This window comes from Streptomyces sp. NPDC060184, from assembly GCF_042728795.1.
GTDB lineage: Bacteria > Actinomycetota > Actinomycetes > Streptomycetales > Streptomycetaceae > Streptomyces.
Genome location: NZ_JBHWYX010000005.1, coordinates 57410 through 115080 on the forward strand (window position 1 = coordinate 57410; position 57671 = coordinate 115080).

Consider the following 57671-nt stretch of genomic DNA (forward strand, 5'->3'; position numbering starts at 1 on the left):
CACCGTGCTCGCCCAGGTGCTCCGGCACGACCACTGGTACTGGCTGCCGGCGACCGCGGTGTTCCTGGTCAAGCCCGACCTCGGGCCGCTCGCCTCGCGGGTGCTGTGCCGAGCGGTCGGGACGGTGGCGGGAGCCGCGTTCTTCGCCGTGCTGCTGGCGCCCTTCGACGGGCCGGCGGTCGCGGTGGGCGCGGTCGCGGTGTGCGGGGCGCTCGTCCCGGTGGCCAGCCGGCACTTCGCGGCCCAGACCGCGGTCGTCACCGTGCTCGTGCTCGCGCTGGTGGCGCTGACCGGTGAGCCCTCCGCCGGTGCCGGGCGCGTCGTGGAGTCGTTGCTGGCGTGTGCGCTGGTGCTGGTGATCGGCCATGTGCGGATGCCGGGACAGCGGGTGGCCTCGGTGCGCTCGGCGCTCGACACGGCGACCTCGGCGGCGTACCGCTATCTCCGTCACGTACTGGACGACCCGCGGGACGGAGAGCGCCGGGGGGACCTGCGCAGGGATGCCTACCGGTCGCTCGCGGCGGCCCGGAACGCGATCGACCTGTCGGCCGCCGAACTGCCGCCGGTGGCCCGGCGTACGGCCGGGTCCGCCGAGGTCGCCCACGCGCTGGAGCTGCTGATCGACACGACGACCGCTTGTGCCGTGCACCTCGACGGCCGCCCGTCCGGGCTGTCCCGCTCGTACGCCGACCGGCTGACCGCCCGGCTGTCCGCGCTGGACGCCGCGCAGGCGGGGGTGTTCCGGCCGGAGCGGGCAGGGACACCGGTGGCGGTGGCGTGAACGTCGTTCCAGGTCCCGCCGCGGGCATGGTGCCCGCGGCGGGACGTGTGGTGCACCGGGTCAGCGGGTGAGCAGGGCCAGCGCCGCGAAGGCGCCCGTCACCGCTCCGGCTCCGGCGACCGACAGGGCCACGCAGCGCTTCCTGAGCTGTTCGTAGCGTTCGGTGTACTCGGCGCGGAGCTCGACGGCCCGCCCGGCGACCCGGCTGAACGACTCACGGCAGACGGCCACCCGGTCGGTGACGTAGACGCGTTCCACGTCCTCGCGCTGGGCGGTGGTGAGCCAGGGGAGCTGGTCGGTGAAGCGCCCCGCGCGGCGGCGTGCCTCTTCGACCTCGGCGTTCCACAGGAGGTATCCCTCCATGCGGGCGAGGCCCCGGGCGCAGTCCGGATCGGGTTTCACGGGTTCCTCTTCTCGTGGCGGCGGGCGTCCTCGGGCGGACACCGTCTACTGCTGCTTGTCACCGGGGGCGACGGTCACCGACGCGCCGGGGACGTTGGTCGCGTCGTCGAGCGCCCGGACGTACGGGTGGTGCAGGTCGAACGCCGGGGACTCGGAGCGGATCCGGGGCAGCGTGACGAAGTTGTGGCGCGGCGGCGGGCAGGAGGTGGCCCACTCCAGCGAACGCCCGAAGCCCCAGGGGTCGTCGACCTCGATCTTCTCCCCGTACTTGGCGGTCTTCCACACGTTGTAGAGGAAGGGCAGGATCGACAGGCCGAGGAGGAACGAGGAGATCGTCGAGATTGTGTTCAGCGCGGTGAAGCCGTCGGCCGCGAGGTAGTCCGCGTAGCGACGCGGCATGCCCTCGGCACCGAGCCAGTGCTGCACCAGGAACGTGCCGTGGAAGCCCACGAACAGCGTCCAGAACGTGATCTTGCCGAGCCGCTCGTCCAGCATCCTGCCGGTGAACTTCGGCCACCAGAAGTGGAATCCGGCGAACATCGCGAACACCACGGTGCCGAAGACGACGTAGTGGAAGTGCGCGACGACGAAGTACGAGTCCGAAACGTGGAAGTCCAGCGGCGGCGAGGCCAGCAGGACACCGGTCAGACCACCGAAGAGGAAGGTGACCAGGAATCCGGTCGCCCAGAGCATCGGCGTCTCGAAGGACAACGAGCCCTTCCACATCGTGCCGATCCAGTTGAAGAACTTCACACCGGTCGGCACGGCGATGAGGAACGTCATGAAGGAGAAGAACGGCAGCAGCACGCCGCCCGTCACGTACATGTGGTGCGCCCACACCGTCACGGAGAGACCCGCGATGGCGATGGTGGCCGCGATCAGACCGATGTAGCCGAAGATCGGCTTGCGGCTGAAGACCGGGATGACCTCGCTGACGATCCCGAAGAACGGCAGCGCGATGATGTACACCTCCGGATGGCCGAAGAACCAGAAGAGGTGCTGCCAGAGCAGCGACCCGCCGTTGGCCGGGTTGAAGATCTGCGCCCCGAACTTGCGGTCGGCCTCCAGGGCCAGCAGCGCGCCGGCGAGGACCGGGAAGGCGAGCAGGACGAGAACACCGGTCAGCAGGACGGTCCACACGAAGATCGGCATCCGGAACATCGTCATGCCGGGAGCGCGCATGCAGACGATCGTGGTGATGAAGTTGACCGAGCCGAGGATCGTGCCGAACCCGGAGAAGGCCAGACCCATGATCCACAGGTCACCGCCGACGCCCGGCGAGTGGACCGCGTCGGTGAGCGGGGAGTAGGCGAACCAGCCGAAGTCCGCGGCGCCGTTGGGGGTGAGGAAACCCCCGACCGCGATGAGCGAACCGAAGAGGTACAGCCAGTACGCGAACATGTTCAGCCGCGGGAACGCCACGTCGGGCGCACCGATCTGCAGCGGCATGATCCAGTTGGTGAAACCGGCGAACAGCGGCGTCGCGAACATCAGCAGCATGATCGTGCCGTGCATCGTGAACGCCTGGTTGAACTGCTCGTTCGAGATGATCTGGTTGCCCGGACGGGCCAGTTCAGCACGCATGACCAGGGCGAGCACGCCGCCGACGCAGAAGAAGGCGAAGGACGTGATCAGGTAGAGCGTGCCAATCGTCTTGTGGTCGGTGGTGGTCAGCCATCTGATGACGACGTTCCCCGGCTGCTTGCGCCGTACCGGCAGTTCGTCCGCGTACGCGGCCTCTGATTCCACCGGTTCTGAGGTACCCCTCGTCGTCACTGCGACGCTCCTTTGATCGACGGCCCGTTGCGGACTCGCCGACCAGAATGGCCCGGTGGGGTTCGGCCCTGTGGGACATCCTTCCCGGTGGAGCGCCACCGGGCGCCAAGGACACTCAAACGGCCCAACGGAGGCGGGGCCGCCGCCGTTGGGCCGTCAGCGGAGATCGAAGACGAGGCGGCCGGACACCGTCCCGTCCAGCACTTCGCCGATCGAGGTGTTGATGTCGTCGAGCGTGCGGGTCTCGCGGACGACCCGGGTGCGGCCGAGGCGGTGCAGCCGGAAGACCTCCGCCAGATCCTCGCGGGTGCCGACGATGGAGCCGACGACCGTGATCCCGTTCAGGACGGTGTCGAAGACCGGCAGCGCGAGGGTGCCCTCGGCGGGCAGCGCGACGAGCACCAGCGTCCCGCCCCGGCGGAGCGATCCGTACGCGGCGGAGAAGGACTCGTTGCTGACGGCCAGGGAGATGGCCGCGTCGGCGCCGCCCAGCTTCTGGGTCTCCTCGGCGACGTCCTGGGTGCGGGCGTCGATGACGTGGTCCGCGCCGAGGTCCCGGGCGAGCGCCAGCTTCTCGTCGGTGACGTCGACGGCGACGGTCTCCGCGCCGAAGATCCGGGCGTACTGGAGGGCGAGGTGGCCGAGGCCCCCGATGCCGGAGACGAGGACGCGCGCGCCGGGCCGGGCGCCCGAGAGCTTCACGGCCTTGTACGTGGTCACCCCCGCACAGGTCAGCGGGGCCGCGTCGAGGGGGTCGATCCCCTCGGGCACCGGCACCACGTAGGTGCCGTGGGCCACGGTGTACTCGGTGTGGCTGCCGTCGACGGAGTAACCGCTGTTGCGCTGCTCCAGGCAGAGGGTCTCCCAGCCGGACACGCAGTGGTCGCAGTGGCCGCACGCCTCGCCGAGCCAGGGGATCGCCACCCTGTCCCCCGGCGAGAGGTGATCCACCTGGTCTCCGACGGCCTCCACCACGCCGATGCCCTCGTGGCCGGGCACGAAGGGGGGCTCCGGTTTGACGGGCCAGTCTCCCCTGGCCGCGTGGATGTCGGTGTGGCAGAGGCCGGAGGTCTCCATCCGTACCAGCACCTGGTGCGGCGCGGGGGTCGGGACGGGCCTCTCCTCGACGGTCAGGGGTTCGGTGAAACTGCGGACCACGGCGGCTTTCACGGGCATTCCTCCGTTCACCGGGCGGGTCGGGGGCATCGGAGCCACCACCCCACCGGATCGGACATGTGCCACAAAACATACTAAATCACCTGGGCGATGTCCGGCCGGTGCGGTACCGCGCGAGCGGTGGATCCCCGTATCGCGCGAAGGCTTCCGCGGAGACGGCCTATCCCCCGGCCCAGTCGCGCAGCTCGGCGGGTGAGGCGAAGTCCGCGACGTTCTTGTCGATCGGACGGTCCGTGTACTGGTGGATGAGCCAGTCCGCCTGGATGCGGGGCTCTCCGGGTTCGACGTAGTCCGCGATCCAGAGGCCGTCGCCGGCGTACGAGGTCCTGTCGACGTCGAGCCAGAAGGAACGACCGCAGTAGAGCAGTGCCCGGTGGTCCGGACGGAGCCGTTTCAACTCGCGGAGGAACTTGTCCTTTTCGGCATTGCTCGCCCGGGTGCCGTCTCCGGTCCGCTCCCAGTCCACGACGAGCAGGTCTCCGGACTTCTCCGGCGTCCGGGCGAGGAAGAAGCGCACTTGTTCCGCCACCTTCCCGGGCCAGAGGAAATGGTAGAAGCCGACCACGCAACCGGCGTCCCGCGCCCTCTTCGCCTGCGCCGCCAGATGGGGATTGACGTAGGAACGCCCCTCCGTCGCCTTGATGAAGACGAAATCCACTCCGTCCGTGTCGAACGTCTCCTGGTAGGAGCTGACATCGATTCCGTGCAGCATGGGGCCACCTTCCGGCGAGGTGCGGGTACGTCCTCGTCCGTTCACATGCCCCCACCGGACCCGCCCCATTTGCCCTCCGGCGGGAGTATCGATTCTTCAGCAGGAATAGCGGGCTGAGCACGGGGGTTGGCGAAGAGTGGCAAGCCCTTTGCCGTGCAGCTCTCCCTGAAAAGGTCGGTTCATATGCAGATCGGAATCATTGGTGCGGGCCATATCGGCGGCAATCTGACCCGGCGTCTCACCGCCCTCGGCCATAGAGTGACCGTCGCCAATTCGCGCGGCCCGGAGACCCTCGAAGCACTCGTCCAGGAGACCGGCGCCACCGCGGCGAAGGCGTCGGAAGCGGCGCGCGGCGCGCGGATCGTCGTGGTGACCGTGCCGCTGAAGTCCGTGCCGGACCTGCCCGCCGGTTTCCTGGAGCACGCGGCCGACGGCGCCGTCGTCATCGACACCGGCAACTACTACCCGCAGCAGCGGGACGGCCGGATCGAGGAGATCGAGGACGGCCTGCCCGAGAGCCGCTGGACGGAACGCCGGATCGGACACCCGGTGGTCAAGGCCTTCAACGGCACGTTCGCCCAGGACATCCTGGAGCGGGGTCGTGAGCCGGGGGCGCCCGGCCGGCAGGCACTCCCCGTGGCGGGCGACGACGATCACGCGAAGCGGGTCGTGCGAGACCTCATCGACGAACTGGGGTTCGACACGGTGGACGCGGGCTCACTGGACGAGTCGTGGCGCCAGCAGCCCGGCACGCCCGTGTACGGCCTCCGGGGCGGCAGCGAGGCCGTTCGCGAGGCCCTGGCCGCCGCCTCGCCCGAGCGCACCGCGCAGTGGCGGGCCTGAGCGGCGGCGCTTCGCCGACGACCGGTACGGCGCGGTGGGGCGGGCGCGCCGTACCGCGAATCTCCACAGGTCCGCGTCCTGCGCAGAGGCGGGCTCCCGGGTCCGCTTCCCCTCCTCCGACGCGCGCACGCCATGATGGGTGGCCCATACATCGTTGCAGGAGGTGGCCACCGAGATGACGAATGCACCGGTCGACAGGATCCCGGCCCAGCGCGTGCTCACGGACCCGGCGGGTCTGGCCCGGTATCAGCACGACGAGGCCGAGTGGGCTCCGTACGGGATGCCCCGGGCGGTGGTCAGGCCGCAGAACACGGACGAGGTACGCGCGGTGGTGCGCCACTGCGTCGAGCACGGCATCCCCTTGGTGTCGCGCGGCGCGGGTACGGGACTCTCGGGCGGGGCCAACGCGGTGGACGGTGCGATCGTGCTCTCCTTCGAGGACATGAACGCCGTGCTGCGCATCGACCCCGCCGAGCGGCTGGCCGTCGTCCAGCCGGGCGTCGTCAACGACGACCTGCGGGCCACGTGCGCGGAGCACGGCCTCTGGTACCCGCCGGACCCGGCCAGTTCCCCGTGGTCCACCATCGGCGGGAACGTGGCCACCAACGCCGGCGGCATGTGCTGCGTGAAGTACGGCGTGACCCGCGACTACGTGCTCGGCCTGGAGGTCGTGAACGGCCTGGGCGAAACGGTCCGGCTGGGGCGGAGCACCGCCAAGGGCGTGGCGGGGTACGACCTGGCCGGGCTGATGGTCGGCTCCGAGGGCACCCTCGGCGTGATCACGGAGATCACCGTACGGCTCCGGCCGCGGCGGCCCGCCGAGCGGACCGTCGCGGGGTACTTCTCCTCGGTCGTGGCGGCGGGCGAGGCGGTCAGCGCCGTGACGGCCTCCGGCGTCATCCCCTCGGCACTGGAGCTCGTCGACCGGCACTGCCTCGCCGCCGTCGACGCGTGGAAGAACATGGGGCTCTCCGCCGACGCCGAGGTGGTCCTTCTCGGCAGGGTCGACACCCCGGGAGCCGAGGGGGACGCGGAGGCGGAGCTCGTACGGGAGTGCTTCGAGCGCGCCGGCGCGAGCTGGGCCGCCGTCTCCACCGACCAGCAGGAGGCCGACGCGCTCTTCGAGGCGCGGCGGCTCGCCTACCCGGCGCTGGAGCGGCTGGGCCCGGTGCTCACCGAGGACGTGTGCGTGCCCCGGACGGCGGTGCCAAAGATGCTGGCGAGGATCGAGCGTACGGCCGCCCGGCACGACATCCTGGTGGCCAACATCGCGCACGCGGGCGACGGCAACCTGCACCCGCTGATCATCACGCCGCCCGGTGACGAGGCCGCCCGGGCCAGGGCGCAGCTGGCGTTCGAGGACATCCTGGACGACGCGATCGCGCTGGGCGGCACGGTGACGGGCGAACACGGCGTGGGCCTGCTGAAGATGGGGGGCCTGGGCAGGGAGATCGGCCCGGCCGTGCTCGCCATGCACCGGGCCGTGAAGTCCGCCCTGGACCCGCACGGCATCCTCAACCCCGGCAAGGTGCTGACGGCCTGACCCCTCGACGACCGGTACGCCGCCGGCGCCCGGTCGGCGGTGCGCACCGGGCCCGCGTTCCGTCCCCGGCGCCGGCGCGGGTGTCGGTGGGGCACGGCACACTGGTCGTACGGGGAGCGGGATTTCGGGACGGGGTGACGGATGACGGCCGCTGGGGACACGGGTTTCGAACCGGCGACGGGCGACGGCCCGCCCCTTCCCGAGTCCGCCGCGGCGGCCCGCTCCGCCGCCGTGGCCACCGCGCACGAGGGCCTGTTGCAGATCCGGCGCCTGACCAACGCGGAGCATCCCGCCCCCGAGTCGGTGCCCGCGGCCTGGGAACTCCTGCGCCCCGTGCGCGCCGTGGCGCTGGCGCTGGAGGCGGCCGGTGTCCGGCCGTCGGCGGTGGACGCCTCGGGACTGCGGGCCTCGACGGGCTACCTGGTCGGCGCGGGCCCCGCGCCCGGCACGGTCCGGGTGGAGTGGGCGGGCCCGGCGGGCAGCGGCGCCGCGAGGGACGAGGAGGAGTCGCTCACCCGGTGCGCGGGGGTCCTGCGCGGGCTGGGCTGGACGGCCTTGCTCTACCGGGGGCCGCGGCGGCGCCGCTTCCTGGAGGTGGAGCCGCCGTCCGGTCTCCGGCGGGCGCCCGTGCGGTGAGCCGGTCCGTGTCGCCGGGAGGGCGGTTGCGGGGCGTTGTCAGACCCATGGGAGATGCTGATGGCCCGACACCTCTGACCAGGAGACGCCGAGATGGAGAAGGACGAGCTCGCCGCTGCCCAGGCTTACGTCAGGCTGCTGGAGGCCACCCGGTCCGTGCTCACCGAACCGCAGGAAGCGCCGTTGTATTTGCCGCTGCTCACCGCGCCGATGGAGGAGGCGGACCGGGCGCTCCGGGACGCCGATCTCTCGGGGAACGAGGAACGGCTCTTCGCGCTCGTACGGGCGCTGCGGCCCAGCCTGTCCGCGAGCAGCCGGTGACCCCCGCCGCCGCCTCGCGCGGCACGCGGGTCCGCCGACGTACGTGAGGCACCGCGCCCCGGCCGGTACCGGCCGGGGTCGGGCCGCGGTCCGGCTAACGCGTGTTGCGAAGGTTCCGCCCGTCCTCCGGGCGGGCGGCGCCGCCTTCGGCACACGGCCCGGGTGCCAGTCCGAGTTCCCCGGCGCCGAGCGGTGCGAAGTACCGGGCCACGTCGGCCTCCCGTACGTCCTCGGTACGGGCCGGGACCCAGCGGGGCGCGTAGTCCTTGTCCACGATCCTGGCCCGCACGCCCTCGACGAAGTCGGGGTGCGCGAAGGCGCGGGTGGAGACGCGGAAGTCCTGGTCGAGCGATTCCTCCAGGCTTCCCGCCGCCCGCGCACGGCGTACGGCGGCCAGGGTCACCGCCAGCGCGGTGGGTGACAGGGTGAGGAGGGTCGCGGCGGTCTCCTTCGCGGCGGGAGCCCCGTGGTCGCGCAGCCGGTCCACGATGTCGCCCACGGTGTCGGCGGTGTAGCAGTTGTCGATCCACGCGCGGGCGGCGTCGAGTTCCCCGGCTTCCGGGGCGGTGGCGTGGCCGCGGACGGCGCGTGCGACGTCGGCGGGCGTCGTGCACCCGGCGAGAGCGGCGGTGAGGGCGGGCAGGTCCCCGGAGAGCACGTGGTGGTCGGCGAGGCCGCAGAGCAGCGCGTCCGCCGCGCCGACGGACCGGCCGGTGAGCGCGAGGTGGGTTCCCAGCTCTCCGGGCGCCCGGGACAGCAGGTAGGTTCCGCCGACGTCCGGCACGAAGCCGATGGCCGTCTCCGGCATCGCGACGCGCGAGCGTTCGGTCACGATCCGTACGCTTCCGTGCGCCGAGATCCCGACCCCGCCGCCCATCACGATGCCGTCCATGCAGGCGACGTAGGGCTTCCGGTACCGGTGGATCCGTGCGTTGAGCCGGTACTCGTCGCGCCAGAAGTCGAGGGACGCGGTCCCGCCCGCCCGGGCGTCGTCGTGCAGGGCGCGGATGTCGCCGCCCGCGCACAGACCACGTGTCCCTGCTCCCGAGACCACCACCACCGCGACGGTCTCGTCGTCTTCCGCCGCCACGAGCGCCTCGTCGAGGGCGCGTACCGACGCGTGGTCGAGGGCGTTCAGCACGCGCGGCCTGTTGAGGGTGATGTGGCGGACACGGCCGTCGGTGTGCAGGAGGACGGGGGCGTCGTCGGTCATGGATGCGCTCCGGTACGGGTTCCGCGGCGGCGCCCGCACGGTGTGCGGGCGTTCGGTTCCCGCCATTCTGCGACGCCGCCCGGGTGCGCTCGCGGGCGGGGCACCGGGGTTCCGGGCGGGCCCACCAGCACCTGTGGCACTCCCACCGGACCGGCTCGACAATTGGACGACCAGGGTCTTTCCTCGCAGCCCGTAGGGCCCCCCGCCGGACGACCTCCGGAGCCGCAATGAGCGATCACACCGAGTCCGTGGACCACCCGTCCCCGCCGCCGCCTCCGGATGCCCCGGACCACGACAGCGGGATCGACACGGTCCAGCGGCTGGCGATGAACCGGACCGGGAGTTTCGACTGGGACCTGGAGACCCGGACCATGAACGTCGACGACGCCGGACTGATGGTCTTCGGAGTGGATCCGGAGACCTTCGACGCCAGCCGCCCGGGGACCCTGGTCGCCCTGCTGGAACCCGCGGAGCGCGAGCGCCTGAACCTCTCCGTCGACGAGGCCGTCACCAGTGGCGCGCATGCGTACAGCGTGCACTTCCAGGTGCCGATGCCGGGCGGGGAGGTCCAGTGGACGCACGCCCAGGCCCGCATCCTGCGTTCCCCCGACGGCCGGGCCCACCGGATCGTCGGAGTGGTGCGGGACGCGACGGCGGAGGTCACGCACTCCGAGTTCGTCCTGGAGCTGGAGAAGCGCCGGCAGCGCCAGACCAGCATCGTCGAACGGACGACCAGCGCCATGTCGCGTGCCGCCTCCGTGGACGACGTGACGGCCGCGCTGACCGGGCCCGGAGGGACGGCGCGGCTGGGTTGCGACGGGGTCACGCTCGGACTGGTGGAGAACGCGTCGCTGAACGTCGCCGTGGCGAGCGGGCACACGCTGGAGGCGTTCGACGGACTGGGCTCGGGCGATCTCGGCCGGAAGCTGCCCATGGTCGACACCATCCTCAGCGGCCGTCCCCGCTTTATCACCTCCCCCGCCGACCTGGTCCGGCGTTATCCGGTACTGGAACCCTACGAGGACCGGCTGGGCTTCTCCTCGGCCGCCTATCTTCCGCTGGTCGCCCAGGCGCGTTCGCTCGGAGGGCTGGCGATGTTCTACGGCAAGCCCATGTCGTTCAACGCGGACGAGCGGATCCTCTGTCTGGGCCTCGCCGCGATCCTCGCGCAGAGCCTGCAGCGGGCGACGCTGTTCGACGAGGAGCGCGAGTTCGCGACCGGACTGCAGGCGGCGATGCTGCCCCGGCGGATCCAGGACGTCGAGGGCGGCGAGATCGCGGTGCGCTACCACGCCGCGCGGAACGGGCGCCAGGTCGGCGGCGACTGGTACGACATGATCGCGCTGCCCAACGGCCGCTACGGCCTGGTGGTGGGCGACGTGCAGGGGCACGACACCCACGCGGCGGCGATCATGGGGCAGCTCCGGATCGCCCTGCGCGCCTACGCCGCCGAGGGGCACCCGCCGGCGACCGTGCTGGCCCGGGCCTCGCGCTTTCTCGCCGAACTGGACACTGACCGCTTCGCGACCTGTACCTACGCGCAGATCGATCTGGGCTCGGGCGCCCTGCGCGTGGCGCGCGCGGGCCATTTCGAGCCGCTCATCCGGCACGCCGACGGACGGGTCCGCAGCCCTCAGGTCAGGGGCGGCCTCCCGCTCGGGATCTCGTCGTACTTCGGGTACGAGGAGTTCCCCGAGACCCGTCTCGACCTCGTACCGGGCGAGACCCTCGTGCTCTTCAGCGACGGACTGGTGGAGGAACCGGGCGCCGACATCGACACCGGGCTGGCGGCGCTGGCGCAGGAGGTGCGGACCGGGCCGCCGGGGGCCCAGGCGCTCGCCGACCATCTCTCCGAACGGCTCTGGGAGCGCTGGGGGGCGGGCGACGACGTCGCTCTGCTGGTGCTGCGGCGCAGTCCCGACGTGGGGTCCTCCCTGGCGCCCCGGCTGCACCAGTACATCCACCAGGCCGATCCGGAGGGACTCTCGGACGCCCGCTCGATCGTCCGGCAGGCGCTGGCCGACTGGGACATGGAGGACCTGGCCGACGACGCCGAACTCGTCACCGGCGAACTCCTGGTCAATGTGCTGCTGCACACGGAGGGAGGGGCGGTGCTCACGATGGAGGTGCTTCCCGAGCCCGTACGCCGGATACGTCTCTCGGTCCAGGACCGCTCCAGCGTGTGGCCGCGCAGGCGCTCCCCCGGCGAGACCTCGACCTCGGGCCGCGGGCTGCTGCTGCTGGACGCGGTCGCCCTCCGGTGGGGCATCGAGCCCCGGGGAGAGGGGAAGGCCGTGTGGTGCGATCTCGGGCCGCCCGATCTGTCCGCCGAGAACAACGGGCGCACCGACGCGACCGGGACCTGACGGACAGGCCGTCCCCGGACCGCGTCGGCACCGGCGGGCCCGAGATTGGCTCGAAGCGCTCGGTCGCCAGGGCCTGGGTTCCGCTCCCCGACGGGTCGGACGGGCCGTCGAGCGCGCGCCGCTCCCCCGCGGGCTCCGTCTCCGCGCGGCCTCAGAAGGGGTAGGTGTCCTCCTGCCGGACGGCCACGCCCAGGTGTTCGCCGACCCGGTTGACCAACAGCGTCATCTCGTACGCCACATGACCGACGTCGGCTTCCGCCGCGGTGAGCACGCAGAGGCAGCTGCCGTCCCCGGCGGCGGTGACGAACAGCAGCGCCTCCTCGAACTCCACCATCGTCTGCCGTGCCCGGCCCGCCTTGAAGTGTCTGCCCGAGCCGCGCGCCAGGCTGTGCAGCCCGGAGGAGACCGCCGCCAGGTGCTCCGCGTCCTCCCGGACGAGTCCCGTGCTGGCTCCTGTCACCAGTCCGTCGTTCGAGAGCACCAAGGCGTGCTGTATGTGCTCCACCCGGCTGGTGAGATCGTCGAGAAGCCAGTCGAGTCCCCGGTCCAACGCCATGCGTGCCCTCCCCGTTGCCACTTCCCCGTACCCCTCGTCGCGCGTAAGCCTTGCGCACACCTCTGCTGCGGGCAAGCGGCCCACGGGTTCCGGGGCGTCGCTTCGCGCCACTCGCGTCCCGGCGGCGCAGGATGGGCCCATGGCACACCACATGACCGAGGAAGAGTGGCGGGCGTTCCTCTCCGCCGGGACCCGCACCGGCAAGCTGTCCACCGTACGGGCCGACGGGAGTCCCCACGTCGCGCCCGTCTGGTTCCTGCTGGACGGGGAGGATCTGGTCTTCAACACCGGCAGGGACACGGTGAAGGGGCGCAACCTCGCGCGGGACGGCCGGGTGGCGTTGTGCGTGGACGACGAACGTCCGCCGTACTCGTTCGCCGTCGTCCGGGGGCGGGCCGGGCTCAGCGAGGACCCCGACGAGCTGCTGACCTGGGCGACGCGGATCGCCGCCCGGTACGTGGGTGAGGAGGCGGCGGCGGAGTACGGCCGCCGCAACGCGGTCCCGGGCGAACTGGTCGTACGGGTACGGATCGAGAAGGTGGTCTCGATGGCCGACCTCGCCGACTGAGGGCCGGCCCGCCCCGATCCGGGCCGGGGGCCCGCCCCGTCGTGGCCCGGCCCGGTCACGGGACCTACCCCACGGAGTCGAGAAGCCGGGCGGTGTGCATCCGCCCGGCGTACTCGACCATCCGGATCAGGACCTCCTTGCCGGAGGCGCGGTCCCGCGCGTCGCACAGGACGACGGGCGTGCCGGGGTCCAGGTCGAGCGCGCGCGACACGTCCTGCTCGTCGTAGGAGCGAGCCCCGGAGAAGCAGTTGACGGCGACGACGAACGGGATGCGCCGGTGCTCGAAGTAGTCGACGGCGGGGAAGCAGTCCTCCAGCCGCCGGGTGTCGGCGAGGACGACCGCCCCGAGCGCCCCCTGTGACAGCTCGTCCCAGAGGAACCAGAAGCGGTCCTGTCCCGGCGTCCCGAAGAGGTAGAGGGAGAGCCCGGACCGGATGGTGATCCGGCCGAAGTCCATCGCGACCGTGGTCGTGGTCTTGCGCTCCACACCTTCGGTGTCGTCGACCCCCTGTCCGGCCTCGCTGAGCAGTTCCTCGGTGCGCAGCGGGCGGATCTCGCTGACGGCTCCGACCAGGGTGGTCTTGCCGACGCCGAATCCTCCGGCGACCAGGATCTTCAGGGCGAGGGCCGTGTTCTCGCCACCGCCCTCTCCCGGTGCGGCGCCCCCGTCGGCGTTCGCCCCGTCACCGTCTTCACGGACTGCACCGCCTGCGTGCTCGGAGGACATCGCTCACTTCTCTCACCCATGAGCCCTCGGGTGCGCCCGGGTGGATCGGGCGCACCCCTTCGGGTTCGGTCGAGTAAATCCCGGCACGGTGCCGGTCAGGTCCAGAGCAGCATGGCAAACCGGTCGGCCGATCGAGAGAGGCGATCGCAATTTGATCGTTGCGGCCGGAAGGTGGTCGGACGATGCGCGTATGGCGCCGTCAATCGAGCACGTGGGTCCGAGGACGACGGCCCCTTCCGGCCAGAATGGTCCGTACCAACACGACCGGCCTGGGGCCGCGGCTCAGGAACGCGTATCCTCCCGGCCCGTCTCCGCGTCCCGGCGCCCCGTCACCATGCGCCGGTTCGGCCACCACGACACCGGGCCGATGTCCAGCACCAGCGCGGGCACCAGCAACGATCGCACCACCAGGGTGTCGAGCAGGACGCCGAACGCGACGATGAAGGCGATCTGCACCAGGAAGGCCAGGGGGATGACGAGCAGCGCGGCGAAGGTGGCGGCCAGCACCACGCCCGCCGAGGTGATGACTCCACCGGTGGTGATCAGGCCACGCAGGACCCCCTCGCGGGTGCCGTGCAGCAGCGACTCCTCCCGTACCCGGGACATCAGGAAGATGTTGTAGTCCACGCCGAGGGCGACGAGGAAGACGAATCCGTACAGCGGAACGGAGGCGTCCGTACCGCTGAAGCCGAACACGTGCTGGAAGACCAGGGCGGAGACGCCCAGTGTGGCGAGGTAGTTGAGCCCCACGGTGGCGACCAGCAGCACGGGCAGCAGGACCGAGCGGAGCAGCGCCATCAGGATGACCAGGATGATCGCGAGCACCACCGGCACGATCAGCGCGCGGTCCTGGGCCGCCGTGGTCTGGGTGTCGAGCCGCTGCGCGGAGTACCCCCCGACGGCGGCCTCGGCGCCGGGAACGGCGTGGACCGCCTCGCGCAGCCTCTTCACCGTCGCGTTGGCGGCGTCGCTGTCCGCCTCGGCCTTCAGCGTGGCGTCGATCCGTACCCGCCCGTCGACGACCACGGGGGCGCCGTCGCCGGGGCGCCCGGACGCGGTGACCGGGGTGACGGCCGCGATCCCGTCGGTGCTCCGGGCGGCGGCCACGACCTGGTCGGTGCGGTCGGCCCGGGCGATGATCACGGCGGGGTTTCCGGATCCTCCGGGGAAGTGCTCGCTGAGCGTGGCCTGTGCGGAGACCGACGGCGCGTCGTTGACAAAGGTCTCGTCCAGCGGCACGCCCTGCGACTTCAGCGTGGGTGCGAAGAGCGCGCACGCCACCAGGACGAGCAAGGTGCCGGCCCAGACCTTGCGGGGGGCGCGGTCCACGAAGGCGGCGACGCGCCGCCAGATGCCGTGGCCGCCCGTGGCGGCGTCGGCGGGGCGGGGCTTGGCGGGCCAGTAGGCGGCGCGGCCGGTCAGCACGAGGACCGCGGGGAGGAACGTCAGCGTGGAGAGCACGGCGCAGACGATCCCGATGGCGCCGACCGGGCCCAGCGCCCGGTTGTTCGTCAGATCGCTGAGCAGCAGCGCGAGAAGCCCGAGGGCCACGGTCGCCGCGCTCGCCGTGATCGCTCCGGCCGAGCGCCGGAGGGCGGCGAGTGCTGCTGCCGCGCGGCTGCCGCCCCGGGTCAGCTCTTCCCTGAACCGGGCGGTGAGCAGCAGCGCGTAGTCCGTGGAGGCGCCGATGACGAGGATCGAGAGGATGCCCTGCACCTGCCCGTCGACGCGTACGGCCCCGTGGTCGGCGAGGACGTACACGATCGCGCAGGCGAGCCCCAGGGCGAACACGGCGCTGATGATGATCAGGAAGGGCAGCAGCAGGCTGCGGTAGACCAGCAGAAGGATGACGAGGACGGCGATGAGGGCCACGCCGAGGAGCAGACCGTCGATGCCGCCGAAGGCGTCCTTGAGGTCCGCCTGGGCCGCCGCGGGTCCCGCGATGCCGACGGTGGTCCCGGGCACGGACCGGGCGGCGTCGCGCACCCGGTCGAGTGTGCCGGGCAGGGCGTCGCCGAGGCCGGATTCGAGCTGGACGATGCCTTCGAGCGCCCGGCCGTCCTCGGAGGGGAGCGCGGGGGTGGGGGTTCCCTCGACGCCGGGCGTGCCCCGGAGCGAGGCGAGCGCGCGGGTGGCGGTCCCGGCCGCGCCGCCCGGGAGCGTGCCGTCGTCGCCGGTCCAGACGACGATGGCGGGCACGGTGCCGGACTTCTGGAAGGCCTTCTGCTCCTCGGAGACTTCGGTCGATTCGGCGCTGCGCGGCAGGAACGCGGCCTGGTCGTTGGTGGAGACCTCACCGAGTTTCCCCGCGTAGGGGCCGAACACTCCCCCGATGCCGAGCCAGACGAGGACGAGTACTGCGGGCACCAGCCATCGGAGAGTGCGGTGCCGTGATGCGGACGTCATTGCTTCCCCAGGAGTCGACACGTTCGGAACGACGGGACGGGCTTGCGAGGTGACAGTTGGGACGAAGAGGGACAGTGGCTCACGAGGTGGCAGCGCCACGACGTGACGATGCCGCGAGGCGGGACACCTTCCCCGGATCGGGGCGCGTACGACGGCCCGACACGCGGCCGAACATATCTCTCAACGATCAACTATCTCAATCATCGAGAGATATTACCCTGGACCCATGAGCAGCACAGAGGGCGGCCCGGACAGAGGCACGGACGAGGACGCGGCCGGGCTCCAGAGCTTCGCCGTGCTGCTGCGGCGGATGAACAGCGAGTTCAACCGCATCGCACACGAATTCGCCCATGCGCAGGACCTTCACCCGACTGACGTGCAGGCGCTCATCGCGATCCTCGACGCGGACTACGGCGAGCCCGGCACCGCCATGACACCCGGACGGCTGCGGGAGCAGCTGAACCTGACCTCGGGCGCGGTGACGGCCTGTCTCGACCGGCTGGAGCGGACCGGACACATCCGGCGCGTCCGGGACGGCAACGACCGCAGGGTGGTGCACCTGCACTACGCCGCCGCGGCGATGGCGGTGGCCCGCGACTTCTTCCGGCCGCTGGCCGACAGCACCCAGGCGGCCCGGCGCCAGTTCGACGCGGCGGAACTGCGCACGGTCGCCCGCTTCCTCGAGACGATGAACGACGAGCTCGGCCAGATCCGCCGGGTGCGGAAGTGACCGCCGGCACGGCTCCCGGACGCGCAAAGGGCCACCGGGACTCCCGGTCCCCGGACGGGCAATGGGCCACCGGGGAGTCCTGGGCTCCCCGGTGTCGCCGTCAGAGCGCCCGCAGTCCGTCGATGACCTCGCGCAGGATGCGCTCGTCGGGCAACCGGGCGGGCGGGACGGGCCGGCAGACCGACACGTGACCGCCCTCCAGCAGGTCCCCCAGCAGCACCCGCACCACGCCCACCGGGAGATCGGCGTCGGCGGCCAGTTCCGCGACCGACTGGGTCTCGTCCTGGCACAGGGCGAGCAGCGCCCGGTGTTCCGGACCGAGCATCGTCTCCGCGTCGGGGTCGGACGCGCCGTCGACGACGACCAGGGCGATCAGGTCGAACCGCACCCCGCTCGGGCCCGGTTCCGTCCGCCCTCCGGTGACGGCGTACGGGCGCACCAGCGGTCCCGCGTCCGCGTCGTACCACTGGCTTCCGCGCAGGGCGTCCGCGCCGGTGCCCATCTCCCGGTCCCGGTAGGGATCGTGGAACCCGTACAGGTCCTTGCCACCGTACGCCGCGTCGGGATCGTCGGACATTCGCACCGTTCCTCCTTCTCCCTCAGCCCGCGGCGGGGGGCTGTGCGAGCCGTGCCGGCGTACCCAGATGCTCGCCGACCCGTTTGACGAGGCGTGCCATCTCGTACGCGACCAGGCCGATGTCCGCCACGGCGTCACTCAGCACGGCCAGGCAGGATCCGTCCCCGGCCGCGACGACGAAGAGGAAGCCGTCGTCCATCTCCACCATGGTCTGGCGCACCCCACCCGCCCCGAAGTGGCGGCCTGCTCCTTTGGCCAGACTGTGGAAGCCGGAGGCGACGGCGGCCAGGTGTTCGGCGTCCTCACGGCTGAGCACGCTGGAGGCGCCGATCGCCAGTCCGTCGCCGGAGAGGACGACGGCATGCCGTACCTCCGCGACCTGCTTCACCAGGTCGTCCAGCAGCCAGTCGAGTTCGCCCGAGCGGTGGTTCAATTCCGTCCTTCCGTTCGCGATCATCCGGGGTCTCCTACGTCGATGGGGTGGGCCGCCGGGCCCGGTGCGGGGGGCGCCGTCGGCGGCGGGGGCACGGCCACCGGGGCCGGTGCGTCACCGCTGCCGCGCCGCCATCCGTCCCGGTAGGCGGTCATGCGGTCCCGGACCTGTTCGGGTGTGCGCCCGGCGGGTTCCCCGCCGCCCGTGGTCCGCTGCTCCTGCGGCGCCCGGGCCTGTTCCTGGCGGAGCTGGGGCACCAGGTGCGCCTGCCGGACGCGCCGGGGGAGCTCGTCGTCGCCCTCGGCGCGGGGCGCGCGCTCCGGCGGTTCGGCCGCCGCCTGCCTGAACGGGGTGCGGGGGTGGCCGCGCTCGGGTGTCCGCCCGGCCGACGGGGTGCGGGGCCGCCGCCGGAGGGCGGTGACCGGGGCGGGCCTCGCTCCGCCGGTGTGCCCTCCGGTCGCCCCGGCCCCCTCGGAGTCCGGGCCGGAGCCCGGGTCGGGGTCGGGGACCGCGACGGGCGGCGGGAAGGCCGCCCGGTGCGCGCGGTCGGTGACCGCCGCGCGCGGGAGGGACTTCTCGCCACCGGCGTTCTGCGGGGTGGGAGCGGCCTGCGGGGAACGGTCCGCGTGCGGGGGGAGCGCGCCCGGCTCCGCGTTCTGAGGCACCTCGTCGTGCAGCAGTGCGGTCGGCAGCAGGACCACGGCGGTGGTGCCGCCGTACGGCGAGGCGCGGAGCCCCACCTTGATCCGGTGCCGGTTGGAGAGGCGGCTCACCACGAAGAGCCCGAGCCGGTCGCTGTCGAAGAGGTCGAGCGCCTCGGACTGCTCGATGCGCTTGTTGGCCTGGGCGAGGAGCTCCCCGCCCATACCGAGGCCCCGGTCCTCGACCTCGATGGCGTACCCGTTGCCGACGGGTTCGCCGGTGATCCGCACCTTGGTGTGCGGGGGCGAGAACTGGGCGGCGTTCTCGACGAGTTCGGCCAGCAGGTGGGTGAGGTCGGCGACCGCCGCGCCCGTCACGGAGACGTCGGCGAGGCGGCGCACTTCCACGCGGGCGTAGTCCTCGATCTCCGAGACCGCCGCGCGGACCACCTGGGTGAGCGGTACGGGCCTGCGCCAGGCCCGCCCGGGGGCGGCACCGGACAGGATGATCAGGCTCTCGGCGTGCCGGCGCATGCGGGTGGTCAGGTGATCGAGGCGGAAGAGGTCGGCGAGCTCGTTGGGGTCGTCGGCGCGCCGTTCCATTCCGTCCAGGAGGTTCAGCTGGCGGTGGACCAGGACCTGACTGCGGCGGGCGAGGTTGACGAAGACTCCGGCGATGCCGCTGGCGAGTTCGGCGCGCTCGACCGCGGCGCTGAGCGCGGCGCGGTGCACGGTGTCGAGTGCCTCGCCGACCTGGCCGATCTCGTCCGGGGACGGTCTGCGCGTCGGGGATTCGGCCTTCACGTCGATTTCCTCGCCCGCCCGCAGGCGCTCCATCGCGCGGGGCAGTTCGCGGCGGGCGATGGCCAGGGCGCTGTCGCGCAGGCTCACCAGCTCCGTGACGAGCCCGCTGCCGATGCGGACGGAGATGACGAGCGCGGCGACCACGGCGGCGAACCCGAACAGGACGGCCGCGCCGTCGGGGCTCGTCAGCCCGCTGCTCAGCGGGTCCGAACGGCCTGCCACGCGCTCGGCCGCGGCGGCCTCGACGGCGCGCAACCGGGTGAGGACGGGGCCGCCCGCCAGGGCCCAGGCTTCGGCCGGCACCGCACGGGCGGCCTCGGTCCCGGGCCGCGCGGCGAGTACCGCGTCCTCGGCGCTCTCCACGGCGCGGTAGGTGCTGTCCGCGGCGAGGTCCTGCCAGGCATCGCGTTCGGCGGAAGGCAGGTCGGCCGCCGCGGTCTCGGTGAAGGAGCGCCGTGCCTCGACCGCTCCCGTGAACCGGAGCAGGGCCCGGCCGTCGAGCGTGCCGGTGCGGGCGGCCACGGCGAGGAGGACGTCCTCGCGGGCCAGCATCTCGTCCGCCCTGCCGAGTTCGAGCAGGACGCGCGCCTCGGGGCCGACTTCGGTGTCCTGGACTCCGGTGAGCGCTCCGAGCACCCCGAAGGCGGCGCCGATGGCGTCGGTGTACGCGAGGTAGGCGTTGTCCCGGTCGATGTCGCTGTTCGCGGCGGCGTCCGCGGAGGCGCGGAGGCGTCCGCGCAGGGCGCCGAGCCCGTCGGCGCGGGAGAGGAAGACGTCCATGCGGGTGGCGAGACCGGCCGGCAGGCTTCCGGTGTCCGCCACCGTGTGGCCCTCGCCCATCCGGAGCCGGTCGAGCGCCGCGTCGGTGCGGGCGGCACGGTTCCGCAGCGCCGCGGCAGCGGCCTCGCCCGGTGCCGCCGCCTGGACGAGCGCCGCCTTCCGTTCGGCCTGGAGCGCGTCGACGGCCTGCCGGACCGGGGTGCGCACCGTGGTGTCCACCTGCTCCGCCTGGCGCAGCCGTGCCACCTCCTGGGCGGTGGTGACGGTCGCGAGCCCCCACAGGGCGAGCAGGGACACCACCGGCACCATCAGCAGGGCGAGGACCTTGGCGCGTACGGTTCGGGGCCGCAAGGACCAGGTGCGCCGGCGCCCTGACGGGTCCTGCGGGCGCCGCGACCGGGAGCCGAGCACGACGCGCTCGTCGGCCGGGGGCCCCGCGTGCGCGCGCCGGCCGCGTACCGGGGGTATGGGCCGGTCGTCCTGGGCGCCGGGCGCCTGGGTCGTACGGAGTGGGCGCATGGCCTCCTCGTTCCGGTCGGGAAAGGGGTGGTCGGGGGCGGGTACGGCGGCGGTCAGCGGGTTGTGGTCGCCGCGGAGGGGCCGCCTGGCGTGGTGAGCCGGTCGGTGTGCCGGGCGCGTTCGGCCGACGCGGACACGTAGGCGTCGGTCTCGGTGCCGGCGTCCCGCGCCGTGGGAGAGAGCGCGACGAACGCCGAGGTGAGGAAGAGGTAGGAACCGAGCCCGACGGTGAGCGGGAAGATGAACTGGGTGGCCGTGGCCCCGGTCAGGGGCGCGGCGGACGGGGCGACTTCGACGCCGACCGCGAGCATGCCTGTGTAGTGCATGGAACTGACGGCGGCGCCCATCACGAGGGAGGCGAGCGCGACGGCTCCGGGGGTGTGGATGTTGAGGGCCGCCCAGAGGGCCGCGGTGGCGGCGACGACCGCGATCACCACGGAGACCGCGATCATGGCGGGGTTGTAGTGGACCTCACCGTGCAGGTGGATGGCGGCCATGCCGAGGTAGTGCATGCTCGCGACGCCGACCCCGGTGGTGAGACCGCCGGTCAGCAGGGCCCGTTCGCGGTTACGGCCGTGGCCCACCGCGAAGACACCGATCCCGACGACCACCATGGCCACGATCAGGCTGAACAGGGTGAGGCCCACGTCGTAGCGGATGTCGGTGCCGGTGACCCCGAAGCCGAGCATGGCGACGAAGTGCATCGTCCAGATGCCGGTGCCGAGGGCGGATGCCGCGGTGAGCAGCCAGTTGCGCCGCGAACGGCCGGTGGTGTGCAGCGCGCGCATGGTGCATCGGAGTCCGAGGGCGGCGCCGATCGATGCCATCACGTACGACAGCACGGGTGTCAGCCAGCCGAAGGTTGCGTGGTCCAGGTGTCCCATAAGTCGGGGACGCTAGCCCGGTGGGAGGTGCCTGCCGGGGACACACTTCGAAACTCACGGAATATGACGGATCGCCGTTCCGAACCGATCGGAGAGTGGCTGAATCTGTCGCCCAAAGCCAGCGGACGGGCACAGGGATTGTCGCCATGAACCCGCCAAAACCGAACGCGCCGCGCGGGGCATCCCCACTTCACGCGGCTCGGGGAAGTCTTCCCGGCCCGCCGCGAACTCACTCCTCCCACAGCCCCGTTCCGGCCACCGACCCGCTGTCACGCCCGGATGTCCCCGTACCCAGAGGTTCCGATACCCGCATGTCCACATGACCACAGTCCGCGTGTCCACACGTCCACAGGAACGGTGAGCACAGACGCGTACGCGGACGCCGCTCCGCACGCGGCGTCAATCGGCCACGGCGCCGTCCGACGCGCGGCCGTGCGGCACCGGGCACCCCCGGACCCCCGGTGTGGGGAAGGTGCCGAGCGCGGCTACCTCGTACCCGTCCGGATAGCCCTTGATCTCCGGGTTCTGGCGGGCGAAGCGCGGCGCGGACCGCGGCGGAAGGAGCCGGACCGCCCGCGCCCGCAGGCGCAGCGCGCCTCTGGTCAGACCGCGTGCGAGGGCGCTCGGACGCCGGTAGCGGAAGGCGTCGGTCAGCGCGTCGTCGAGGAGCGCGAGACTCGCCCCGCGCACCAGCGGTGCCAGCGGCGCCGGGTACCACGAGGCCATCAGGCCCAGCGTGGCGTCGGAGACCTTCCTCGCCCCCTCGTCCCACCCGAAGTGGGCCCTCTCGTACGCGTCGAGGGTCTCCTCGAACTCCTCGAAGGTGCGAGGCAGGTCCTTGATCCCCATATGGGCGCCGAGCGTGCGGTAGTAGACCGCGTAGGCCTGGCGTTCGTGGGCGGACAGCGCGCGCCAGCCGTACGCGTCCAGCCAGCGCTTGGGGACCACGACGAAGGTGCAGAGCACGTAGCGCATGTCGTCGTTGCCGATGTCGTAGCTGCGGTGCATCGCGTTGATCCGCCGGAGGGCCGTACGGCCTTCCGCGGAGTCGAAGCCGTGCTCCACGACGGCGTCGAGCAGGAGCGCCGTGTCGTCGTAGCGCTTCTGGGAACGGTCCGTCAGTTCCGCCGTCGTCGCCAGCAGCCGGCCGATGCTGGGCACGGCGTAGGTGCGGTACAGGGCGAGTTCGAGGGCGCGGGTGACGTCCCAGGGGAATTCGAGTGTGACGGACAGGCGGTAGATCCGGAGGAAGTCCCGTTCGGGGTCGAGACTCCGGATCTCCCTCAGCCGGTCGAACCTCTTCATGCCCGCGTCCCCTCCGTCGGTCCGGAGCTCCACTGTAGGGGTGAGGGAAAACGCCCGGCCCCGGCTCGTGGAAGGGGCGCCGGCTCCGAAGACCGCGATCGCCTGCGGCGCGAGGCCTCGACGGCGGGGTTACCGGGTGGTTAGGGTGCGCCGACGCATCCCACGAACGGGTGTCGAGCAAAGAGGAGGACACCGTGGCCGGGACGGACGACACGATCACACCCGACGACGACACGCTGTACGTGCTGACCGCGCTCCTGCTGACCCCCGCGAACTTCCCCACCGTGCTGGGCGACGACTACCCCGCCGCGTGCCGCTCGCTCTCCCTCGAACCCTACGAGGAGGGTTACGGCCTCGTGCTCGGGCAGGACGGCGCGGGTGCCCGCTGGACCGTGGTGACCGAGGACGCCACCACGGTCGCCGGTGCCATAGCCGCCTGGGACTGCGGCATCGCGTACGAGCTCTCGCCCGACGACCGCACGGTCGTCTGCGCACTGCCGGGCTGGCCCCTCGCCCTCGCGGTCGCCGCGCCCGGGGTGCCCGCACCCCACGACCCGGAGCCCGCCGCGGACGACGGAGCGCTCCTCCTGACGCCTCCTTCGGAGAGCGACTGGGGACCGGAGCAGCGGCGGATGGGGGCGGACCAGATCGCCGCGCGATGGGCGTCGTGGCGCGAACAGGTCGACGGCGCGGCCCCCGGCCCCGGAGAGGGCGCGGCCCGGGAGGAGAGTCCGGGAAAGAAGGGGCACCCCGGCGTGCGCAGGGCGCTGGAGGAGGCGCGCGACTATCTGGACTCGCCTCCGCCGCCGGGACGCGTCAGGTCCTCCTTCGCCTCCGCCGACGTCCGGACGCTGCGGGTCGACGGGCCCGGCTGGTCCCTGGTGGCCCGGACCGACGACATGGCCTTCGTCCTGCTGGACGACGAGCCGGGCGAGGTCCTGCACGTGCGACGCGGTACGCAGCTGCTCGGGCTCCTGGCCGCACTCGACGCGCTGGCCACCCGGCCCGCGTGAGACCCCCTCCGCGAACCCGGTACGCCCCTCAGCGCGGGGCCCCGGGACGCGGGGCCCCGGGGTCAGACGCGGTCGAGGGCCTTGTGCGGCCCGACGGGGAGCTCGGCCCGGACCGTGTCTCCGGCGCCCACGGGCCCGCCGTCCACCACCACTCCCATGATTCCGGCCCTGCGGACCACGCGTCCCGCTTCGTCGCGCCCGACGACGCGCTTGAGCAGTCCGCTCCGGAAGGCGTCGATCTGGAGGCACGGATTGCGCAGGCCGGTGACCTCGACGACGGCCTGGTCCCCCAGGTGGAGCAGGGTGCCCACCGGCAGGGCGAGCAGGTCCAGGCCGCGCGTGGTGACGTTCTCCCCGAGGTCTCCGGGGGCCAGGTCGAAACCGTCGGCGCGCAGTTCGTCGAAGAGCTCCTGCTGGATCAGGTGGACCTGGCGGAGGTTGGGCTGGGTGGGGTCCTGGGCGACCCTGCTGCGGTGCTTGACGGTGACGCCCGCGTGGACGTCGCCTTCGACGCCGTGTCCGGCGAGGAGCGTGATGCTCTGCCGGACCGGTTTGGTGAAGGTGTACTCACCGCTGCGGCTCACCGCCACGACTGTGCCGTTCAGCGTCCCATCTCCTTGCGTCGTATCCGTCGGATCCTGCGCCGCTGCGAGGGATCGAGCAGCAGATAGCCCGCGGCGGGCACCCCGATCAGCACCACGAGAGCCCACCAGAACCCGATGAACGGGATCAGGACGGCTGCCACGACAACTCCCCCGATGGCGATCTTCGCACCGTTCGACATGATGGTGCCTCCTCCGCGGCACGCAGCCGCTTCATCCATGACAACGCCGTCACGACGCGTACGGTTCCCGCCGCCGGGCCTAGGCCGTGTGTCGAAAGTCCCGCCTGTCCGGCGACGCCCGGCACGCACGCTCGCCGCGTTGTCGGGATCACCCCGATACATCCAGTATCGGGGCGACCCTCCGCCTTGCGATCGCACGCACCGGACGCCGCCGGACCCGCCCTCCGGGCGGCCGACGCCACTTTCGACACACGGCCTACCGCAGCGGGGCGCCCACCTCGTGCATGTGGGACAGGCCCTGCCGGTAGGACTCCACGAGCCCCGTCTCCGTGTACGGCATCCCGATCCGGCGGCAGTACTCCCTGACCAGCGGCTGGGCGAGGCGCAGGTGGGGGCGCGGCATGCTCGGGAAGAGATGGTGCTCTATCTGGTAGTTCAGCCCGCCGAGGAACCAGTCGGTGAGGACGGCGCCCCGCACGTTGCGCGAGGTGAGGACCTGGCGCTGCAGGTGGCCCCAGCGGTCGCCGTCCGGATCGGGCATCTCCATGCCCTTGTGGTTCGGGGCGAAGGCCATCCCCAGGTGCAGCCCGAAGAGCGCGTGGAGCACCAGCGCGAAGACGACCGCTTTTCCGACCGGCATGGCGGTGAGGAACAGCGTCGCCCAGAGCGCGAGGTGGGCGGCCATGAGCAGCCCGGACACCACAGCATCGCGGCCGGGCTGCCGGCGCAGGAACTGGAAGCCGGAGACCTTCAGCGCGATGCCCTCCAGCAGCAGCAGGGGGAAGAAGAGGCGTGCCTGGTGGCGGGTGAGCCACCGGGCGAAGCCTTCCCGCCGGGCCGCCTGCTTCTGGGTCCAGACCAGGGCACCCACACCGACGTCGGGGTCCTTGTCGATGTGGTTGGGGTTGGCGTGGTGCCGGACGTGCTTGTCGTTCCACCACGCCTCGTTCATGCCGAGGAGCAGGTTCCCGTGGACGAGGCCGATGATCCGGCTCGCCCTGCGGTTCCCGGTGATCTGGGCGTGCCCCGCGTCGTGTCCGAGGAAGGCGGTACGGGTCCACAGGACGGCCAGCGGCACCGCGAGGAGCAGCGTCCACCAGGTGTCGCCGAGGAGTTCGATGCCGGTGGCGACCGCGGCCAGACCGAGCGCGTTACCGGCGATGCCCGCCGCGTACCAGCCGGTGCGGCGGTCCAGCAGCCCCTGTCCCTTGACGGCCTTCAGGAGCGGCGCGAAGTCGCTGCCGCCGGGGGCGCCTTCGGTGGGACCCCGGCGGGCGGGCACGGCCTGCGCGGCGGGCCGGTCGCCGTCCGTGTCCGGGGAGGGCGGGGCGGCGGTCGCGCTCCGCGCTCCGGACGGGTCGGTGGTGGCGGTGGTCGCCTGGGGCATGGCATCTCCAGCTCTCTGGACGGGTGCGCCTACCCGAAGAAACGTAATGAGCCGGGACATCCGGCAGCCATGACGCCACCATCCCGATGAGCAGGGGGTCTTCCCCCTGCTTCCACGGTGGTGCTGTCCCCCGTACGGGCCCGTGCGGGAGACCCGGCCGCCGGTGGGCGGCGGGCGGCCTCGCGGGGAACCGAACGGCCGTTCACCTCGTCGTTCGTGTCGGGGCGCACCCGCCGAAGGCGGTCCCGGTGCGCGCCGCCCGTGATCCGTACCCGTCACCTGGAGAGCACCGATGCACCGCAGAAGGATTCTCCAGGCGGCGGCCGGCACAGCGGCGGGCCTGCTCCTGCCGGCCCCGGTGCGCGGGGTGGACGCGCCCTCGGCGGGGACGGACAGCGCGCTGGCCCGCTGGGCACCCGCCTCGGCCGCCAACTACACCGTGCCCGCGGGCACCTCGCCCCGGCGGGTCGACCGGGTGGTCGTCCACGTCACCCAGCAGACGTTCACGCAGACGCTCGGCATCTTCCAGGACCCGGCGAAGAAGGTGTCGGTCCACTACGTCGTGCGGTCCGGCGACGGTTACACCGCCCAGTGCGTCCCCGAGCGGGACATCGCCTGGCACGCGGGCAACTGGGACGAGAACGTCCGTTCCGTCGGCATCGAGCACGAAGGCTGGGTGGACCGGCCGGAGTACTTCACCGCCGCCATGTACGAGCGGTCGGCGCTGCTCACCGCGGACATCTGCGACCGCCACGGCATTCCCAGGGACCGTACGCACATCATCGGTCACTACCAGGTGCCGGGGACGGACCACACCGACCCCGGTCCGCTCTGGGACTGGGACCGCTATCTGCGGCTCGTCCGCCGCGCCTGAGGGGGACCGCTGCCTACGCGCTCGTCCGCCACGCATGAAAGGCCACGTCCCCGGCCGCGCGGGCGCCGGGGACCGCCCGCTCCCGCTCGTCAGCCCCGTTTCCGCCCGTGGCGCAGCCGGAACCAGACGTCGCGCGCCTGCCGCCCCGCGGTGGTGCGGCTGGCCGAGACCAGCCGGTGCGCCTGCTGGCGTGTCTCGACCATGGGCCCCGAGCCACGCAGCGGGCGACCGGCCGTCTCGTGCAGGAAGAAGGTGGAGATCAGCCCGATGACGCCCGCCACCATCAGGTAGTAGGCGGGCACCATGTCGTTGCCGGTGGCCTCCACGAGCCCGGCGGCGAACAGCGGGGTGGTTCCGCCGAAGAGCGAAACGGAGATGTTGAAGGCGATCGAGAGCGCGCCGTACCGGATGCGGGTGGGGAAGAGCGCCGGAAGGGTGGAGGCCGAGGTTCCGGCGAAGCAGACGAGCAGCAGGCCGAGGATCACGCAGCCGAAGGCCGGGAGCAGGATTCCGCCCTGCCGGATCAGCAGGAACGCCGGGATGGAGAGCGCCACCAGCGCCACGCTTCCCGCCATGAACACCGGACGGCGGCCCCACCGGTCGGAGCTGCGGCCCACGGTGGTGATGGTCAGGACGACCAGCAGCATGGTGCCGAGGACGAGCAGTTGCGAGGTGGTCTCGGGTTCGCCGAGGGTCTCGGACATGTAGGTCGGGAGGTAGGACGTGACCATGTAGTTGGTGACGTTGTAGAGGAGCACCAGGCCCATGCAGATCAGCACGGCCTCCCAGTGCTCGGTGAAGATCTCCTTGAGCCTGCCCTTGCCCGACTGCCTGGCCTCTTCCACCGGGTCGGCCTCCGCCAGGAGCTCGGCCTGTTCCTCCTCCTGCCGCTGGAAGACGGGGGTCTCCTCCAGCTTCATGCGCATGTAGAGGCCGATCAGTCCCAGGGGACCGGCGACGTAGAAGGGGATGCGCCAGCCCCAGTCCGTGAGCCCGTCGGTACCGAGGACGGCGGTGAGCACGGTGACCAGGCCGGAGCCGAGCGAGTATCCGACGAAGGTGCCGAAGTCCAGCCAGCTGCCGAGGAAGCCGCGCCGTTTGTCGGGGGCGTATTCGGCGATGTACGTGGTCGCTCCGGCGTACTCCCCACCTGTGGAGAAGCCCTGCACGAGCCGGCACACCAGGAGCAGCAGGGGGGCCGCGAAGCCGACCGCCGCGTAGGTGGGGAGGAAACCGACGGCGAAGGTGCTCGCCGCCATCATGATCATGGTGAGCGCGAGGACCTTCTGCCGTCCCACCCGGTCCCCGAGCGGACCGAAGACCAGCCCGCCGAGCGGTCGTACCAGGAACGCCGCGGCGAAGGTGGCGAAGGTCGACACCACCTGGGCTCCGGGCGAGCTGGACGGGAAGAACACCTTGCCCAGCGTTCCGGCCAGATAGGCGTAGACACCGAAGTCGAACCACTCCATGGTGTTGCCGAGTGCGGCGGCCGTGACCGCCCGGCGCACCTTCGGCGGGTCGGTGACGGTGACGTCCTCGGGCCGGAACGACTTCTTGCGGCGGCGGACGACCGTGCGCATCATGCGGTCCACGGCCTGGGTGTCGCGCCGGGGCCGCCCTCCCGGCTGTTTCCTGGATCCGGCCATGCGTCCGCCCCTTTCCGAGGGCTCTCGGCGCCTCACCTTCCGCGGCCCGTCACCCGGACAGGGGACTGAAGATCATCGGTGCCTCCGAGTCTGGGGCAGCCGCACGCCGGAAGCCTCCCGGGCGGCCCGCACGGGTGACGGCGGTGCACGGGAGACCCGGTGGCGCCCCCGGTTCCTCCCCGCGCGCCCCACGACCGCGGGCAGCGGCTTTCCCCACGACCGCGGGCAGCGTCCTTCCCGGCGCCGACGGCGGTCTCGCTGCGGCGCACCCCCATTCCCGGACCACCCATAAAAATGATGTTCCGAATACTGCATAAGAACGCCAACATGACTAAGTCACTCACATCGGCGACAGTAACCGGAACCCTATTCCACACCGACCGGACTCCCTGTTCAATGACCGTGAGGCCGACTACGGCACTCCGGGGGACCAGCTCAATTCATCGTCGGTCGAGGATTGAATCCGCAGGAAGCGGAAAAGAATCAACCGAGCTTGCACAGGGCGAAAAAGGAGAGGCGACCACACCGGTCTCCGAATCCGCGGGAATTCCTTTCCGCCGCCCATGTCGCCGACTTCGCACGGGCGCCACCACAGACCACAGCGCACCCACTCGTACGCCCCCTGAGACTCCGCATGCATTCGACGGCCCCATCCACCTGCAATGGCGCAGGCCCCGAGGCTGATTCCGCATTCCTACGGAGGAATTCAGGTGCACGAGAACGAACGAACCACCGATGACACCGTCCGCCCCACAGCGACCCCGCCGCAGTCCACCGCTCTTCCGCTCGGACGGCGCATTCTCCGCTCCCTCGCCTATCCCGCACTGCTGACGGCCACCCTGCTGGTGGTGACGGCGTCACTGGTGCTGGACTGGAATCCCGAACGAGTGAGTCCTCTTTTCCTCGTCGGCACCCTGATCTATCTCACCGTCCTCGAAAGACTGATTCCGCACCGGCGCGACTGGCACCCCGACGGCGCGGAATGGCGTTGGTACGGCGTCTATTTCCTGCTGACCATGGCAGGGAGCGCGCTGGCTCAGTTCGCGGTCACGACGGCGGTGGGAAAAATCTCGCCGGCCGACCCGACGCTGCCCCTGGGGGCCGAGATACCGGCCGCGCTGCTGAGCGGTTCGCTCGCCGGCTATCTGGTCCACCGGCTGGGGCACACCAACCCGGTTCTGTGGCGGCTGCACGGGGTCCACCACGTCCCGCAGAAGGTCAACGTCGCCAACAACGGCGTCAACCACGTCCTCGACATCGTCCTTGCCCAGGGCGTCGTGCAACTCACCCTGGCGCTCGCCGGATTCTCCCAGCGCTCCGTGCTCGCATCGGGACTCTTCGTCGCCGCACAGGGCTACTTCGTCCACGCCAACATCGACGTACGGATCGGCCGGCTCAACCACGTCCTGGCGAGCCCCGAACAGCACCGCCTGCACCACAGCACGGACCTCGCCGAAGCGGGCCACTACGGCTCCGACCTGTCCTGCTGGGACCACCTCTTCGGAAGTTTCACCTGGCGTCCCGGCCGTGAGCCGGTCGCGGTCGGGCTCAGCGATCCCACCTCGTTTCCCGGGACCGGCGAGATCCTCGGCAGTCTCTTCCGTCCGTGGCGCCGCGCGAAGCGGCCCGGGGACGGCATCGCCTGAACGGGCCTTTCGGCCCCGCACCGCTGACTCGGGCGCCGCCCTTGGCAGCGCGACCACTTGATGAGGAGTGTGCGAACTTGGCTGACGCGACCAACGAGGTTTCCACGGGCAAAATCGCGATCATCGGCATCGGCTGCCGCTTGCCCGGCGGAGCTTCGGACCACCGCGCTTTCTGGCAGAACCTGTTGGACGGCAAGGACTGCGTCACCCCCACGCCGCCGGACCGCTACGACGTCACGACCCACCGGAGCGGTCACCGGGACAAGCCCGGCCGGCTGGTGGGCGGGCGGGGCGGATACATCGACGGCTTCGACGAGTTCGAACCCGCCTTCTTCGGCATCAGCCGTCGTGAGGCCGACCACATGGACCCCCAGCAGCGCAAGCTCCTGGAGGTGGCCTGGGAGGCCCTTGAGGACGGCGGCCAGCGGCCGGCGGATCTGGCGGGCAGCAACACCGCCGTGTACGTCGGCGCGTTCACGCTCGACTACAAGATCCTGCAGTTCTCGGACCTGAGCTTCGAGACGCTCGCGGCCCACACCGCGACCGGCACCATGATGACGATGGTCTCCAACCGGATCTCGCACGCCTTCGACTTCCGGGGCCCCAGCCTCTCCGTCGACACCGCGTGCAGCTCCTCCCTGGTCGCGGTGCACCTGGCCTGCCAGAGCCTGAAGCGCGGGGAGAGCGATCTGGCGCTCGCGGGCGGGGTGCTGCTGCACATGGCGCCGCAGTACACCGTGGCGGAGTCCAAGGGCGGGTTCCTGTCGTCCGAGGGCCGTTCCCGCACCTTCGACGCCCGGGCGGACGGATACGTACGCGCCGAAGGGGTCGGTCTGGTGGCGCTGAAGCGCCTGGAGGACGCGGTGCGCGACGGGGACCCGATCCATGCGGTGGTCCTGGGCAGCGGGGTCAATCAGGACGGCCGGACCAATGGCATAACCGTGCCCAACGGGGAAGCCCAGGTCTCCCTCGTGCGGCAGGTCTGCGCCGAGGCCGGCATCACCCCGGGCGACCTTCAGTACATGGAGGCGCACGGCACCTCCACGCCCGTGGGCGACCCGATCGAGGCCAACGCGCTCTCGCGCGCCCTCGCCATCGGGCGTGCCCCGGGCGCTCCTTGCTACGTCGGTTCCGTGAAGGCGAACATCGGGCACACCGAGTCGGCCGCCGGAATCGCCGGGCTGATCAAGACGGCCCTCTCGCTCAAGCACCGCACCATCCCGCCGCACATCAATCTCGAACGTGTCAACCCCGCCATCGACCGGGACTCCTCGCCGTACGAGATCCCCGACCGGGTCACCCCGTGGCCCGCGCACGAGGGACCGGCGCGGGCCGGTGTGAACTCCTTCGGCTTCGGCGGCACCAACGCGCACCTCGTGCTGGAGGAGGCACCGGAGCGTGCCCCCGGCCACCCGGTGCCGCCCGCACCGGAGCGCGGCTGGAACATCCTCCCGCTGACCTCGCGGCATCCCGACGCGCTCGTGCGGATCGCGGAGGGCGTCCGCGGTGAACTCGCGGGCGAGCGGGGCCCGGCGGTCTCCCTCGCGGACCTCGGCCACACCCTGGCACACCGGCGCCAGCACCTGGAGTCCCGGCTCTCCGTGGTCCACTCCTCCCGGGAGTCGTTGGACCAGGCCCTGGCCGCGTACCTCAGGGGCGAAGCGCACCCCCGGGTGGTCCAGTCGAAGCAGCTGGACCCCCAGGACCGGCGCCTGGTCCAGGTGTTCACCGGCATGGGACCGCAGTGGTGGGGCATGGGACGCGGACTGCTGGCGAGCGAGCCCGTGTTCCGGGACACGGTCGCCGCGTGCGACCGGGAGATCAGGAGGATCGCGGGCTGGTCCCTCCTCGACGAGATGACGGCCGACGAGGACCGGTCCCGGATGGCGGAGACGTGGCTGGCCCAGCCGGCCAACTTCGCGGTGCAGATCGGGCTGGCGGCCCTGTGGCGTTCGTACGGCGTGCGCCCCGACGCGGTCGTGGGGCACAGCACCGGGGAGATCGCGGCCTTCTACGAGGCGGGCGTCTACTCCCTGGAGGACGCGGTCGCGGTCGCCGTGCACCGCAGCCGCCTCCAGCACACCCTGGCCGGGGCGGGCACCATGCTCGCCGTCGGTCTGCCCGAGGACGAGGCGGAGCGGCGGTTGCGGCCCTTCGGACCACGGATCTCGGTGGCGGCCGTCAACAGCCCGGCATCCGTCACCCTCGCCGGGGGCGAGGAGGCGCTGACCGAGCTGGCGGAGTCGCTCAGGGCCGAAGAGGTCTTCGTGAAGTTCCTGGCGGTCGAAGTCCCCTACCACAGCGCCGCGATGGACCGGATCAAGGACGAGCTGCTGGAATCCCTGGCCGACCTCACGCCCCGCCCGGCGCGTGTCCCCCTCTACCTCACCGGTCTGGACGGGGTCGCCGAGGGAACCGAGCTGGACGCGGGGTACTGGTGGAAGAACGTCCGCGACCGGGTGCGTTTCCGCGCCGCCGTGGACCGGCTCGCCGACGACGGCTACCGGCTCTTCCTGGAGGTGGGCCCGCACCCGGTCCTCGGGCACGCGATCCGCGAATGCCTGGAGGCCGGTGGCCGGACGGCCGTCTCCGTACCCTCGGTCCGCCGCGCGGAGGACGAGAACGAGCGCTTCGCCCTCTCCCTCGCCACCCTGCACAACCTCGGCGTCCCCATCGCGTGGGACGTACTCCACCCCGCCGGTGAGACCGTCCCGCTGCCCCGCTACCCCTGGCGGCGCGACCGCCACTGGACGGAGCCGGGCTCCGTCGCCCGGGTCAGGCTCGGCCTGCTCGACCACCCGCTGCTGGGGCGCCGTACCGGCCATGCCGAACCCACCTGGCAGTCCCGGCTCGACACCGAGACCCTGCCGTACCTCGCCGACCACCGCATCCAGGACACCGTGGTCTTCCCCGCCGCCGGCTATCTGGAGATGGCGGTGCAGGCGGTACGAGCCCTCACCGGGGGCACCCACGTGGTGCTCGCCGACATCGACCTGCGCAAGGCGCTCTTCCTCACGGAGGACGAGGCGAGGACCGTCCAGCTCTCCGTGTCCCTGGAGGACGGGGACTTCACGATCGCTTCCGTCCCCGCCGGCCCGGACGCGGAGCGCGCCGTGCACGCGAGCGGAGTGGTGCGCTCCGCGCAGCGCCGCTCGGCCGGACCGCCGTTGGACACCGACGCAGTCCGAGGACGGAGTACGCACAGGCTCGGCGCCGAGGAGTGCTACGCCGGACTGGCCACCCTCGGCTACCACTACGGCCCCGCCTTCCAAGCCATCCAGGAGGTCTGGATCGGCACCGGCGAAGTGCTGGCCCGGATCGGCCCGACGGCGGAGACCGGCGACGGCGCCTCCCGACACCACATCCATCCCACCCTGCTGGACGCCTGCTTCCAGAGCCTGCTGACGCCCCGGATCCTGGCGGCGGAGACGTCCCCGCCCGGCACCGGCATCCGGCTGCCGCTCTCGCTCGACGAGATGAGCCTCTCCCCCGTCGGCGACGGGCCGCTCTGGGTCCACGGCACGGTGTCGCGCAGCGACGGCGACGAACTCGTCGGCGACCTCGCGTTGTACGCCGAGGACGGCACGGCCCTCGGGGTTTTACGCGGGTTCCGCGCGGCCGACGTGGAGAAGGCGTCGGCCGCGGTCTCCCGGAGCACCATCGACTCCTGGCTCGCCGAACCCGCCTGGATCGACCGCCCGTGGGCCGGGGCCCCCGCGGACGGCTCCCCCGCGGCAGGAGCCGACGGGCAGGACTGGCTGGTCCTCGCGGACGGCGGCGGCCTCGGGGACGCCTTCGCCGATCTGGTGACCGCGCGGGGCGACCGCTGCCGTGTGGTGCGGGCGGACACGTCGCGGGGGCGGCCGGTCCGGGACGGCGAGTTCGCCGTCGCACCGGAGTCCGCCGAGCATCTGGAACGGCTCTTCGCCGACCTGGACCGGGACGGCACGCCCTTCGGCGGCACCGTCGTCCACCTGTGGAACCTCGACCTGCCGGAGCTCCCTGCCTGCGAGCGCAAGGGCCTGGCACGGGCGGCCGGAACCGGCGCCTACTCCCTCGTCGCACTCGCCCGGATTCTCGCCGCCCGGCGCACCGGCGGCCGTCTGCACGTCGTCACCCGGGGCGCGCAGCCCGTGTCCCCGGACGAGACGGTCGAGCCGCTCGCGGCTCCGGCCTGGGGCGTCACCCGGGTGCTGCGCCACCAGGAGCTGGTCGGGCACCGCGGCAAGCTGATCGACCTGGACCCGGCGCGCGAACCCGGCGCGCCCGGTCTCCGCGCCGACGCCGAGGCCCTGCTGCGTGAGTTCCTGACCGACGACGAGGAGGAGATCGGCCTGCGGGGCGAGCGCCGCGCGACCAGCCGCCTGCGCCCCGCCGAAGGCCTGACCAGACCGCTGCCGCTGAGGCTGCGCGCGGACGGGAGCTATCTGGTCACCGGCGCGTTCGGGGCGCTGGGGCGGCTCCTCTGCCGCACCCTCGTGAAGCGTGGCGCCCGCCGGCTGATCCTGATGGGCCGCACCCCTGTCCCGCCGCGCCGGGAGTGGGCCGCGGCCGGCCCGGACACCGCCGCCGGCCGGGCCGTCGCGCTCCTCCGTGAGCTGGAGGCCCTGGGCGCGCAGCCGGTCCTGGCGCAGGTGGACGTGACCGACGAGGACGCGCTCACCGGCTGGCTCGACGCGTACCGACGCCGGGGCGGCGCCCCGGTGCGCGGCGTGTTCCACCTCGCCGGGCAGGTGCGCGACACGCTCGTCGCGGAGATGGACCGGACCACCTTCGACACGGTGCTCGACCCGAAGGTCATGGGCGCGTACCTGCTCGACCGGCATCTGCGGGACGAGCCGCTGGACCACTTCGTGCTGTTCGCCTCGATCGCCTCGCTGCTGACGACCGCCGGCCAGACCAACTACGCGGCCGGCAACGCCTTCCTGGACGCGCTGGCGCACCGGCGACGTGCCGAGGGGCTGCCCGCGCTGAGTCTGGACTGGGGTCCGTGGGCGACCGGCATGATCGAGGAGCTCGGGCTGGTCGACCACTATCTGCACAGCCGGGGCATGAGCTCGTTGTCCCCGGACGCCGGGATGAGTGTGCTGGAGCGGGTCATCGGGCAGGACCGGGCCCAGCTGCTGGTGGCGACGGTCGTCGACTGGCCGACGTTCCTTGCCTGGTACGACGCGCCTCCCCCGCTGGTCTCCGAACTCGCCGCGACCGCCCGTGACCAGGTGGCGGAGGAGGGCAACGGCTTCCTCGACACCTTCCGGCGCGCCGGCGAGGCGGAGCGCCGCGCCCTGGTGGTCGAGCGGTTCGTCTCGCTCACCGCCACCGTGCTGCGTACGGCGCAGGAGGAGATCGACCCGTCCGGCGGGCTCGGTGGCCTGGGGCTCGACTCGCTGCTCGCGATGGAGCTCCGTGCCCGGGTGCAGGCCGATCTCGGCATCGCGCTGCCGGTGGTCGCCCTGCTGAGCGGTACCCCGGTCGGCCAGCTCGCCGACCAGTTGTACGAGGGGCTGCTGGCGCGCGTGGCGGCGGACGCCGCCGGGGACGGTGAGGCGGCGAGCGCCGTGGAGGTCTTCACCGACGAGCGCAGTCACCCGCTGACCCAGAACCAGAAGGCTCTCTGGTTCCTCAAGCAGCTCAACCCGGAGGGGTACGCGTACAACATCGGCGGTGCGGTGGAGGTGCGCGCCGAGATCGAGCCGGACCTGATGTTCGAGGCCGTGCGCCGGCTCATCGCCCGGCACCCCGCGCTGCGCACCAACTTCCATCTGGAGGAAGGACAGCCGGTGCAGCGGACGACGTCCGGGGCGGAGCCCGACCTCGCCCTCTTCGACGTCCAGGGCCAGGAGTGGGAGGAGATCCGGCAAACGATCATCCGCGAGTACCGCGAGCCGTACGACCTCGAACGCGATCCGCTGGTGCGGTTCCGCCTCTTCAAGCGTGCGCCGGGCCGCTGGGTCATCATGAAGGCGGTCCACCACATCGTGTCGGACGCGATCTCGACCTTCACCTTCATCGAGGAACTGCTCGCCGTCCACGAGTCCCTGAAGCAGGGGCGGGAGCCCGCGCTGCCGCCGGTGGGCGCGCGGTACCTCGACTTCCTCAACCAGCAGAACCGCTTCCTGGCGAGCCGGGAGGCCGGCGCGATGCTGGAGTACTGGCGCTCGCACCTGCCCGCCGAGGTCCCCCTGCTGGACCTTCCGGTGGACGGGGCGCGCCCGGCCGTGCAGACGCACAACGGCGCCTCCGAGTTCTTCGTCCTGGACGACGACCTCAGCGCCCGGGTGCACGCGCTGGCGCAAGCGCACGGGGTGACCCCGTTCATGGTGCTGCTGAGCGCGTACTACGTCCTCCTGCACCGCTACTCGGGGCAGGACCACGTCGTGGTCGGCAGCCCGGTGACCGGGCGCACCCAGCAGGAGTTCTCCTCGGTCTACGGCTACTTCGTCAACCCGCTCCCGCTGCACGCGGACCTCTCGGGCGCGCCGACGGTCGCCGAGCTGCTGGAGCAGGTCCGCTCCACCGTGCTGAACGGCCTGGACAACCAGGAGTACCCGTTCGTGCTGCTGGTCGAGGAGCTGGGGCTCCAGCACGACCCGAGCCGCTCCGCGGTGTTCCAGGCGATGTTCATCCTGCTCACCCACAAGGTGGCCACCGAGCAGTACGGCTACCGGCTGGAGTACATCGAGCTCCCGGAGGAGGAGGGCCAGTTCGACCTGACCCTGTCGGCGTACGAGGACGAGGCGGAGGGGCGCTTCCACTGCGTGCTGAAGTACAACTCCGACCTCTTCCTGCCGGCGACGGTCCGCCGGATGGCCGGGCACTACGTCCAGTTGCTGGAGAGCATGACCCGCGCGGCGGCGGAACTGCCGACGCCCCGGCTGGAGATGCTGGACGCTCCGGAGCGTGAGCGACTGGTGGGCGAGTGGAGCGGCGCCCTGGCGCTGCCGGCCCGCACCGGTGCGGAGGCGGCCGGTGTCCGCCCGGTCCACCGGCTGATCGAGGAAGTCGCCGCCACCCGGCCCGAGGCGGTCGCGGTCTCGATGCCCTCCCTGTCCGGGGAGACGGCGCGGATGACGTACGGCGCGCTGGACCGGCGGGCGAACGCGCGGGCGCGGCGTCTGCGCGACCTGGGGATCGGCGCCGGGTCGGTCGTCGGGGTCTGCCTGGACAAGTCGCCGGAACTGATCGTCACGCTGCTCGCCGTGCTGAAGGCGGGAGGCGCCTACCTTCCGGTCCACCCGGACCAGCCGGCGGACCGGGTCGCGCACGTGCTGCGCCGCGCCGAGGCCGCGCTGCTGGTCGTCGAGAACGCGCGCGCCCCGTGGGCGAAGGGGCTGCCCGTCCCCGTGACGACCCTGGACGGTCTGCGCGGGACGGAGTCGGACGGACCGGCCCCGCAGGTGGAGACGGACCCGGACGCCCCGGCCTACGTGATCAACACCTCGGGTTCCACCGGCCGTCCCAAGGCGGTCCGGGTCAGCCACCGGAGCCTGGCCTCGGCGTACGCCGCGTGGCTCCGGGAGTACCGGCTCGACGGGTCGGGGGTCCATCTCCAGATGGCGGAGCCCTCGTTCGACGTGTTCACCGGCGACCTGGTGCGGGCCCTGTGCTCGGGAGGCAGCCTGGTGCTGGCAGACCGGGACCTGATCTTCGACACGCCCCGGCTGTACCGCACCATGCGGAGCGAGCGGGTGGACTGCGCGGAGTTCGTCCCCGCCGTCGTGCGGGGCCTGATGGACCACTGCGCGCGGGAGGGCGAACGGCTCGACTTCCTGCGGCTGCTGGTGGTGGGTTCGGACGCGTGGAAGGTCGCGGAGTACACCCGGCTGCGCGAGCTCTGCGGGCCCGGGACCCGGGTGATCAACTCCTACGGTCTCACCGAGGCCACGATCGACAGCGCCTTCTTCGAGGGGCCCGCCGACGACCTGGAGCCGGGGCTGATGGTGCCGATCGGCCGCCCGCTGCCCAACAGCACGCTCCATGTCCTCGACGCGCACGGGGAACCGGTGCCACCGGGTGTGCCGGGCGAGTTGTGGATCGGGGGCGACGGCGTGGCCCTCGGGTACGCCGGCGACCCGGAGCAGACCGCGGCGCGTTTCGTCACCCGACGACTGAGCCGGGAGTCCGCGGCGCCGCCCGAGCGCCTCTACCGGACCGGGGACCTGGCGCGCTGGGACACGGAGGGCAGGGTGCACCTCCTCGGGCGCGGCGACCACCAGGTCAAGCTGCGGGGCCACCGGATCGAGATCGGCGAGATCGAGGCGCATCTGGCGGGCTGGCCGGGTCTCGCGCGGGCGGTGGTGGCCGTCCGCCCGGACGCCGCCGGGGACGCCACGCTCTGCGCGTACTGCGTGGCGGAGCCGGGGGCGGTGCTCGACCGGCGGGCGCTGCGCCGCCATCTCGCGGGCGCCCTGCCCTCGTACATGGTGCCCTCGCACGTCACCGAGCTCGACGCGCTGCCGCTGACCGCGCACGGAAAGGTCGACGTCACCGCGCTTCCGGTGCCGGTGAGCGGGGACCGCCAGCAGTCGTACGAACCCCCGGTGACCCTGTACGAGGTGAGCATGGCCCGGCACTGGGGAGCCCTCCTCGGGTTGGAGCGGGCGGGGCTCGGGGACGACTTCTTCGAGTCCGGCGGGAGTTCCATCAAGCTGATCGAGCTCCTCCACCATCTGCGCACCGAGTTCGGCGTCAGCATCCCGGTCAGCAGGCTCTACCAGGTCACCACGTTGCACGGCATGGCCGCGGCGGTGGAGGAGCGTGTCAACAGCACGTCCGCCGAGGAACTGCCCTATCTGACCTTCAACCCCGGTCCGGGGCGGCCCGTCTTCTGCTTCCCTCCGGCCGGCGGCCACGGCCTGGTCTACCGGGGGCTCGCGGAGCAGCTCGCGCAGTACCGGCATCCCACCGTCGCCTTCAACTACGTGCCGGGCGACGACAAGGTGGCCCGTTACGCCGATCTGGTGGAGTCCGTGGAACCGGACGGCCCCTGCCTGCTGCTCGGCTACTCGCTCGGCGGGAACCTCGCGTTCGAGGTGGCGAAGGAGCTGGAGTCGAGAGGCCGCGAGGTGGACCGGGTGGTGGTGCTCGACTCCCGCCGCATCATGGAGGCGTACGAGCCGGGAGAGGAAGGGATCAAGAGCTTCGAGGCGGAGCTGGGCCGCCACATCCACCTGCACACGGGCTCGGAGGTCGTGACCCGGACCGTCCTCGAACACGCCGCGGAGTACCTGGAGTTCTGCGGACGGACGCCCAACACGGGGACGGTGGCCGCCCGGGTGGGCGTGGTGACGGACGAGGAGAAGGCCGGCCTCTACGCGGCCGGTGTCCCCGGCGCCTGGCACGGCAGCTCCTCCACCGGGACACACGTCCTGAAGGGCTCGGGTACCCACGCCGACATGCTCGACCCCAAGCACCTGCCCCGCAACGCCGCGCTGGTACGTGCCCTGCTGACGGGAGACGACGGCCATGCGGGATGAGGCGGGCTCCGACTGGAGCCGACGGGAGCGCGTCCCTGGCAGCAAACCCCGCGTCATCATCGTCGGCGCGGGCGTGGCGGGCCTGTCCACCGGCGCGTACGCGCAGATGAGCGGGGCGCGGACCAGGATCTTCGAGAAGCACGTACTGCCCGGGGGCTGCTGCACGGCCTGGTCCCGGGACGGCTACATCTTCGACTACTGCATCGAGTGGCTGATCGGCACCGCCGCGGGCAACGACGCGAACCAGGTGTGGCGCGAACTGGGCGCGCTGGACGGCAAGTCGATCACCAACTTCGAACTGTTCAACAAGGTGGTGGACGAGAGCGGCCGGTCGGTGACCTTCTGGAACGACCCGGACCGGCTGGAGGAGCACCTGACCGGCATCTCCCCGGCGGACGCCCGGCTGATCCACTCGTTCTGCCGGGACCTGCGGCGGTTCACCCGGATCGAGCTGTATCCGTTCCTGACCGCTCCGGCGCTGCGGACGGTGCGGGAGCGGGCAGCGACGCTGCGCACGGTGCTGCCGGCTTTCCGCCTCTTCTGGCGGACCGCGGCGACGCCGATGCACCGGTTCGCCGACCGGTTCGAGGACCCGCTCCTGCGCAGGGCGTTCCGGAACATCTTCTTCCAGGACCCCGAGGGCTTCCCGCTGCTCCCGTTCCTCTTCAACATGGCCAGCGCGTACCACGGCAACGCGGGCTTCCCCCAGGGAGGTTCGCTCGGGCTCGCCCGGTCGCTGGAGGAGCGGTACACCGGGCTCGGCGGGACGGTCACCTACCGGGCCCGCACGGAGAAGGTGCTGGTGGAGAACGGCCGGGCGATCGGGGTCGAACTCCGCAACGGCAGGCGGTACTACGCCGACCACGTCGTCTCCGCCTGCGACGGGCGCACCACGATCCAGGGGCTGCTGGAGGGCCGTTGGACCAGCCCGCGGATCGACCGGCTCTACGAGGAGCTGCTGGAGAAGCCGGGCACGCTCTTCCCCGCGGTGGTCTCGGCCTTCGTCGGCATCCGGGGCCCGCTCCCCGCGGAGGACGCCCACAGCACCACGTACCTGCTGAGGCCCGAGGACGCCGCCCGGCTGCCGGGCGCCCTGCAGAACAGCCTGGTGGTCCAGTTGCGGTCCCGCTACTCCGACGGCTTCGCCCCGCCCGGCAAGTCGGTGGTGCACTGCACCTACTTCAGCGACTACGCCCACTGGCAGGCGCTGCGCCGCAGCGACCGCAAGGCGTACCGGGCGCAGAAGCAGCAGGTCGCCGACTTCGTACGGGGCTTCCTGGCGCGGCGGTGGCCGGGCGTGGCCGAGCGGATCGAGCTGGTGGACGTGGCCTCGCCGGCCACGACCCGGCGCTACACCGGCAACCACAACGGGTCGATCCTGGCGTGGAAGGCGTTCTCGGACGCCGACGACGTGGCGTCCGACCTGGTCGGCAAGGACCGGATGCGGCTGCCCGGGCTCAGCGGTTTCTCCATGGCCGGCCAGTGGGTCGGCATGGGCGGCCTGATCCGTGCCGCGTCCACCGGCCGGTTCGCCGCGCAGTACCTCTGCGAGGAGCTGGGCATCCCGTTCAGGGCGTGGGAGAGCACTCCTTCCGGCCCCTGGCACAGCGGGAAGCTGGGGCGGCTGCCGCAGCTCGACCGGTGGACCGCCAAGGAGGGCACCGGCGCGTGACGACCGAGGAGGGCAGGCCCATGGCGCGTTCACCGCGCGGCAGGGATTCCATGATCATCATCGGTGCGGGGCTCGGTGGTCTCTCCACCGGCGCGTACGCGCAGATGAACGGTTACCGCACCGAGGTGCTGGAGATGCATGAGCTCCCCGGGGGCTGCTGCACCGCGTGGGAGCGCGGGGACTTCACCCTGGACGCCTGCGTCAGCTGGCTGCTGGGCAGTGGTCCGGGCAACGAGATGCACCAGATCTGGCTGGAGCTCGGCGCGTTGCAGGGCAAGGAGATCCGCCACTTCGAGGTGTTCAACATCGTGCGCGCCCCGGACGGCCGGGCGGTCTACTTCTACTCCGACCCTGACCGGCTGCAGGAGCATCTGACCGAGCTGTCGCCCGCCGACGCGAAGCAGATCAGGGACTTCTGCCGCCAGTTGCGCGCCTTCCGCAAGGCGCTGGCCGTCTACCCCTTCCTCAAACCGGTCGGGCTGATGGGCCGGTTCGAGCGCTGGCGGATGCTCGCGTCGTTCGTGCCGTACTTCAACGCGGTGCGCAAGTCGATCTCCGTGCTGATGTCGGACTACTCGGCGCGGTTCAAGGACCCGCTGCTGCGACAGGCCTTCAACTTCGTCCTGTACGAGAGACACCCTGGGTTCCCGGTGCTGCCGACCCACTTCCAGCTCGCCTCGCACGCCAATCTGTCGGCCGGGGTGCCCGAGGGCGGATCGCTCGGTCTCGCGCGGTCGATCGAGCGGCGCTACCTGAGCCTCGGCGGGAAGGTCTCGTACAACACCAAGGTGGAGGAGATCCTCGTCGAGCGGGACCGCGCGGTCGGGGTGCGGCTCAGCGACGGCCGGGAGATGCGCGCCGACATCGTGGTGTCGGCGTGCGACGGTCCCACCACGATGATGAAGCTGCTGAAGGGCCGCTATCTCGACGACGCCTACCGCCGGCTCTACACCCGGACCCTGTACGAGCCGGGCATGGTGTTCCCGGGGTACTTCACCCTCTTCCTCGGGCTCAAGCGCCCCTTCCCCGAGGGTGATCCCTGCACCACCTACCTGCTGGACGAGGCGCAGGCCGCCGAGCTGACCGGCATCCGCCATCCGAGCATCAACGTCCAGTTCCGCAGCCGCCACTACCCGGAGCTGTCGCCGAGCGGGACCTCCGTCGTCTACGCCACGTACTTCTGCGACATCGCGCCCTGGCGGGCCCTGGACGAAGGGCCCGAGCAGCTGACCCGGTCGAGGGGCGGCGAGCGGCTCCACACCCTCCCGGTCCGGCACGGGCGTGGCTACTACGCGGCGAAGCGGCGGGCGCGCACGGCGCTCGTGCGGTTCCTGGAGGAGCGTTATCCGGGCATCGAGGACGCCATCGCGGTGCGGGACGTGTCGAGCCCGCTCACCCAGGTCCGGTACACGGGCAACCACGACGGGACGGTGCTGGGCTGGCAGCCGTTCGTGGAGAGCGGCGAGACCCTGGAGGAGCTGGTCAAGAAGCACGGCCCCGGGCTGCCGGGGCTGGAGAACTTCTACCAGTCAGGTGTCTGGGCGACCACCGGCGGGCTGATCCGTGCCGCCGCCGCGGGACGGCACGTCATGCAGTTCGTCTGCCGCGACGACGGCCGGGAGTTCACCGCGTCGGTCGACGACAGCGGGCCGCTGCCGACCCACCTCGTCGTCCCGGTGCCGCGGCGGCCCCAGGCTCCCTCCGCCACGGCCCGCCTCGCCTCCACCGGCGATTCCACCGGCACTTCCACCGGCGATTCCAGCGGCGATTCCAGCGGCGATTCCAGCGGCGTGGACAAGGAGCACCAGTGAAGACCAAGAAGTGGGTCGTCCGGGAGCACGTCGAGGGGACCCCCGACGTGGACCGGATCTACGAGCAGGTCGTCGAGGACATCGACGTGGATCTGGCGCCCGACGAAATGCTGCTGCGGACGCTCTACGTGTCGGTCGATCCCTACCTCCAGGGCATCGCGCTGGACACCCCGCTCGGCAGCCACATGGGCGCCGATTCGGTCATGGAGGTGCTGGAGGCCGGTCCGCTCGCCGCGCACCGGCCGGGCGACCTGGTGCAGGGCTTCGGCGGCTGGCGCTCCCATCTCGTCAGCAAGGGGACCCAGTGGCTCTGGCAGACGGGCACCTTCCCGATGGTGTTCCCCGCCTACCGGCGCCTGGACCCGGACTGGTTCGACGAGGCGCTCCCCCTCGCGACGGCGCTCAGCGCCATGGGCGGCCCCGGCATGACGGCGTGGGGCACGCTCACCACCTTCCTGACGGTCCGGCCGGGCGACACCCTGGTCATCAGCGGGGCCTCCGGCGCCGTGGGGACGCTGGTGGGGCAGATGGCGCGGCTGGCCGGCGCCCGGGTGGTCGGTACGACGTCGAGTCCGCGGAAGGCGGAGTACCTGACCGGGCTGGGGTTCGACGCGGTCGTCCTGTACCGCCAGGGCGACAGCGCCACGAGCGTGCGCGAGGCGCTGGAGTGGGCGGCTCCGGGCGGTGTCGACCGCTACTTCGACAATCTGGGCGGTGCGGTCACCGACGCGGTCTTCTCGCTCCTCAACATCGGCAGCCAGGTGGCGGTGTGCTGGCAGTGGGCGACCCAGGTGGGCCGGGACGCGGTCGGGCCGAGGCTGCTGCCGTACATCATGTTCCCGCGGACGACGGTGCGCGGGATCTTCTCGCTGGAGTGGTTCACCGACGAGAACTGGCAGGCGCTCCACACGGATCTGGGCGGCCGGATCCGGCGGGGGGAGATCGTGTGCGACCACACGCTCCACCACGGTTTCGACTCCATCCCCGCCGCCTACCGCAGCCTCTACCACGACCGGGCGTCCCACCTGGGCAAGGTGCTGGTGGAGCTGTGACCGTCCCGCGCTCCCCCGCTCCCCACCCCGGCCCCGTCCGTCCCATCCGTACCACCAGGAGGTCGTGTGTCCGCCGCAGTCAGTGACAACGCCGGTCCCGAGCAGGCTCTGCTCCCGCTGCACCGCCTGGAGTTCGGGGTCCCGGGCCCGCCCGAGCGCGTCGAGCTGTCCGACGGCTCGCCCGCCTGGCTGGTGAGCCGGTACGCGGACGTCCGCCAGGTGCTCGGCGACAGCCGGTTCGGGCGCGCCGGACTGTACACGCCGGACGGGCCGTCCCTGCCGGACCAGCCGGTTCTCGTGAACGATCCGGACCTGCTCTTCAACCAGGACGGCCCCGAGCACTTGCGCCTGCGCCGCACCATGCACCGGGCCTTCACGCCGAGGGCCGTCGCCCGCTGGCAGCCCTGGATCGCGGCGATCGTGGGGCAGCTCCTGGACGAGCTGGCCCGCCGGGAGGCCCCGGTGGACATCGTCGCCGAGTTCGCGCTGCCGCTGCCGGTGGCCGTGATCAGCCGGCTGATGGGGCTCGACGCGTCGGCGCGGGAGCGGATGCGCCACTGGAGCGAGTACGCCCTCTCGGACGGCTCCTGGCCCGCGGAGGAAGTCGGCGCGGCCATGGCCGAGTTCTCCGCGTTCGGCGGCGAACTGCTGGCCCTGCGCCGGCGCGAGCCCGGCGACGACCTGGTGAGCGGGCTGGTGCACGCGGCCGACGAGGAGGGCGGCATCCCGGAGGCGCAGTTGGTGAGTCTCGTCTGCGGGCTGGTGGTCGGAGGCCACGACAGCACGATGACCATGCTGAGCAACTCGCTGTTCTACCTGCTCGGCGAACGGCCGGAGAGCTGGCCGGGGCTCGCCTCGGGCGAGGAGGCGGCCGGGCGGTTGGCGGACCGGCTGCTGCACGGCATTCCGCTGGGCGACGACCGCGGCACCACCCGTCGTGCGCACGAGGACGTGGAGGTGGGAGGCGTGTTCATCCCGGCCGGCGCCGTGGTGGTCGCGGACTGCGGCATGGCCAACCGGGACCCGGCTGTCTTCCCGTCGGAGTGGTCCGAGGACCTGTTCGCTCCGCTGGAGTCGCCCACCCTGTCGTTCGGGGCGGGGCCGCACTACTGCCTGGGTGCGTGGCTGGCCCGTACGGAGCTCCAGCTGGCACTGCACCACTTGGCGGCCCGCTTTCCCGGGCTCCGGCTGACGGAACCGGCCTCGTCCGTCCAGTGGCGTCTGGGCTCCACCTCGCGCGGTCCGGTCCGGCTCGGGGTGACCTGGTAGGCGGCGACCGGGCGTTCTCCCCGCGCCCGGGACAGAATGGCGGGCATGAAGCGGCGGCGCTGGTACTTCGACGGATGGATCGCGGCCGTGGGTACCGCGTCGGGGACACGGCTGGTGCTGGGGCACTGGCCGCGCTCGCCGTTCGGAGCGTTCAGCGACGTCATGGTCGAGCACCCCGACGGTGAGCGCCGGCTGCTGGCCCCCACCGCTCGGATCGCCGACTTCGTCGCACGGACGTACGCCTTCGACCGGGTCGACGTGGTGCCGGTGGACGTCCACCGTGACGGGCCCCGTTGGTGCGTCGGGGCGGGCCCGCTCGCCCTGGACCTCGTCACCGGTCCCCGGACACCGCTGGGGTGGCTGCTGCGGACGGTGCCCGCACCACTCGCGCGCAGCCACACCTGGGCCGCCGTGTCCGACGTGCCGGCCCGCCTTCTGCCCGGCGTCCGCACGCTCGGCAGCGCCGGTCCGGGCCGGCGCGAGTGGTACGGGGCGCGCGACCAGCACCGCGTCCTGTCGGCGGGCGCGTCCCTCGGCGGGGCGGATCTCGGCGCGCTCGCCCCTGTCGACCCGCCGGTGACCTTCGGGTTCGGCTCGGCGCCCCGCGATCCGTCGGTCGTGCGGATCACCTCGACGGTGGAGACGGCCGAGGAGCCGCAGGCGCTGCTCTGACCCGTCCTGTACGGGCGCGGGCGCGGGTTCACGGGGCACGGGGTTCGGTGTGCTCACCCGTTCGACGGTTCACGGTCCGGCGGGCGCACGGATCCGGAGGGTTCACGCATTCGGCGGGTTCACGGGTTCACGCACGGAGAGGCCAGAGTCGGGGCGTTCACGGGCAAGCCGCCCTTGCTCCGGCACCGTAGCGTCCCTGTCATCACCCCCTTTCTTTCCACACCGGGCCCCTGCCCCCGTGGGCCGACCGGCCCCGGCCGGAGCCCGGACGACAGGAGACGAACCATGTCCGAGTTCCCCGCCGCGCCGGCCACCCCCGTGCTGGAGCCGGCCGCCGCCGCTTTCGCCGAGGCGACCGCCAACCCGCCGTACCTCTTCGAGCTCGCCCCGGCCGAGGGCCGCAAGGCAGTGGACGAGGTCCAGTCGGGCGACATCGAGAAGCCCGAGATCACCGAGGAGTGGATCACCGTCGAGGGCGGTCCCACCGGATCGGTCAAGGCGCGCATCGTCAAGCCCGCCGGGTCCACCGGCACGCTCCCGGTCATCCTCTACATCCACGGCGCGGGCTGGGTGTTCGGCAACGCGCACACTCACGACCGGCTCGTCCGCGAACTCGCGACCGGCGCGGGCGCGGCCGTCGTCTTCCCGGAGTACGACCTCTCCCCCGAGCACCGCTACCCGGTCGCCATCGAGCAGAACTACGCGGTCGCCCGCTGGGTGGTCACCGAGGGCGCCGCGAAGGGTCTGGACGCCGCCCGCATCGCGGTGGCCGGCGACTCGGTCGGCGGCAACATGACCGCCGCCCTCACCCTGATGGCCAAGGAGCGGGGCGACGTTCCGCTGGTCCAGCAGGTGCTGTTCTACCCGGTCACCGACGCGTCCTTCGACACCGCCTCGTACCACCAGTTCGCCGAGGGGTACTTCCTCCGCCGCGACGGCATGCAGTGGTTCTGGGACCAGTACACGACCGACCCGGCCCAGCGCGCCGAGATCACCGCATCGCCGCTGCGCGCCACCACCGAGCAGCTCACCGGGCTGCCGCCGGCGCTGGTCATCACCGGTGAGGCCGACGTGCTGCGCGACGAGGGCGAGGCCTACGCCAACAAGCTGCGCGAGGCCGGTGTCGCGGTCACCGCGGTCCGCTACCAGGGCATCATCCACGACTTCGTGATGCTCGACGCGCTGCGCGGGACGCACGCCGCCGCAGCGGCCATCGAGCAGGCGGTCGGAACGCTCCGCGCCGCTCTGCACGCCGCCTGATCTCCTCGCCCACGGAACCACGAAGATCCAAGGAGTTCCCCCATGCCATCGTCCGACAGTCCGACGATCGTCCTGGTGCACGGTGCCTTCGCCGATGCCTCCAGCTTCGCCCGGCTCGTCCCGGAGCTGACGGGCCGTGGCCTCGGCGTCGTCGCCCCGGCGGTGCCCAACCGGAGCCTGATCGGTGACGCCGCCTACATCTCCTCCGTGGTGCGGTCGATCGCCGGTCCGGTGATCCTGGTCGGCCACTCGTACGGCGGGGCGGTCATCACCGTCGCGGGCGAGGAGGAGAACGTGAAGGGCCTGGTCTATCTCGCCGGGTACGCGCTGGCGGAGGGCGAGAGCCTGGGTGAGCTGCAGGGTCGCTTCCCCGATTCCGACCTCGCCTCCGCGCTCGTGTACACGCCCTTCCCGGTCGAGGGCTCCGACGAGCCGGGCACCGACGTCTCGGTGGTGCCGGAGAGCTTCCCGGCCGTCTTCGCCCACGACGTCGACCCCGGTCTCGCGAAGATCCTCGCGGTCTCCCAGCGTCCCCTGGCCGCGCAGGCGTTCGCCGAGGAGGCTCCGGTAGCCGCGTGGAAGACGAAGCCTTCCTGGGGTCTGGTGGCCGCCGCCGACCGCACCATCAACCCTGAGGTCGAGCGTTACGGTTACCGGCGCGCGGGCATGTCGGTCGTGGAGGTCGACTCCTCGCACCTGGTGATGCTCTCCCACCCCGAGGACGTCGCCGACCTCATCGAGAAGGCCGTCCGCGGCATCGGCTGACCGGCACGCGGACAGGCCGGGCGCGTGCGGCCCTGCAGTTTCCGCGCGCGCCGTCCACGCTGTGAGCCGTCCGCGCGTGCGCGGCCTCCGCGTCCGTGCGCCGACCGCTCCTCGGATCCCGTCCGGTCCTCCCCGACCGGGCGGGATCCACGTGCGTCCGCCTGTCGCCGACGGCGGCGCGCAGGCGATACGCGGGCGGCGGTGCGCAGGCGGCTGTTCACCCGTACATCACCTCGTGCACGGGCGGCGATGGGCAGCCGTTCGCCCCGGCTTGTGAACCTGCGTCGCGTCGCACCCGCCCGGTCGGCAGTCCCGAAACACCCGAGGAACCCCTGTGAAGCGCACGTTCTCCTCCATGGCCGCCCTGGTCCTGGCCGCCGCGGCGGTCACCGCCGCAGGCGGTTCCGCCTCCGCCCACGCCCCGGCCCGGGTGCTCGGCTCGGGTCAGCACTTCTCCACGACGAAGACGCCGTACGCCCCTCAGCAGAACCGGCGCGACTACGAGGCGGTCCCCGCGTCGTTCACCCCGGTGTTCACGGAGAGCGTCTCCCGTCACGGTTCCCGTGCCATGTCCGACAGCGAGGACGGGGACGCGGTGCTCGCCGTGCTGCGGGACGCGGAGAGCAAGGGCGCGCTGACCCGCCTCGGCGCCCGGCTGGGCCCGCAGGTCGAGTCGCTGCTCGCGGCTGCCTCGTCCGTCGGTTACGGGGAGCTGTCCGGCCGCGGCGTCCAGGAGCAGCGGCAGACCGCGCAGCGCATGGAGGAGCGCCTGCCCTCGCTCTTCCGTCGCATCGTCGCCGGGCAGGAGCCCGTCGAGGTCAAGACGTCCGGGGTGAACCGGGCGACGGCCAGCGCCAACGCCTTCACCGGCGGTCTCACCGCCGCCGATCCGAAGCTGACGGATCTCGTCCAAGCTCCCGTCACCGACAAGGACCTGCTGTACTTCCACAAGCAGCCGCAGAACGCCGATTACCAGGAGTACGTGGAGAGCGATCCCGATCTGGCGGCGGTGCTCGCGCGGATCGACAGTGCTCCGGACACCGCGCGGAACGCGAAGGACGTGGTGGCACGCCTGTTCACGTCCCGGTACGTCGCCGCCATGACCGCCGAGGACCGGGTCGCCTTCGCGCGCTCGCTGTACGAGCTGTACGCCGCCGCGCCCGATCTGCGGGTGGAGGCCCCGGACGTGGATCTCGACGCCTTCGTACCCGCCCGGAACGCCGAGTGGTTCTCGTACCTCGACGACGCCGAGGAGTTCTACGAGAAGGGCCCGTCGTTCAGCGGGCGCACCATCACGTACGGCATGGCGGACGTGCTGCTCGACGACCTGTTCGACCAGGTCGAGGCGAAGGCCGCGGGCACCAGTACGAAGGGGGCCGTGCTCCGCTTCACGCACGCCGAGGAGATCATGCCGCTCGCCGTCCTGCTCGGGCTGCCCGGCTCCACGAAGTCCGCGGACATCGACGAGCCCTACACGTACGGGAACAACGCGTGGCGCGGGGCGCAGGTCGCGCCGATGGCCGCGAACGTGCAGTGGGACCTCTTCGCGGGGCCGCGGCGCGCCGGGACCGGCGGGAAGAGCGGCGCGAAGACGGCGGGCGGGACGCGCTACCTGGTCCGGATGCTCTACAACGAGAAGGAGACCGCGTTCAAGGCGTCCTGCGAGCCGATCTCCCGGGGCAGTCACTTCTACGACCTGGACGAGCTGAAGAGCTGCTTCGGCCGGAACTGACGCCCCGCGCTCCCCCGGATGCGCGGGAGGGTCCCGCGCGCGAGGATCGGACCGGAGGGCGTGTCCGGCGCGGAAGTCCGCCGGACGGGCCCGGAGGGGGCGCGCACGCGCCCGCCCCCTCCGCCGACCGATGCCCGTCACGTTCGCCCCCCGGCCGGGGGCCGGGCGCCTGGGAGGTAGTCGATGCCGCGACCCCTGTGGACCGGTGCCATCAGCTTCGGGCTGGTGACCATCCCGATCAGAGTGGTGTCCGCGACCGAGGACCACTCCATCCACTTCCGGCAGGTGCACCTGGAGGACATGGGCCGCGTCCGCACCCGCAAGGTGTGCGAGCTGGACGGCGCGGAGGTGCCTCAGGACGAGATCGCCAAGGGGTACGAGGTCGCCAAGGACCGCACCGTGCCGGTGACCGACGAGGAGCTGGGCGGGATGCCGCTCCCGACGGCGAAGGCGATCGAGATCGTCGCGTTCGTCGACGCGGGCTCGATCGACCCGATCCGCATCGGCGATTCGTACTTCCTCGCGGCCGACGGCGACGTGGCGAACAAGCCGTACACCTTGTTGCGGAAGGCGCTGGAGCGCTCCGACAAGGCCGCCGTCGCCAAGTTCGCCTGGCACAACCGCGAGCGCCTGGGGCTGCTGCGGGTACGGGAAGGGGCGATCGTGCTGCACTCGATGCGGTGGCCCGACGAGATCCGCAGTCCCGAAGAGCTCGCGCCCAAGGCGATCGAGCTGGACGACGGCGAGGTCGACCGGGCCGTGGAGCTCACCGAGACCATGGCGCTCGACTCCATCGACGGGTTCCGGGACGAGTACCGCACCGCGCTGGAGGAGCTGATCGCGGCGAAGGCGGAGGGCCGGGAGCCGGCCGCGCCCGCCGGGGAGGGCGAGCGGGAGCCCGGCAAGGTGGTGGACCTGATGGCCGCTCTCAACGCCTCGGTCGAGGCGGCGCGGGAGGGCCGGGGCGAACACGGGGGTGAGGCGACCGTCCACGAGATGCCGACGGGCGGGCGGGGCGGGGGGAAGGGCGCGGCGAAGAAGAGCACGGCGAAGCGGACCACCGCGAAGCAGGGCGCCGCCGCGAAGTCCGCCGCGGCGCACAAGACCGCGAAGAAGGCCCCCGCCCGCAAGGCGCCGGCGCGGAAGCGCAGCGCGTCCTGAGGCGCCGGACCGATGGACCTCCCCCGGATCGCCCCGATGCTCGCCACTCCCGGCCGGCTGCCGCCCGCCGCGGTGGACGAGCGGTGGGCCTACGAGGTCAAGTACGACGGGCAGCGCGCGGTGGCCTGTCTGCCCGGCGACGGGTCGGTGCTGCTGCGTTCGCGGTCCGGCGCGGACATCACCGCCGCCTACCCGGACCTCGCGCCGCTCGGCATGGCGCTGGGGGACACGGCGGCGGTCCTGGACGGTGAGATCGTCGCGTTCGACGACGCGGGCCGGAGCGACTTCGAACGCCTGCAGGCGCGGATGGGCCTGGCGGGCACTCCGGCGAAGGCGGCCAGGATGGCCCGTACCGTCCCGGCGCACCTGGTCCTCTTCGACGTGCTGTTCCTCGGCACCGAGCGGCTGACACGGCTCCCCTACACCGAGCGCCGCGCCGCCCTGGAGTCGCTCGGCCTGACCGGGACGCACTGGTCGACCCCGGCGTTCATCGCGGGGCACGGCGAGCGTGCCCTGGAGGCGACCCGGGCCGCCGGGCTGGAGGGGCTGATCGCCAAGCGGCTGGACTCCGGTTACGAACCGGGGGTCCGCTCGCACGCGTGGATCAAGATCCGTCACGTCAGGACCGCCGACGTCGTCGTCGGCGGCTGGCTCCCCGGCCACGGCCGGCTGAGCGAGCTGCCGGGCGCCCTCCTGCTGGGTGAGCGGCGGGGTGGCGAGCTGCGGCACATCGGAAACGTCGGCACCGGCTGGAGCGACGCGGAACGGCACACGCTCGCCGGGCTTCTGCGTGCCGCCGCGAGTGCCGACTGCCCGTTCAGCCCGCCTCCTCGGACGCCGGGCGCACGGTGGGTGCTGCCCCGCCTGGTCGGCGAGGTGGCCTACGCCACCCGGACCCGCGCCGGGCTGCTGCGGCAGCCTTCCTGGCGCCGGCTGCGGCCCGACCTGACGCCGGACGACCTCGCCTGAGCCGGTGGCCCTTTTCCGAAGGCCGTCAGTCGGCCGTCACGGCGTCGCGGCGCGCGGAGTCGGCCGGTGCGGTGAGGTCGAGCAGGAGCATGGCGTCGTGGTCGGGGGTGCCGGGTTCGGCGGTGTACACGCCGAGGCGCTGGCCCGGGGTCCCCTCCAGGTTCATGCTCTGGCTGCTGAGGGTGAGGACGCCGACCTTCGGGTGGTGGACGGTCTTCTGGATCTTCTTCCGCCCGATGACGTCGTAGCGTTCCCACAGCCGCGCGAAGTCGGGGCTCTTGAGAAGGAGCTCGCCGACCAGGCCGGCGAGGTCGGGGGCGTCGGGGTTGAGTCCGGCTTCGGTGCGCAGGCGGGCGACGCAGCCGCGGACCTGGACGTCCCAGTCGGGGAACAGCTCCCGGGCCACGGGGTGGAGGACGATGTAGCGGGCGAGGTTGCGCCGGGCGAGGGGCCAGTCGTCCATTCCCGCGTACAGGGCCAGTCCGGCCGGGTTCCAGGCGAGCAGGTCCATGCTGCGGCTGACGATGTAGGCGGGGTTCGGCCGCACCGTCTCCAGCAGCAGCTTCAGGTGGGGGCGCACGGTCCGGCTGGGCGGGGGCGGCGGCTCGGGCGCGAAGCGGGAGGCCCGGACGGCGAGCTCGCGCAGGTGGTGGTGCTCGTCGTCGTCGAGGTGGAGGGCGCGGGCGAGGGCGTCGACGACGCCGGGACCGGGCCGGGTCTCCTTGCCCCGCTCCAGGCGGGTGTAGTAGTCGATGCTGACCCCGGCGAGCGTGGCCAGTTCCTCGCGGCGCAGGCCGGGGGTACGGCGGACGCCGTACCCGGGGGTGAGGCCGACGGACTGGGGACTGGTCTGGGTACGGCGGGCGCGCAGGAAGCGCGCCAGCTCGTCACCGACGGTGTGCTGCTGCTCGGGTGCCATGTGTCCAGTGTCGCAACACCGCCGGTGGTCCGGTGCGCACGAGGGGGGCCGTGCTGTACCCCCCTCTCGCCACCCCCCGGCAGAAGCCGGTCTCCCTGCCGGGCGGGTGAGCCGCCATGGTGGATGACGGCGCCGCTTCGCCCGCCCCGCTTTCGACGAGCTCTCCAGCCTGCCCCGGCGGGCGAGACCCGCACCGGGGCCGGCCGGCGGATGCTCGACCGGCGCGAACCCGCCGCCCCCACCGGTCCGGCCGGACCACTGGGACGAACACCCCTCCCGCCGTACGACTGGCGGCCTTCAGGAAACAGGAGCGACCCCCATGCGCGCAGCAGTGATGTACGGAGCCGGCGACGTCCGGATGGAGGACCGTCCCGAACCCCGGGTCCAGCAGCCCTCGGACGCCGTCGTCCGCGTCGTGCTGTCGTGCGTGTGCGGCAGCGACCTGTGGCCGTACAAGTCGATGCCCGCCACCGGCACGGGCCGCCCCATGGGGCACGAGTTCCTGGGCGTGGTCGAGGAGACCGGCCCTGACGTCTCGGGGGTCAAGGCCGGCGACCTGGTGGTCGCGCCGTTCACGTACTGCGACAACACCTGCGACTTCTGCCGCAAGGGCCTGCACTCCTCGTGCCGCAACGGCGGCCGGTACGGCCTCGACGGCGTGGACGGCGGCCAGGGCGAGGCGGTACGCGTCCCCCTGGCCGACGGCACGCTGGTCAGGCTCCCGGTCGGTACGGACCAGGCGCTGCTGCCGTCGCTGCTGGCCCTGTCGGACGTCATGGGCACCGGTCACCACGGCGCGGTGACCGCCGGTGTGGGCCGCGGCGACCGGGTCCTGGTGATCGGCGACGGCGCCGTGGGCCTCTGCGCGGTCGTCGCCGCCCGGCGCCTGGGCGCCGAGCAGATCGTCCTCATGGGCCGCCACGCCGCCCGGACCGACCTCGGCCGGGCGTTCGGCGCCACCGACGTCGTGGCCGAGCGCGGCGACGAAGGCATCGCCCGCGTCCGCGACCTGACCGGCGGCCACGGTGTCGACAAGGTCATCGAGGCCGTCGGCGCCCGCCAGGCCCTCGACGCCGCGTTCGGCACGGTCGTCGACGGCGGCACCATCAGCCGCGTCGGCGTCCCGCAGTACGAGGAAGGCCCCGTCGGCCCGTCGATGATCATGCGGAACATCACCCTCACCGGAGGTGTCTCGCCGGCCCGCGCCTACATCGAGGAACTGCTGCCCGACGTCCTGGACGGCGTCATCGAGCCGGGGCGCGTCTTCGACCGCTCCTTCACCCTCGACGAGACCCCGGACGCGTACCGGGCCATGACCGAGCGCCGCGTCCTCAAGGCCCTCATCACACTCTGACTCCCCGGATCGCCCCGATCCCCGCACGGAAGGCAAGGAAGAACCCATGGAGCACGTCACCCTCAACAACGGTGTCCGGATGCCCGTCCTCGGCTTCGGCGTCTACCAGATCCCGGCCGACCGGACCGAGCAGGCCGTCTCCCAGGCCCTCGCGGCCGGCTACCGGCTGTTCGACACCGCCGCCGCGTACGGCAACGAGGAGGCCGTCGGCCGTGCCATCAGGGCCGGCGGCGTCCCGCGCGAGGAGCTGTTCGTCACCACCAAGCTGTGGGTGCAGGACGCGCCCGCCGAGGAGAACGCCCGGCGCGCCTTCGAGACCTCGCTGCGCAAGCTGGGCCTCGACTACCTCGACCTGTACCTGATGCACCAGCCCTACGGGGACGTGTACGGCCAGTGGCGGGCCATGGAAGCCCTGAACCGCGAGGGCCTCGCCAAGGCGATCGGCGTCGCCAACTTCTCCCCCGACCGGCTGCTGGACCTCACCTTCAACACCGGGATCACACCGGCGGTCAATCAGATCGAGACCCACGTGTTCTTCCAGCGCGCCGCCGACCACGCCCTCATGCGTGAGCACGGTGTGCAGCACCAGTCCTGGGGCGGCTTCGCCGAGGGGAAGAACGGCCTGTTCACCAACCCCGTGCTGAGTGCGATCGGTGAGACGCACGGCAAGTCCGTGGCGCAGGTCGCGCTGCGCTGGCTGATCCAGCGCGGCGTCGTCGCCATCCCCAAGTCGGTGAGCCCCGACCGGATGGCGCAGAACTTCGACGTCTTCGACTTCGAGCTGACCGACGACCAGATGGCCGCCGTCGCCGCCCTCGACACCGGCGAGACCCTCTTCTTCGACCACCGCGACCCCGAGATGGTCACCTGGCTCAGCAAGCGCCGCCTGGACGGCTGACCGGGAGGCCGGAACACGGCAGCACACCGCCCCGGGGACCTTGCCCCGGAGGGAAGGAGCATGATCAGTTCAGCTGGTCATCACCCCGGGGCACCGAACCCGTCAGAAAGAGTGAGGAACCATGAAGCACATCAAGCTGGGTGACCTGGAGGTCTCCCGCATCGGTCTGGGCGCGATGGGCATGTCGCACGGCTACACCGGCGCCGGGACGGACGACGCCGAGTCCGTCCGCACCGTGCACCGCGCCCTGGAGCTGGGCGTCACCTTCATCGACACCGCCGAGGTGTACGGCCCCTTCGTCAACGAGGAACTCATCGGCCGGGCCCTCCAGGGGCGCCGGGACCAGGTGGTGCTCGCGACGAAGTTCGGTCTGATCTCCCACACCGGCCGCGAGGGCGGGGCCGACAGCAGCCCGGCCAACGTCCGCGCCGCCGTGGAGGGTTCTCTCAAGCGCCTCGGCACCGACCACATCGACCTGTACTACCAGCACCGCGTCGACCCCGGCACTCCGATCGAGGAGACCGTCGGGGCCCTGGCCGAGCTGGTCGCCGAGGGCAAGATCCGGTACATCGGCCTGTCCGAGGCCGGACCCGACACCATCCGCCGTGCCCACGCCGTCCATCCCGTCACCGCTCTGCAGTCCGAGTACTCGCTGTTCACCCGGGACCCCGAGGACCGTGTGCTGCCGGTGCTGCGCGAGCTGAACATCGGTTTCGTCCCCTTCTCCCCGCTGGGACGCGGCTTCCTCACCGGCGCGATCCGCTCCACCGACCAGTTCGACCCGACCGACTTCCGCGCCGACAACCCCCGGTTCGCCGGGGAGAACTTCCAGCACAACCTGCGGCTGGCGGACGAGGTCGCCGCCATCGCCGCCGAGATCGATGCCACCCCGGCCCAGGTCGCCCTCGCCTGGCTGCTGGCCCAGGGCGACGACATCGCGCCCATCCCCGGCACCCGGCGGGTGGCCCGGGTCGAGGAGAACACCGGCGCCGACGCCGTGACGCTGACCGGAGAGCAGCTGGCCCAGCTCTCCAGCCTCGCCCCGGCCGCCGGCAACACCCACAACGACGCCCAGATGCGCATGATGGAGCGCTGACCGGAACGCCGACCCGGCCGCGCCGCCCGCCGGGTGACTCGGCGGGCGGCCGGTCAGGCGGCGAGCGCCGCGCCCTCCCCCAGGTGCGCGGCGGCCGTGCGCCAGGCCGCCGTGACCGCCCGGTGCGCCTCCGCGGTCGCGGCCGGGATGTCCTCGGGCAGCCGTACGGGGCTGCCGAAGTGGACGTGCAGGCGCGGCCGGCGGGCGGGTGCCGTGAGCAGCCCGGCGATCTGCTTCACCGTGCCGCCGGAGACCACGCGGCGGGCGCCCGCCTGGCCGAGCGGTACGACCGGGACGCCGGCCGCCAGCGCCAGACGGGCGAGCCCGCTGCGGAACCTCTCGGGCGCGGCCTCGGCGGAGTCCTTCCGCAGGGGCAGCCCGCCCTCCGCGTAGATGAGGACGTGGCGGCCGGCCCGCAGGGCGGTGGCCGCCTGCTCCAGGGACTCGGCCGCCCGGACGCTGCCCCGGTGGACGGGCACGTGGCCGCCCTTGACCAGCAGCGGGCCGAGCACGGGGACGCGCCAGAGGCCGGCCGTCGCGAGGACGACCGGTTCGATGCCGTGGCGGAGCAGGGCGGCCAGCACGATCCCGGGGTCGACGAGCGAGGTGTGGTTGGCGACGATGAGCGATCCGGGGGCGGGGGCCTCCTCCTCGTCGGAGGTGGTCGTCAGGTGCCCGAGGGAGGGCACGACGGCGGCGGCGATGCGGCTGAGCACGGATTCTCCTGCGGTCTGGCGAGCGGACGGGCAACTGGACCACGCCGTGGCCCGGAAGTCCCGCCCGTCAGGAGGAACTTCCGGGCCGCGCTCCAGCGGTGTGGCGTGGTGAGCTCCATCGTCCGGCAGTGGACCCGTCCGCGGCCTGAGTCCTCGTACTCAACCGTCTCGATGCCCGACCGCGCGAAGGCGAGCGTGCCCGGGGCGGATCGCACGGAGGCCGGGCCGGAATGTTCCGGCCCGGCCTCCGCCCGGTGTCGGTCGCTCCGGTCGGTCAGGGGCGCCGCCCCGACCGACCGGCCGTGGTCAGGCGATGCCCGCCGCCCGGACCAGGGTCTGGGTGACGGTGTTGCCCCGGCCGTCGGTGGCGTGCACCCGTACCGTGACGAAGTCCGCGCCCCTCGGGGCGTTCAGCCGGACCGTGGCTCCCTTGCCGGAGGAGCCGACCGGAGCCTTCCGCCAGTGCGCCCCGTCGTCGTAGGAGAGCTCCACGGCGGTGGTGCGCGGGGTCGTCCTCGGGCCGCCGGGCAGGTGCGACGGGGTGACGAGGAGGGAGGCGTCCCGCCTCGCCGATCCGTCGGCGGCGGTACGGAGGGTGTAGTCGAGCTGGATCAGCGGGAGTTGACTCACTTCCTCCGGGTCCTTCGCCGCCCGGGAAACGAAGGTCCACTCCGTCCTGGTGCTGGTGGAGAAGGGGTAGTCGCCGGTGCGGGCGGTGGTGGTCACCAGGCGGTAGCCGGCCCTGGCGGCGGGCACGTCGGCGTACAGGTAACCGCCGTCCGCGGTGGCGGTGAGCCGTC

At 72.2% G+C, this 57671-nt stretch carries 45 protein-coding genes (2 of these 45 running past the window's edge); 25 read left to right on the forward strand and 20 right to left on the reverse strand.

Annotation, left to right across the window (positions count from 1 at the left end; translation table 11 throughout):
- On the forward strand, positions 1-781 hold the end of the coding sequence (locus ACFWEE_RS05345) for an FUSC family protein (protein WP_386886776.1). Its footprint begins 1040 nt before the window's first position; the window shows 781 of its 1821 coding nt (coding positions 1041-1821); its start codon lies off the left edge, out of view; its stop codon occupies positions 779-781.
- Positions 782-841: 60 nt separating this feature from the next.
- Here ACFWEE_RS05345 and ACFWEE_RS05350 read toward each other — a convergent pair whose 3' ends face one another.
- The 4 genes from ACFWEE_RS05350 to ACFWEE_RS05365 form a co-directional block, all read right to left on the reverse strand.
- Positions 842-1183 (reverse strand): hypothetical protein, encoded by a 342-nt coding sequence (locus tag ACFWEE_RS05350; protein ID WP_386886549.1) that lies wholly within the window; start codon positions 1181-1183, stop codon positions 842-844.
- A gap of 45 nt (positions 1184-1228) precedes the next feature.
- Complete coding sequence (gene ctaD, locus ACFWEE_RS05355; RefSeq protein WP_386886550.1) at positions 1229-2959, reverse strand: cytochrome c oxidase subunit I; 1731 nt, start codon at positions 2957-2959, stop codon at positions 1229-1231.
- 156 nt (positions 2960-3115) lie between these two features.
- Positions 3116-4129, reverse strand: a complete 1014-nt coding sequence (gene adhP / locus ACFWEE_RS05360; RefSeq protein WP_386886552.1) for an alcohol dehydrogenase AdhP — start codon at positions 4127-4129, stop codon at positions 3116-3118.
- 166 nt (positions 4130-4295) lie between these two features.
- Complete coding sequence (locus tag ACFWEE_RS05365; RefSeq protein WP_386886553.1) at positions 4296-4847, reverse strand: glycoside hydrolase family 25 protein; 552 nt, start codon at positions 4845-4847, stop codon at positions 4296-4298.
- A gap of 183 nt (positions 4848-5030) precedes the next feature.
- On the opposite strand from ACFWEE_RS05365, the gene ACFWEE_RS05370 reads away from it, so the two are divergent.
- From ACFWEE_RS05370 to ACFWEE_RS05385, 4 genes are all read left to right on the forward strand, one after another.
- On the forward strand, positions 5031-5690 hold the full coding sequence (locus ACFWEE_RS05370; RefSeq protein ID WP_386886555.1) for an NADPH-dependent F420 reductase: 660 nt from the start codon (positions 5031-5033) through the stop codon (positions 5688-5690).
- A gap of 175 nt (positions 5691-5865) precedes the next feature.
- Positions 5866-7233 (forward strand): FAD-binding oxidoreductase, encoded by a 1368-nt coding sequence (locus ACFWEE_RS05375; RefSeq protein ID WP_386886557.1) that lies wholly within the window; start codon positions 5866-5868, stop codon positions 7231-7233.
- A gap of 141 nt (positions 7234-7374) precedes the next feature.
- Entirely contained in the window at positions 7375-7869 is a 495-nt protein-coding gene (locus ACFWEE_RS05380) for a hypothetical protein (RefSeq protein ID WP_386886558.1), read from the forward strand.
- Between the two features lie 93 nt (positions 7870-7962).
- Positions 7963-8190, forward strand: a complete 228-nt coding sequence (locus tag ACFWEE_RS05385; protein WP_327179840.1) for a hypothetical protein — start codon at positions 7963-7965, stop codon at positions 8188-8190.
- Between the two features lie 94 nt (positions 8191-8284).
- Here ACFWEE_RS05385 and ACFWEE_RS05390 read toward each other — a convergent pair whose 3' ends face one another.
- The gene (locus tag ACFWEE_RS05390; protein WP_386886560.1) at positions 8285-9403 is read right to left on the reverse strand and encodes an enoyl-CoA hydratase/isomerase family protein; all 1119 of its coding nucleotides are present in this window, start codon (positions 9401-9403) and stop codon (positions 8285-8287) included.
- A gap of 227 nt (positions 9404-9630) precedes the next feature.
- Here ACFWEE_RS05390 and ACFWEE_RS05395 point away from each other — a divergent pair, with 227 nt between their 5' ends.
- Entirely contained in the window at positions 9631-11769 is a 2139-nt protein-coding gene (locus tag ACFWEE_RS05395) for a SpoIIE family protein phosphatase (RefSeq protein ID WP_386886562.1), read from the forward strand.
- A 151-nt stretch (positions 11770-11920) separates the two neighbouring features.
- Here ACFWEE_RS05395 and ACFWEE_RS05400 read toward each other — a convergent pair whose 3' ends face one another.
- Complete coding sequence (locus tag ACFWEE_RS05400) at positions 11921-12325, reverse strand: roadblock/LC7 domain-containing protein (RefSeq protein ID WP_327179837.1); 405 nt, start codon at positions 12323-12325, stop codon at positions 11921-11923.
- 139 nt (positions 12326-12464) lie between these two features.
- Between ACFWEE_RS05400 and ACFWEE_RS05405 the strand changes: the two genes are divergently transcribed.
- Positions 12465-12893 (forward strand): PPOX class F420-dependent oxidoreductase, encoded by a 429-nt coding sequence (locus ACFWEE_RS05405; protein ID WP_386886564.1) that lies wholly within the window; start codon positions 12465-12467, stop codon positions 12891-12893.
- Between the two features lie 64 nt (positions 12894-12957).
- Here ACFWEE_RS05405 and ACFWEE_RS05410 read toward each other — a convergent pair whose 3' ends face one another.
- Together ACFWEE_RS05410 and ACFWEE_RS05415 are read right to left on the reverse strand one after the other, a co-directional pair.
- Positions 12958-13620 (reverse strand): ATP/GTP-binding protein, encoded by a 663-nt coding sequence (locus ACFWEE_RS05410; protein ID WP_386886566.1) that lies wholly within the window; start codon positions 13618-13620, stop codon positions 12958-12960.
- Between the two features lie 282 nt (positions 13621-13902).
- On the reverse strand, positions 13903-16026 hold the full coding sequence (locus tag ACFWEE_RS05415) for an MMPL family transporter (RefSeq protein ID WP_386886567.1): 2124 nt from the start codon (positions 16024-16026) through the stop codon (positions 13903-13905).
- A 226-nt stretch (positions 16027-16252) separates the two neighbouring features.
- Here ACFWEE_RS05415 and ACFWEE_RS05420 point away from each other — a divergent pair, with 226 nt between their 5' ends.
- Positions 16253-16756, forward strand: coding sequence for a MarR family winged helix-turn-helix transcriptional regulator (locus tag ACFWEE_RS05420; RefSeq protein ID WP_386886569.1), 504 nt, complete (start codon positions 16253-16255; stop codon positions 16754-16756).
- Between the two features lie 100 nt (positions 16757-16856).
- On the opposite strand, the gene ACFWEE_RS05425 is transcribed toward ACFWEE_RS05420, so the two are convergent.
- The 5 genes from ACFWEE_RS05425 to ACFWEE_RS05445 form a co-directional block, all read right to left on the reverse strand.
- Positions 16857-17258, reverse strand: coding sequence for a DUF742 domain-containing protein (locus tag ACFWEE_RS05425; RefSeq protein ID WP_386886778.1), 402 nt, complete (start codon positions 17256-17258; stop codon positions 16857-16859).
- Positions 17259-17355: 97 nt separating this feature from the next.
- Positions 17356-17790, reverse strand: a complete 435-nt coding sequence (locus ACFWEE_RS05430; protein WP_386886571.1) for a roadblock/LC7 domain-containing protein — start codon at positions 17788-17790, stop codon at positions 17356-17358.
- Positions 17787-20510, reverse strand: coding sequence for a nitrate- and nitrite sensing domain-containing protein (locus ACFWEE_RS05435; protein WP_386886573.1), 2724 nt, complete (start codon positions 20508-20510; stop codon positions 17787-17789). Before ACFWEE_RS05435 ends, ACFWEE_RS05430 begins: the two co-directional genes overlap by 4 nt.
- A gap of 53 nt (positions 20511-20563) precedes the next feature.
- Complete coding sequence (locus tag ACFWEE_RS05440; RefSeq protein WP_386886575.1) at positions 20564-21394, reverse strand: MHYT domain-containing protein; 831 nt, start codon at positions 21392-21394, stop codon at positions 20564-20566.
- Positions 21395-21793: 399 nt separating this feature from the next.
- Entirely contained in the window at positions 21794-22699 is a 906-nt protein-coding gene (locus ACFWEE_RS05445; RefSeq protein WP_386886577.1) for an oxygenase MpaB family protein, read from the reverse strand.
- A gap of 194 nt (positions 22700-22893) precedes the next feature.
- Here ACFWEE_RS05445 and ACFWEE_RS05450 point away from each other — a divergent pair, with 194 nt between their 5' ends.
- Positions 22894-23712 carry a hypothetical protein gene (locus ACFWEE_RS05450; protein WP_386886579.1) on the forward strand — a complete coding sequence of 273 codons (819 nt, stop codon included), beginning with the start codon at positions 22894-22896 and terminating at the stop codon, positions 23710-23712.
- Between the two features lie 62 nt (positions 23713-23774).
- On the opposite strand, the gene ACFWEE_RS05455 is transcribed toward ACFWEE_RS05450, so the two are convergent.
- From ACFWEE_RS05455 to ACFWEE_RS05465, 3 genes are all read right to left on the reverse strand, one after another.
- Positions 23775-24317, reverse strand: a complete 543-nt coding sequence (locus tag ACFWEE_RS05455; protein ID WP_386886780.1) for an MOSC domain-containing protein — start codon at positions 24315-24317, stop codon at positions 23775-23777.
- The gene (locus ACFWEE_RS05460) at positions 24314-24496 is read right to left on the reverse strand and encodes a hypothetical protein (protein ID WP_386886581.1); all 183 of its coding nucleotides are present in this window, start codon (positions 24494-24496) and stop codon (positions 24314-24316) included. Before ACFWEE_RS05460 ends, ACFWEE_RS05455 begins: the two co-directional genes overlap by 4 nt.
- Positions 24497-24752: 256 nt before the next feature.
- Positions 24753-25883: an acyl-CoA desaturase gene (locus ACFWEE_RS05465; protein ID WP_386886583.1), complete on the reverse strand. Its 1131-nt coding sequence runs from the start codon at positions 25881-25883 to the stop codon at positions 24753-24755.
- Positions 25884-26175: 292 nt separating this feature from the next.
- Between ACFWEE_RS05465 and ACFWEE_RS05470 the strand changes: the two genes are divergently transcribed.
- Positions 26176-26757 carry an N-acetylmuramoyl-L-alanine amidase gene (locus tag ACFWEE_RS05470; RefSeq protein ID WP_386886585.1) on the forward strand — a complete coding sequence of 194 codons (582 nt, stop codon included), beginning with the start codon at positions 26176-26178 and terminating at the stop codon, positions 26755-26757.
- Between the two features lie 89 nt (positions 26758-26846).
- Here the strand turns inward: ACFWEE_RS05470 and proP are convergent, their stop codons facing one another.
- Positions 26847-28340, reverse strand: a complete 1494-nt coding sequence (gene proP, locus ACFWEE_RS05475; protein ID WP_386886781.1) for a glycine betaine/L-proline transporter ProP — start codon at positions 28338-28340, stop codon at positions 26847-26849.
- Between the two features lie 860 nt (positions 28341-29200).
- Between proP and ACFWEE_RS05480 the strand changes: the two genes are divergently transcribed.
- The 12 genes from ACFWEE_RS05480 (at position 29201) to ligD (ending at position 51888) form a co-directional block, all read left to right on the forward strand.
- Positions 29201-30049 carry a sterol desaturase family protein gene (locus ACFWEE_RS05480; protein WP_386886783.1) on the forward strand — a complete coding sequence of 283 codons (849 nt, stop codon included), beginning with the start codon at positions 29201-29203 and terminating at the stop codon, positions 30047-30049.
- Positions 30050-30126: 77 nt separating this feature from the next.
- A complete protein-coding gene (locus tag ACFWEE_RS05485; protein ID WP_386886586.1) occupies positions 30127-39525 on the forward strand; it encodes an amino acid adenylation domain-containing protein in 9399 nt (3132 codons plus the stop codon).
- Positions 39515-41197 (forward strand): phytoene desaturase family protein, encoded by a 1683-nt coding sequence (locus ACFWEE_RS05490; protein WP_386886587.1) that lies wholly within the window; start codon positions 39515-39517, stop codon positions 41195-41197. The genes ACFWEE_RS05485 and ACFWEE_RS05490 overlap by 11 nt, the downstream gene beginning before the upstream one ends.
- Before the next feature lie 50 nt (positions 41198-41247).
- A complete protein-coding gene (locus ACFWEE_RS05495; protein ID WP_386886784.1) occupies positions 41248-43008 on the forward strand; it encodes a phytoene desaturase family protein in 1761 nt (586 codons plus the stop codon).
- Complete coding sequence (locus ACFWEE_RS05500; protein WP_386886589.1) at positions 43005-44060, forward strand: MDR family NADP-dependent oxidoreductase; 1056 nt, start codon at positions 43005-43007, stop codon at positions 44058-44060. The genes ACFWEE_RS05495 and ACFWEE_RS05500 overlap by 4 nt, the downstream gene beginning before the upstream one ends.
- A gap of 66 nt (positions 44061-44126) precedes the next feature.
- Entirely contained in the window at positions 44127-45329 is a 1203-nt protein-coding gene (locus tag ACFWEE_RS05505) for a cytochrome P450 (protein ID WP_386886590.1), read from the forward strand.
- A gap of 45 nt (positions 45330-45374) precedes the next feature.
- The gene (locus ACFWEE_RS05510; protein WP_386886591.1) at positions 45375-46001 is read left to right on the forward strand and encodes a hypothetical protein; all 627 of its coding nucleotides are present in this window, start codon (positions 45375-45377) and stop codon (positions 45999-46001) included.
- Positions 46002-46286: 285 nt separating this feature from the next.
- Positions 46287-47261 carry an alpha/beta hydrolase gene (locus ACFWEE_RS05515; protein WP_386886593.1) on the forward strand — a complete coding sequence of 325 codons (975 nt, stop codon included), beginning with the start codon at positions 46287-46289 and terminating at the stop codon, positions 47259-47261.
- A gap of 42 nt (positions 47262-47303) precedes the next feature.
- Complete coding sequence (locus ACFWEE_RS05520) at positions 47304-48026, forward strand: alpha/beta fold hydrolase (protein WP_386886594.1); 723 nt, start codon at positions 47304-47306, stop codon at positions 48024-48026.
- A 334-nt stretch (positions 48027-48360) separates the two neighbouring features.
- Positions 48361-49758: a histidine-type phosphatase gene (locus ACFWEE_RS05525; RefSeq protein ID WP_386886596.1), complete on the forward strand. Its 1398-nt coding sequence runs from the start codon at positions 48361-48363 to the stop codon at positions 49756-49758.
- A gap of 183 nt (positions 49759-49941) precedes the next feature.
- Positions 49942-50919, forward strand: a complete 978-nt coding sequence (locus ACFWEE_RS05530) for a Ku protein (RefSeq protein ID WP_386886598.1) — start codon at positions 49942-49944, stop codon at positions 50917-50919.
- A gap of 12 nt (positions 50920-50931) precedes the next feature.
- On the forward strand, positions 50932-51888 hold the full coding sequence (gene ligD / locus ACFWEE_RS05535) for a non-homologous end-joining DNA ligase (RefSeq protein ID WP_386886600.1): 957 nt from the start codon (positions 50932-50934) through the stop codon (positions 51886-51888).
- Between the two features lie 25 nt (positions 51889-51913).
- Here ligD and ACFWEE_RS05540 read toward each other — a convergent pair whose 3' ends face one another.
- Positions 51914-52807, reverse strand: a complete 894-nt coding sequence (locus ACFWEE_RS05540; RefSeq protein WP_386886602.1) for a helix-turn-helix transcriptional regulator — start codon at positions 52805-52807, stop codon at positions 51914-51916.
- A 319-nt stretch (positions 52808-53126) separates the two neighbouring features.
- Between ACFWEE_RS05540 and ACFWEE_RS05545 the strand changes: the two genes are divergently transcribed.
- The 3 genes from ACFWEE_RS05545 to ACFWEE_RS05555 all read left to right on the forward strand — a co-directional run bounded on the left by ACFWEE_RS05545 (position 53127) and on the right by ACFWEE_RS05555 (position 56155).
- A complete protein-coding gene (locus ACFWEE_RS05545) occupies positions 53127-54161 on the forward strand; it encodes a zinc-binding dehydrogenase (RefSeq protein ID WP_386886604.1) in 1035 nt (344 codons plus the stop codon).
- A gap of 46 nt (positions 54162-54207) precedes the next feature.
- On the forward strand, positions 54208-55059 hold the full coding sequence (locus ACFWEE_RS05550; protein WP_386886605.1) for an aldo/keto reductase: 852 nt from the start codon (positions 54208-54210) through the stop codon (positions 55057-55059).
- Positions 55060-55180: 121 nt separating this feature from the next.
- The gene (locus ACFWEE_RS05555) at positions 55181-56155 is read left to right on the forward strand and encodes an aldo/keto reductase (RefSeq protein WP_386886607.1); all 975 of its coding nucleotides are present in this window, start codon (positions 55181-55183) and stop codon (positions 56153-56155) included.
- Positions 56156-56208: 53 nt separating this feature from the next.
- On the opposite strand, the gene ACFWEE_RS05560 is transcribed toward ACFWEE_RS05555, so the two are convergent.
- Both ACFWEE_RS05560 and ACFWEE_RS05565 read right to left on the reverse strand, forming a co-directional pair.
- A complete protein-coding gene (locus ACFWEE_RS05560; RefSeq protein ID WP_386886609.1) occupies positions 56209-56871 on the reverse strand; it encodes a lysophospholipid acyltransferase family protein in 663 nt (220 codons plus the stop codon).
- Positions 56872-57177: 306 nt separating this feature from the next.
- Positions 57178-57671: the 3' portion of a S8 family serine peptidase gene (locus ACFWEE_RS05565; protein ID WP_386886610.1), read on the reverse strand. Its footprint extends 3292 nt past the window's final position; 494 of the gene's 3786 nt are visible here — the last part of the coding sequence; the start codon falls outside the window, past its right edge; it ends in the stop codon at positions 57178-57180.

What these genes read in the sequence shown, in the direction of transcription:
- ACFWEE_RS05460 (WP_386886581.1), bottom strand. Translation starts at nt 24,496, where the DNA reads ATGTCGAACGGTGCGAAGATCGCCATCGGGGGAGTTGTCGTGGCAGCC.
- ACFWEE_RS05380 (WP_386886558.1), top strand. Translation starts at nt 7,375, where the DNA reads ATGACGGCCGCTGGGGACACGGGTTTCGAACCGGCGACGGGCGACGGC.
- ACFWEE_RS05545 (WP_386886604.1), top strand. Translation starts at nt 53,127, where the DNA reads ATGCGCGCAGCAGTGATGTACGGAGCCGGCGACGTCCGGATGGAGGAC.
- ACFWEE_RS05530 (WP_386886598.1), top strand. Translation starts at nt 49,942, where the DNA reads ATGCCGCGACCCCTGTGGACCGGTGCCATCAGCTTCGGGCTGGTGACC.
- ACFWEE_RS05440 (WP_386886575.1), bottom strand. Translation starts at nt 21,394, where the DNA reads ATGGGACACCTGGACCACGCAACCTTCGGCTGGCTGACACCCGTGCTG.
- ACFWEE_RS05510 (WP_386886591.1), top strand. Translation starts at nt 45,375, where the DNA reads ATGAAGCGGCGGCGCTGGTACTTCGACGGATGGATCGCGGCCGTGGGT.
- ACFWEE_RS05375 (WP_386886557.1), top strand. Translation starts at nt 5,866, where the DNA reads ATGACGAATGCACCGGTCGACAGGATCCCGGCCCAGCGCGTGCTCACG.
- ACFWEE_RS05470 (WP_386886585.1), top strand. Translation starts at nt 26,176, where the DNA reads ATGCACCGCAGAAGGATTCTCCAGGCGGCGGCCGGCACAGCGGCGGGC.
- ACFWEE_RS05430 (WP_386886571.1), bottom strand. Translation starts at nt 17,790, where the DNA reads ATGATCGCGAACGGAAGGACGGAATTGAACCACCGCTCGGGCGAACTC.
- ACFWEE_RS05410 (WP_386886566.1), bottom strand. Translation starts at nt 13,620, where the DNA reads ATGTCCTCCGAGCACGCAGGCGGTGCAGTCCGTGAAGACGGTGACGGG.
- ACFWEE_RS05435 (WP_386886573.1), bottom strand. Translation starts at nt 20,510, where the DNA reads ATGCGCCCACTCCGTACGACCCAGGCGCCCGGCGCCCAGGACGACCGG.
- ACFWEE_RS05520 (WP_386886594.1), top strand. Translation starts at nt 47,304, where the DNA reads ATGCCATCGTCCGACAGTCCGACGATCGTCCTGGTGCACGGTGCCTTC.
- ACFWEE_RS05465 (WP_386886583.1), bottom strand. Translation starts at nt 25,883, where the DNA reads ATGCCCCAGGCGACCACCGCCACCACCGACCCGTCCGGAGCGCGGAGC.
- ACFWEE_RS05490 (WP_386886587.1), top strand. Translation starts at nt 39,515, where the DNA reads ATGCGGGATGAGGCGGGCTCCGACTGGAGCCGACGGGAGCGCGTCCCT.
- ACFWEE_RS05370 (WP_386886555.1), top strand. Translation starts at nt 5,031, where the DNA reads ATGCAGATCGGAATCATTGGTGCGGGCCATATCGGCGGCAATCTGACC.
- ACFWEE_RS05365 (WP_386886553.1), bottom strand. Translation starts at nt 4,847, where the DNA reads ATGCTGCACGGAATCGATGTCAGCTCCTACCAGGAGACGTTCGACACG.
- ACFWEE_RS05385 (WP_327179840.1), top strand. Translation starts at nt 7,963, where the DNA reads ATGGAGAAGGACGAGCTCGCCGCTGCCCAGGCTTACGTCAGGCTGCTG.
- ACFWEE_RS05515 (WP_386886593.1), top strand. Translation starts at nt 46,287, where the DNA reads ATGTCCGAGTTCCCCGCCGCGCCGGCCACCCCCGTGCTGGAGCCGGCC.
- ACFWEE_RS05395 (WP_386886562.1), top strand. Translation starts at nt 9,631, where the DNA reads ATGAGCGATCACACCGAGTCCGTGGACCACCCGTCCCCGCCGCCGCCT.
- ACFWEE_RS05415 (WP_386886567.1), bottom strand. Translation starts at nt 16,026, where the DNA reads ATGACGTCCGCATCACGGCACCGCACTCTCCGATGGCTGGTGCCCGCA.
- ACFWEE_RS05400 (WP_327179837.1), bottom strand. Translation starts at nt 12,325, where the DNA reads ATGGCGTTGGACCGGGGACTCGACTGGCTTCTCGACGATCTCACCAGC.
- ACFWEE_RS05405 (WP_386886564.1), top strand. Translation starts at nt 12,465, where the DNA reads ATGGCACACCACATGACCGAGGAAGAGTGGCGGGCGTTCCTCTCCGCC.
- ACFWEE_RS05555 (WP_386886607.1), top strand. Translation starts at nt 55,181, where the DNA reads ATGAAGCACATCAAGCTGGGTGACCTGGAGGTCTCCCGCATCGGTCTG.
- ACFWEE_RS05550 (WP_386886605.1), top strand. Translation starts at nt 54,208, where the DNA reads ATGGAGCACGTCACCCTCAACAACGGTGTCCGGATGCCCGTCCTCGGC.
- ACFWEE_RS05445 (WP_386886577.1), bottom strand. Translation starts at nt 22,699, where the DNA reads ATGAAGAGGTTCGACCGGCTGAGGGAGATCCGGAGTCTCGACCCCGAA.
- ligD (WP_386886600.1), top strand. Translation starts at nt 50,932, where the DNA reads ATGGACCTCCCCCGGATCGCCCCGATGCTCGCCACTCCCGGCCGGCTG.
- proP (WP_386886781.1), bottom strand. Translation starts at nt 28,340, where the DNA reads ATGATGCGCACGGTCGTCCGCCGCCGCAAGAAGTCGTTCCGGCCCGAG.
- ACFWEE_RS05425 (WP_386886778.1), bottom strand. Translation starts at nt 17,258, where the DNA reads ATGGGCACCGGCGCGGACGCCCTGCGCGGAAGCCAGTGGTACGACGCG.
- ACFWEE_RS05420 (WP_386886569.1), top strand. Translation starts at nt 16,253, where the DNA reads ATGAGCAGCACAGAGGGCGGCCCGGACAGAGGCACGGACGAGGACGCG.
- ACFWEE_RS05495 (WP_386886784.1), top strand. Translation starts at nt 41,248, where the DNA reads ATGATCATCATCGGTGCGGGGCTCGGTGGTCTCTCCACCGGCGCGTAC.
- ACFWEE_RS05540 (WP_386886602.1), bottom strand. Translation starts at nt 52,807, where the DNA reads ATGGCACCCGAGCAGCAGCACACCGTCGGTGACGAGCTGGCGCGCTTC.
- ACFWEE_RS05390 (WP_386886560.1), bottom strand. Translation starts at nt 9,403, where the DNA reads ATGACCGACGACGCCCCCGTCCTCCTGCACACCGACGGCCGTGTCCGC.